Raw genomic sequence first — 57,671 nt, 5'->3', positions numbered from 1 at the left:
CCAATTTATCATTTTGCCATTTTTTGAAGCTTTAAGATCGGCCAATAATGATTCAATAAAATATAAGCCTGGTTCAATGGTAAACACTTGATTACTTTCAATAATACGTGAAGTACGTAAAAAAGGATGTTGTTCTGGTGTATTAGCATGAGTACCGCGTTCATCGGCCATAAAGCCGCCAACATCATGAGTTTGTAAGCCTAAATGATGACCTAAACCATGCGGAAAGAAGGTTGAAATAATACCCGTTTCAACTGCTGTATCAACATCAACATTAATAAAGCCGAATTCATGTAAGACATTACCAATATCACGATAGGTTTCAATATGTAAATCTACATAGCTTTTCCCGGGTTTTAAGCCATCAACAGCATTGAGCATCAATTTGTTCATGCGGGCAATCAATTCAGCAAACTTATCTCGTTTAAATGAATAAGTACGTGTTATATCAGAGGCATAACCATTAAAGCTTGCGCCTGCATCAATTAAAAATGAACGATGTGCTTGCGGTACACCGCGGTCTAAAGCGGTGTAATGTAAAATTGAGGTATTCGTGTTCAGTGCAACAATATTGCCATAAGGTGTTTCGTCACCGGTATGATTGGTTGCTTTTAAATAGGCTTGCTGAATATCAAACTCTGACGAGCCTTGCAAGAAAGCGCTTTTTGCCGCTTTATGACCAGTAACAGCAATCGCGTTCGACTTACGTAAACACTCTTGTTCATATTGCGTTTTATAAGCGCGATGATAATGTATGTAATTGAGTAAAGGCTCAGGGTTTATATTTTTAAATCCTAGCGCTTTTGCTACTTCGATATGTTCGCCTATGTAGGCAAAATCGGTTTTATCATAGGGTAGCAATTTCTCAACATCAGTCGCTTTGGTCAGCACTTTAACATCAAAAAAATCATTCCAATAGTCATTAGCTAAAGGTGTAATTTTATGCCAAAAATCAACAGGTTGGTAATAGACAAGTGTTGGTTTATCTTCACCATTAATAATCAACCAGCAATTGGGAATATTCACTAATGGTAACCAAGCTTTAAAATGAGGATTTACTTTAAAGGGGTAACCATAATCATCGAGAAATACTTTAATTTCTTGACCAGAATGAATCACTAAACCTTGTAGATTCTCACGTTTTAAAACAGACTTCGACCGTTGCTGAAGTTCGCTAATATGGGCTGGGTAAAGTGTTGCTAATTTGATCATTGATCGCGCCTCTGAAAATTTTCCAATATCATATCATACTCTTCTAACGTTTGAATTTACTGAGCAATACTCATCGTAAATATCTGATCAAAGAGTGATACATCCTGCCCTACTTTTATTTGATATATTTCTTGATACGCCATAACACTTTTCACATACTCACGTGTTTCTTTATAAGGAATCGTCTCTATCCAAATATCCGCAGGCATAGGCTCCAAGCCTTTTAACCAACTCCGAACACGATACGGACCGGCATTATAAGCTGCTGTAGCAAGCACTTGATTACCATCATGTCGGTCAAGTAAACGCTTTAAATACTTTGTACCTAGCTTTATATTGTCTTTCGCATTCATTAAACGCTTGTTAGTCACTTTACGCTTCTGTAAATGTTTAGCTGTTGCGGGCATAACTTGCATTAACCCCTTTGCGCCTGCGGGTGAGTTAGCATCGGCCATAAATGAGCTCTCTCTGCGCGCTATTGCAAATGCCCAGGCAGGGTTTATTTTGTAAATTCCGGATGAATGCGTTATTTCATCAGCAAATGCTAATGGAAAACGTAAATCAACATCATTCAAATAACCCACTTTAGATAAGGTAAAAATGGCGCGATCAAACCACTGTGCTTCATAAGCTATTCTTGATGCGGCCAATTTTTCTCGATCACTTAACTGCGATAACCAATAATTCCATTCAAGCCGAGCTTGATGAAAACGTCCAATATGGAAGAATTCAAAAGCCCGCTTTGCTGCTGGGTTTTTCAATAAGTCGACTTTTTCAGCATCAGTAATCGCTAATGGATAATTTTGTAGGTTAACACTTTGCTTTATAGCACTTGCGGCAAGGAACCCATAGTAATGACGTTTATTCGCTAGTTCACTTAATACTTCATGCCCTAGTGCTGTTTCTCCAGTTTCAAGTAGGCTACGTCCATACCAGTAGCGCCATTGATTTTTCTGGTGTAATGTTTCAGGTAGTGCCCTTAAATCAGCTTTAATCGCTGGCCAATCTTGAGCTCTAAGTAGATCAGCCATTCTCCATTGCACAATGTTTGTCGACTGCAGTTTCTCATCCACTTTAGCTAGCCATGTCGCTGAGCTTTTATGGTTTTTACTGGCTAACGCAATAGCGAATTTTAAAACAATTTGCTGTTGTTGTGCTTCTGAAAAAGGTAATACTTCGATAGCCTTACTATAAGTCTTTAACGCTTTTTCAGAGTCACGCCAAATTAAACGTTTTAAACCATAAGCGGCAATAGAGGCTTCTTTAACAGATTTCTGTGGAAAGCGTTTCATATTGCTAATGTAGGCAGGATCACGTCGCACTTTATGCCATAAGCTGCCTAAATACTGATCTTTTTTTGGTAGTAGTTGAGTCAAATAAGGGATTAAGGTGTGTTTACCTCCATCTGCAGCCAGAGCTATACGTTGCCATATACGTTCATCGGTTCTATAACCTGCTTTTTGCCAAAGCGTAAAAAGTGGATCACACACTTTCGGCTGAGACTTTCCTACCACCCATAGTTTAGTGACTTCAGGTAAAATTTTTGACTCCGCCACGCCTGATTGTAATTGATAACGATAATACTGACAGGTTAATTCCACATCAGAGGTCGGCTTAAAGAAGTCCTGAAATAATAATGCGTTGTCTTGTTTAGCTAAATAGTTCAGCCATTTTTTACGCAGTGGCCAGTCGAGTGGTGATCCGCGATATGTTTCAAGGAACTGACTAATTTCACCTGTATATGACATATTCATACCATACATTAATCGTTGCTGATCTAAGTAAGGCTGCAATGGGTAATAGTGTAACTGCTGATACAAGGTTTGATAATGCAATGAATTGGGTTGCCAGACGTACTTTTCTGCTTCTTGAAATGCATCACGAATACTGGTTTGACTTATTGATGTTGTTGCACTAATTGTACTTGAGAGGAAAAGTGAGAATATTATTAACACTGACGATGTTAAACGAAACATAGCGTTACCTTAATTATAAGAAAATTTACTTCCCTTGGCCGTTAATTGACCCGTTCTACCTAAAAATATTTCTGTTTACATCTGTAACTCTACCCTTAACAGACTAGTTAGCAGTTACCCTTAATTTTTCATGCATAGCCCAACAAAGCAAGTGAAATTAGCATTCTGTAATGCTTGATACTTATCATCAATAAATTAGCTTTTAAAGTCGTTACAAGGTAATGATAATTTAGTTTTTATAAATAAAATTTAGTCTTGATACCCTGCTTTCATTTTTTTTGCTAACATTGCCTTATTAATTATCTCCTTTGTATATCACCATGAATAATAACCCTGAAGATGTTTTCAAAAATCCCGACCATTTATTAGATGCTGTTGGGTTACGTTGCCCAGAGCCCGTCATGATGGTAAGGAAATCGATTCGAAAAATTTCCGCTCAAGAAACTTTATTAATAACGGCAGACGACCCTTCCACAACTAGAGATATACCCAGTTTTTGTCGTTTTATGGATCATGAACTTATCGCCCAACAAACTCATGAAAAACCTTTCCTTTATTTGATCAAAAAAGGGAAAGCTTAACACTTTCCCTTTTTAAATATTCAGCACTAATAAGTAAGTGTCGATACGACTAACGCTTACCTATTGTAAAAGTGAAACATCAGCAATGGCAAAGAAACTATTCCTAATTTCATTTAATAGCGTTAAACGATTAGTTTTTATCGCTTCATCGTCAGCCATCACCATAACATTATCAAAAAAGTTGTCTATCGGTGCTTTTAAACAAGCAAGCTCTGTTAATGCCGCCTGGTAATCTTTTGCCAACATCATCGGTGCAATCGTAGCTTTCACTTCATTAAATGCTTCAGCTAACGCTTTTTCTTGTGTTTCAGTGGCTAAATCAGCTTTAAACGTTGGGTAAAGTTCACCGCTAAATTTAGCTAAAATATTACCAACACGTTTATTAGCGGCAGCTAGTGTTGCGGCTTGTTCCAATGATTTAAAGTGACTTACCGCTTTAATACGTTTTTCAAAGTCTAAAGGTTCAGTTGGCGCATTGGCTAATACTGCTTGAATAACGTCAACTGATATACCTTGCTCTTGGTAATAGGCTCTAAATCTACCCAAAACAAAATCAACAACTTGGACATTAACGTTTTCATTTGAAAGTTTTTCACCGTATAAACTAACACTATATTCAATTAAGGTATTGATATCTAATGGTAATTTTTTCTCGATGATAATTCGAATCAAACCAATTGCCGCACGACGTAACGCAAAAGGGTCTTTATCACCTTTAGGAGCTTGGTTAATACCAAAAATACCCACTAAGCTGTCAATTTTATCAGCAATAGCGACTGCACAACCAATATTACCTTCAGGTAAGGCATCACCCGCATAACGAGGTCTATATTGATCTTCTAAGGCCTGAGCAACTTCAGGTGCTTCGCCATCATTCTCAGCGTAATATTTACCCATAGTACCTTGTACTTGAGGAAACTCTAAAACCATATCAGACATCAAATCAGTTTTACTGAGTAAACCTGCTCGTTTTGCTTGTTCCGTGTTCTCGCCTATTTGTCCGGCAATAACTGCGCTTAATGAAGCAATACGTTCAGATTTCTCTTTTAATGTTCCTAACTGTTTCTGAAATAATACCGATGATAAACTTTCTAAACGTGACGCTAACGTTTTGCTCTTATCCGTTTTAAAGAAAAACTCCGCATCTGCCAAGCGTGGACGAATGACTTTTTCATTGCCCTTAATCACTTGAATAGGGTCTTTACTTTCAATGTTGGTTACAAAAATAAACTTATTTAATAACTGACCATTTTTATCATTTACCGGAAAGTATTTTTGGTGATCTTTCATTGAATAAATAAGTGGTTCAGCGGGAACATCTAAAAAGGCTTTGTCAAAACTACCAATTAATATTACCGGCCATTCAACTAAACCAGTAACTTCTTCCAATAACTCATCGTCAATTAATGCAACACCATCTAATTGCTGAGCGGCTTTATTAATTTCTGACAAAATTAATGCTTGGCGCTCTTGGTAATTAACTTGAACGAATGCCGACGTTAGTTTGTCTTCGTATTCATTTGCATGCGCTAAAGTAACGAAACCTTCATGATGAAAACGATGTCCCGTGACAACATTACTTGAACTTACTTCTAAAGTTTCACCGGCAATGATTTCTGCGCCAAACATTATGGTCAAGGTATGGACTGGGCGAATAAATTGAGTACGAGTACTGCCCCAACGCATAGGTTTAGGAACAGGTAGTTTACTTACCGCAATATTGACCATAGCAGGAATTAACTCTGCTATGGTTTTTCCTGTTTGTGTCGCACGATGTAATAACCATTCACCTTTGTCAGTCTTTAAGCGCTGAGCTTCTTCAACACTAATACCATTGGAACGTGCCCAACCTTGCGCGGCTTTGCTAGGATTGCCTTCAGCATCAAATGCTACATCAATGGCTGGACCCCGTTTTTCAATTTCTTTATCGGCCTGTTTTTCAACTAACTGACTGACCTTTACCGCTAAACGACGTGGTGTAGCAAACCATTGAATATCTTCGTAAGTTAAACCTGCGCTATCTAGTTGATCTTTTATTTGCTGATAAAATGTAACGGCAAGATTTTTTAATGACTTCGGTGGTAATTCTTCAGTACCTAGCTCTATTAGTAGTGTTTCTGTGTTCATTATGATTTCCCACCAGCAGTATTATTATTTTTACAAAGAGGAAAACCTAATTCTTCACGCTTATCGTAATAAGCCTGTGCACAAGCTTTTGATAATGTTCTGACTCTTAGTATATAACGTTGGCGTTCGGTCACTGAAATAGCGTGACGAGCGTCTAATAGGTTAAAGGCGTGTGAGGCTTTCATAACTTGCTCGTAAGCGGGTAATGCTAAACCTGCTGCAATTAACTTCTGGCTATCTTTTTCACATTGATCAAAAGTATTAAACAAAGCATCGACATCTGCATGTTCAAAATTATACGTTGACTGCTCAACCTCATTTTGATGAAAAACATCACCATAAAGTACAGTACCCATAGGACCATCAGCCCATACTAGGTCATAGATACTATCAACATTTTGGATATACATAGCTAAGCGTTCTAAGCCATAGGTTATCTCACCTGTGACTGGCGTACACTCTAAGCCACCTACTTGTTGGAAGTAAGTAAATTGTGATACTTCCATACCGTTTAACCAAATCTCCCATCCTAATCCCCAAGCGCCTAGCGTTGGTGATTCCCAGTTGTCTTCAACAAAGCGGATATCATGAACTAGAGGATCAATGCCCAGTTCTTTTAAAGAATTTAAGTATAATTCTTGAATATTTTTCGGCGAAGGTTTTAACATGACTTGGAATTGATAGTAATGTTGTAAACGATTAGGGTTTTCACCATAACGGCCATCAGTGGGACGGCGACAAGGTTGAACATAAGCACTGCTCATTGGCTCAGGACCAATAGAACGTAAAAATGTCATTGGGTGAAAAGTACCAGCGCCGACTTCAAGATCAAGCGGTTGTACGATGACACAACCTTGGCGTGACCAGTAGTCTTGCAACTGAAAGATTAATCCTTGAAATGTTTTTATATTGAACGTACTCATAATTTTCCGATTCATTATTCGTGTGAGTTTTACCGATAACGGCTAATGATATTAAGTATACCGATTGCATTATTATTAACCTAGTAACAAGTTAACAAACTTTGAGTTTTTACTCAGTAATCAATTTACTTTAGCTATTACCGTATTGCAGAATGTTAAAATGCCCAGATTTGATGTCCGGGCATTTATAATTTTAAAATAACGCGCTTAACTATATATCTAAGTTAGCTACATTTAACGCATTCGCTTCAATGAAGTTTCTACGTGGTTCAACATGATCACCCATTAATGTAGTGAACAATAAATCCGCGGCAATAGCATCTTCAATGGTAACTTGTAACATACGACGAGTTTCAGGATCCATGGTGGTTTCCCATAACTGGCTTGGGTTCATTTCACCCAATCCTTTATAACGTTGTATATACTGACCACGTTTTGATTCAGCCATTAACCATGTTAATGCGTCTTCAAAAGTAGTAACCGTTTTAATTTTTTCACCACGTTTAACATAACCACCTTCTTCAATGAGACCATTGATAGCAGTATTTAAACCAAAAATAGTTTCAAATTCTTTTGAATGAATGAATTCATAACCACAATCATAAATATGATCAATACCATGTTGGCGAACGTTAAAACTTGGATAGTAGATATTTCTTTCTTGGTCATGCTTAATATCTGCAGAATAGATAGAACCATTACCATCTTGTTCGTCTAATTGTGCGACTAAGTCACCAACCCATGCTTCTACTAACGCTTTATCATGAAAATCAGTTTTAACAATTTCTCTGCTGTAGATCATTTTTTCTAATATATCAGCAGGTATTTGACGTGAAACACGCTTAATAATGTCATGCGTTTTACGATACTGTTTCACTAACTGTTCTAAAGCTAAGCCTGAAATAGCTGGTGCTGATTCATTAACATAAATCTCGGCACTATCTAGAGCTAACGTTGTTAAGTACTCTGTTAAGCCGTCATCATCTTTAATGTAACGCTCTTGCTTACCTTTTTTCACTTTATAAAGTGGTGGTTGAGCAATAAAGATATGACCACGTTCCATTATTTCTGGCATTTGACGATAGAAAAACGTCAGTAATAATGTACGTATGTGAGAACCATCGACATCGGCATCGGTCATAATGATGATACTGTGATAACGAAGTTTTTCTGGATTATATTCATCGCGACCAATACCACAACCTAAGGCGGTGATTAATGTTCCAACTTCTTGTGATGAAATCATTTTATCAAAACGTGCTTTCTCAACGTTAAGAATTTTACCTTTCAACGGTAATATTGCTTGGTTTCTACGATTTCGCCCCTGCTTGGCAGAGCCGCCAGCAGAGTCTCCTTCGACAATATATAGTTCAGAAAGAGCAGGATCTTTTTCCTGACAATCAGCTAATTTACCCGGTAAGCCAGCAATATCTAATGCACCTTTACGGCGCGTCATTTCACGGGCTTTACGAGCAGCTTCTCGCGCTCTAGCTGCATCAACAATCTTCATGATAATAGTACGAGCAACAGAAGGTTTTTCTAAAAGGTATTCACCAAGTTTTTCGCCCATCGCTTGTTCAACAGCTGTTTTTACTTCTGAAGATACCAATTTATCTTTGGTCTGCGATGAGAACTTAGGATCAGGAACTTTAACCGATATTACCGCGGTTAATCCTTCACGAGCGTCATCACCCGAAGCACTTGTTTCTGTGCTACCACCTTTCTTCGTTTTATTAAGGCCTTCTTTAACCATGTAACTATTTAGTGTACGTGTTAAAGCAGTACGGAAACCGCTTAAGTGAGTACCACCATCACGTTGAGGAATATTGTTAGTAAAACAATGAATACTTTCTTGGAAACCATCATTCCATTGCATAGCAACTTCAACAATAATGCCGTCTTCACGCGCTAAATCAAAATAGAATATTTCTTCATTGACGGGTGTTTTATTGGTATTAAGGTAATCGACGAAAGCTTGAATACCACCATCAAATTTAAAATGGTCTTCTTTGCCTTTTTCACGTTCATCAATTAAACGAATTGAAATACCAGAGTTTAAGAAAGATAACTCACGGATACGTTTAACTAATAAGTCATAGTGAAATAAAATATCTGTGAAGGTATTTTCACTTGGCCAAAAACGTACTTCAGTACCTGTTTTATCACTAACACCAACTTCAGCTAAAGGAGCTTCAGCAACACCTTCGTGATATATCTGCTCAAATAATTTACCTGCTCGGCGAATATTCAGTTTTAGCTTACTACTTAAAGCATTTACTACAGAAATACCAACACCATGAAGACCACCTGAAACTTTATAGCCAGAGTCTTCACCACCGAATTTACCACCAGCATGAAGTACTGTCATGATAACTTCAGCAGCAGAAATACCTTCTTCAGGGTGAATGTCAGTTGGAATACCACGACCATCATCTCTAACCGATACAGAGCCGTCTATGTGTATTTTAACAACAATTTCAGTACAATGACCTGCTAAGGCTTCATCGATAGAATTATCTAAAACTTCAAATACCATATGATGCAAGCCACTGCCATCATCCGTGTCACCAATGTACATTCCTGGTCTTTTACGTACAGCATCAAGTCCTTTTAGAACTTTGATACTGTCTGAGCCGTATTCATTTTCTACTGTCATAGCGTATAGCCTATTTACCTATTGCTGAGATTTGTCCATGTTTCACGTGAAACATCTTATAATTATTATCAGTAGGAACCAAGGGTTCTACTGCGATTTTATCAATTGCCGTGATGATAACTTGGCAGTCTAATTTATTTATCGCGTTGTTTAATAAGGTTCTAGAATTTAAATCTAGTTCCGCACCAACATCGTCAATTAATAAAATTGGTTTTACTCGCTTAACTTTTTCTATTAACTTAGCTTGCGCAAAAGTTAACGCCAGTAAAAACAACTTTTGTTGGCCACGTGATAACTGATTGTCGATCACCACATTACCCGTTAAAAATTTCACATCAAACTTTTGTGCGCCGTATAAACTAAAGCCTGCTTTTTTTTCTCTCTCTCTATTTTGTAATAACACATCACTCAATGTTTTTTTACTATTCCAACCTTGGCTATAAGATATCGATATACCTTCAGCTAAACTAGGCAACATCAACTCTAACCAAGGTTGAAGCTCTAAAGAAAGCTCCTTAATATATTCGTCACGTAATTTTGCAACCCTTACCGATGCCTCGCAGAATACTTGGCTCCAATAATCTAAGGTATCAACATCAGACCTATTACGTAAACAAGCATTTCTTTGTTTTAGTATTCTTGAAAATTCTTTCCAACAATCTGAAAATGAATGTTTCACGTGAAACAATCCTAAATCAATGAAACGTCTTCTTTGTTTCGGTCCACCAAAAAATAATTTAAAACTTTCTGGTGTAATAACTTGTACCGCAATATTTATTGCTAATTGAGAAAGCTGTCTATGCTTTTCTCCAGCAATTTTAATTTCTGTTAAGCCGGTAGCAAAATCTTTGGCAACACCTAACTGTAATCCTTTATCGTCTTTAGCACTAACAATGAATTTACTTTTATTGTGAGTAACTAAATTTTCAACTTGCGACGTTCTAAAAGACTTACCATGACCCAAGTAAAAAATAGCTTCAAGTAAACTGCTTTTACCACTGCCGTTATCACCGATAATAAAATTAATATTATCGTTTAATTCAATAGTATCTGCTGCTAAATTTCTAAAATCATAAGCGGTAAGTTTTTCTATACTCATTAAAGTCGCATTGGCATAACAACATAAATAGCTTCGTTACTTTCAGCACCTTCGATAACTACACTACTATTTGCATCGGCTAAAGTAAATTTAACCTCAGGCTCTTTTATTGCGTTTAGAACATCTAGAACATAATTTACGTTGAAACCTATTTCAACTTCCTCGTAAGGAAAATCAATTTCTAATATTTCTTCGGCTTGTTCTTGTTCAGGGTTATTAGCGGTAATTTTTAATTCGTGTTTAGAAAAATTAAGACGGACACCTTTAAACTTATCATTAGATAATATCGAAGCGCGGGATAATAATTGTCGTAAATTTTCTTTACTGGTGTTGAGTACTTTATCACCATTGCGTGGTAAAACACGACGATAGTCAGGAAAACGACCATCAACTAATTTACTGGTAAATGAAAAGCCACTATCAATAATACGAATATGATTTGAGCCTAAAAAGACTTGAACGTTTTCTTCGACCGGGTCAAGTAAACGAATAATTTCTAAGATACCTTTACGAGGCACAATAACTTGTCTAGACGGCAGTGTTAATTCATTAGACGAAATTTTACATATCGCTAAACGGTGACCGTCAGTAGCTACAGAGCGAATTTCGTTACCTTCTGTCTCTATAGACATACCGTTAAGGTAGTACCTAACATCTTGATTTGCCATAGAAAAATGAGTGCTTTCTATTAATCGAAGCAAGTCAGATTTAAATATTTGAAATTCAACATCACCTTTCCACTCTTCTATATTAGGAAAGTCAGCAGCAGGTAGCGTTGCTAAAGAATATTTACTTCTACCGGTACTGATAATGATTGCTTCATTATTAGATTCAAAAGATAACATTGAATCTTCGGGTAAACTTTTACAGATATCGAGAAGCTTGCGGGCGGGAATAGTAATTTTTCCATCCTCACCTTGGTTATCTATTTGCGTACTAGATACCATTTCAAGCTCTAAATCAGTGGCTGTTAACGTAAGTGACTGCCCACTTATATCTAAAAGAATATTACCAAGGATAGGTAATGTACTTTTACGTTCTACGGCACCAGAAACCAATAAAAGTGGTTTCAGTAATAATTCCCTATTTAATGAAAACTTCATTTATCTACCTATCTTTTTATGTACTTATTATTATAACGAAAGCTATGACGAAAGTGTTCTAGTTAAATTAGAATAATCTTCCTTAATGTCATGCGACTCTTCGCGTAACGCTTTAACTTTTCGACATGCATGGAGAACAGTCGTATGATCTCGCCCACCGTAGGCATCTCCTATCTCAGGTAAACTATGATTAGTTAACTCTTTAGATAATGCCATTGCAATTTGTCTAGGTCTAGCAACAGATCTATTTCTACGTTTTGAAAGTAGATCGGCCACTTTAATTTTATAATATTCTGCAACAGTTCGTTGGATATTATCGATAGTAACTAACTTGTCTTGTAAGGCAAGCAAATCTCGTAATGCTTCGCGGACAAAATCAATAGTAATTGGCCGGCCAGTAAAATTAGCATTAGCAATAACGCGATTCAATGCGCCTTCTAACTCACGAACATTAGAACGTAAACGTTTAGCAATAAAAAACGCAACTTCATCAGCCAAATTAATATGACTTTCTTGTGCTTTACGCTTAAGAATGGCGACACGTGTTTCTAGTTCGGGTGGTTCTATTGCTATCGTTAATCCCCAACCAAAGCGAGATTTAAGTCTGTCTTCAACATCGACTTCTTTAGGATAACGGTCGCTGGTTAAAATAATTTGTTGATTGCCTTCAAGCAAGGCATTAAAAGTGTGAAAAAATTCTTCTTGGGTACGATCTTTACCGGCAAAGAATTGAATATCATCTATCAGTAATGCATCGACACTACGGTAGTAATGCTTAAATTTTTCCATCGCATTATTTTGTAACGCACGCACCATATCTTGAACAAAACGTTCAGAGTGCATATAGGCGATCTTTGCATTAGGTTTATTCAGTAAAATACCATTACCAACAGCGTGTAATAAATGGGTTTTACCTAACCCTGTACCGCCATAAATAAATAAAGGGTTATAAGCAGAACCAGGATTATCAGCAACTTGAGAAGCGGCAGCACGTGCTAATTGGTTAGACTTACCTTCAACGAAATTGTCAAAGGTATATTTAACTCTAACATTGGTCGTTTTAGGTAAATTACTTTGTGGCTCTTCTCGTTTTTTATTCGAGGTAACAAGTTGAGGAATAGTATTAATAATATTCTGAGAGCTACTTTGGTTTGGAATACTGCCAACATCAAACCTGAGTAAAGGAGGATTTGTACTTTCTTGCAAAGTGACCAATTCATTTATACGACTTACATACTTATCTCGAACCCAATCAAGCACAAAACGATTAGGCGCATATAAAGTCATGATATTATCGGCAACAACACACTGTAATGGACGTATCCACATACTAAATTGCTGTGCAGGCAATTCTTCTTGTAGAACTGAAAGGCATCGCTGCCAAAGTGAATGATCCAACCAAATGCTCCTGAAATTACGCTATCTTTTGTTAAATCATCTTTTAGCTAATATGACAAATAAAACAAAAGTCGGTAAATATGGTATTTTGTAATGTGTCTATTATCACCATAGTTATCCACAACATCAATATTGACTTTTAAATAGTTGCCCTTTTAGAGAAAATAAATAAAAAAAACCACACATAAGCAATTAAAACGGTCTTCTTAGACTAATTTACTGCTAAAATATCGTTTACATATTATTTAGCTATTAGTGGCAATTGCTTATATTATTATGGAAATTATTTGATCAAATGTTATAAAACTGTGGATATAAATAATTAACCTAAAGATCTATTAGGATCTTTTTAAAATAGATTACTATAAGCATTGACAACACCTGCTACAAACTATAAAATTCGGCCTCTTTTTTTAGAACCAGTGTGCTCAATACGGCTGTTTGCCAGGGCAACAACAACAGACGGATGAGCGTAATGAAAAGAACATTTCAACCTAGTGTATTAAAGCGTAAACGCAACCACGGTTTCCGTGCACGTATGGCTACAAAAAACGGTCGTGCAGTAATTTCACGTCGTCGTGCGAAAGGCCGTAAAAGCCTTAGCGCATAATCTCTTCTTTAATCTTTAATTAAGAGATATTTTAACCATCATGGTTAATTATGAATTTAATCGGGAGTCACGCTTGTTGACTCCCGGTCACTTTCAATCTGTATTTTCTAAACCTCTTCGTTTCGGCTCTAGCCACATAACCATTCTTGTTAGTCCAAATATTGATGAACGTAATCGTTTAGGCTTAGCTATTGCTAAAAAACGCGTTAAATTAGCTGTTCAGCGAAATCGTATTAAACGTCAAATCAGAGAAAGCTTTCGACTCAATCAGCACGACTTACCTAACATCGATATGGTTGTAATGGTAAAGTCTGGTACTGATCAGTTAGAAAATGCCGAAATAAGAAAACAATTAGAAAAAATATGGCGAAAGATAATTCAGCGGCACAACAGCTAGCCATAGCTCTTGTAAAAGCTTACCAGCGCTGGCTTAGTCCACTACTGGGTAATAACTGCCGATTCCATCCAACTTGCTCTTTTTATGCTGTTGAAGCGATAAATCGCTTCGGTGTGATAAAAGGTTGTTGGTTAGCAGCCAAACGTATACTAAAATGCCACCCATTAAACGCGGGTGGATTAGATCCCGTGCCACCATCAAAAGAAGAGAAATAATAAATTATGGAATCTCAACGCAGTTTTCTTTTTATTGCGCTTATGGTTGTTACTTATTTGCTATTCACTGAATACCAAAAAGATAATGCACCCGTAGTAGCTCAAACAACAATGACTCAAACATCTGATCAAATTGCTACCGGCAATGGAGATTTTGTTCCTGAATCATCAAGCTCAGCAATGCCAATGTCAGCGCCTACTAAAGCAAAAGAACAAGTCATTACAATTAATACTGACGTGTTAATAGTAAAAATTGCGACTAGCGGTGGTGATATCATTGATGCGAAATTAGTCAAATTTAATACCGAACAAGGAAACGATATTCCTTTTACCGTTTTGCAAAACGGTAGCCGTAAATACATCGCACAAAGTGGTTTAATAGGCGCGCAAGGCATAGATAAAGTGTCCGGACGTCCTATTTACCAAACGAGTAGCAAAAACTACCAGTTAGAAGGCGATGATCCATTAATCGTTGATTTACAATATACTGCTGAAAATGGCTTAAACGTAACAAAGCGTTTTACATTTACAAAATCAGACTACAGCGTAAATGTTGAATATATTATAAACAACACTGCAACTACCGCTGCTACCGTTCAAATGTACGGACAACTAAAACAGTCTACTTTAGTAGAAAGTGGCAGTTCATTAATGCCTACGTATCGTGGTGCAGCCTATTCGACAACTGAAGATCGCTATGAAAAATACGATTTTGGTGACATTGAAGAAAAAAGATTAAATGTAGCTACTGCTGGTGGATGGGTTGCAATGCTTGAACATTATTTTGTTTCCGCATGGGTACCGAGTCTAACTGCCGATAACAATATTTATTCAAGTTATTCTGCTAACAATGAAGCAGTTATTGGATTTAAGTCACCATCTGTGACTATTCAACCAAATAGCCAAGCGACAACCTCAGCTATTTTTTATGTTGGTCCTAAGGATCAATATAAGCTTGATGAGATAGCGCCAAACTTAGGGTTAACTATAGATTACGGCTTTTTATTCATGATCAGTAAGCCACTATTTTGGTTATTACTTCAAATTCAGTCTTTAGTTACTAACTGGGGTATTGCGATTATTGTAATTACCTTAGTCGTTAAGGGTGCTATGTATCCATTAACAAAAGCACAATACACCTCAATGGCTAAGATGCGTGAACTTGCACCTAAAATGGCACAGTTAAAAGAACGCTTTGGTGATGACCGTCAGAAAATGTCACAAGCTACCATGGAAATGTACAAAAAAGAAAAAGTGAACCCAGCCGGTGGTTGTTTACCAATGATCATTCAAATGCCAATATTCTTAGCATTGTATTGGGTATTTTTAGAAAGTGTTGAACTACGACATGCACCGTTCTTTTTCTGGATAGAAGATCTTTCTACTATGGACCCTTACTTTATATTACCGGTATTTATGGGTGTAAGTATGTTCGTTATGCAAAAAATGCAACCGATGACGATACAAGATCCGATGCAACAGAAAATAATGCAATACATGCCAGTGGCATTCTCTGTATTTATGGCTTGGTTCCCATCAGGTTTAGTACTTTACTGGTTTGTCAGTAACATGATTTCAATTGCTCAAATGAAAATTATTTTCAGTGGTATTGAAAAAGCTAAACTAGCCAAAGCTAAAGATTAATTTCTACAGCGTAAAATTATTAAAGGCGGCCTATTAGGTCGCCTTTTTTATTTCCAGTGAAAAATGTTTATAATAGCTAAGCTATTATCTAGGAAATGATTATGACCGAAATTTTATATCAAAAAGAAACCATTGCCGCACAAGCTACTGCACCTGGTAGAGGTGGCGTTGGTATTATCAGAATATCTGGACCTGAAGTTAAGAGTGTTGCTCAGGCTATTTTGGGCAAGATACCTGAAATTAGAAAAGCTGAGTATTTACCCTTTAACGATGCTAACCAGCAAACGCTCGATCAAGGCATTGCCTTATATTTTAAAGCGCCCCACTCATTTACTGGTGAAGATGTCCTTGAATTGCAAGGACATGGTGGACCCGTGATATTAGATATGCTGTTAAAAGAAATTTTAGCACTACCTAAAGTACGTATGGCAAAACCCGGTGAATTTAGTGAGCAGGCATTTATTAATGACAAATTAGATTTAACACAAGCTGAGGCCATCGCTGATTTAATCAACTCGAGTTCAGAGCAAGCGGCTCGTTGTGCATTACATTCACTACAGGGTGATTTTTCTAAGCTTGTTAATCAACTTGTCGAAAGTACTATTCATTTAAGAATGTATGTTGAAGCCGCAATTGATTTTCCTGAAGAAGAAATAGACTTTCTTGCTGATGAAAAAGTTGTTGGCGATCTGAAAAAAATCATAGGTCAGGTAGAAAAGGTTCAAAGCCAAGCCCATCAGGGCAGCATTATTCGTGAAGGAATGCGCGTAGTTATCGCTGGACGACCTAATGCCGGTAAATCAAGCTTGTTAAATGCATTAAGCGGACGTGAAGCAGCTATTGTCACAGATATAGCAGGAACAACACGAGACGTCCTTACAGAGCAGATACACATCGATGGTATGCCACTGCATATTATTGATACGGCCGGCCTACGTGAAAGTAACGATCAAGTAGAGCAAATTGGTATTGAACGCGCTTGGCAGGAAATAAATCAAGCAGATAGAGTGCTTCTTATGGTCGATGCTTGTGATGATAATAATGATGATCCACAGAAATTATGGCCAGAATTTTTTGCCAAACTTCCCAAAAATATTGGTTTAAGCATTATTAAAAACAAAGCAGATATTAAGGGCATAGCGACCGGTTTATCGGCGACTAATGATATTCCTACGGTAACCTTATCGGCAAAAAATGGTGATGGCATAGCAGAGCTCAAAGACCATTTAAAAAGTATTATGGGCTATCAGGGCAGTACTGAAGGAGGATTTATGGCAAGGAGACGACATTTGGCCGCATTAGAACAAGCTCATCATCATTTAATTATTGGTTTAGAACAGCTTGAATCTTATGTCGCAGGAGAAATTCTTGCTGAAGAGTTACGTTTATGTCAGATAGAACTCAATAAAATAACCGGTGAATTTACCAATGACGACTTATTAACAGAGATATTTTCGTCTTTTTGTATCGGAAAATAACGCTAAATACCACTTTAAATTTAAGAAAAAAGGGACAAAATGAGCTCATTTCAAATCATTGTTGGCAGTATGTTAGGTGGATCTGAGTATGTTGCTGAAGCCTGTGAAGAGACATTATTGGCACTAAATCACCAAACAACTCTTCACTTGCAGCCCGATTTTGAACAAATAATAGCCGATAATCAAACTTGGCTAATTTGTACATCGACTCATGGTGCTGGAGACTTTCCTGACAACATTCAAAAATTTGTTGAAGATCTTAAAAATAGCACTATAGATCTATCCCCAGTTAAATTTATGATCATAGGTTTGGGTGATTCAAATTATGATACCTTTTGTAAAGCCGCTAAAGATTTTCAAAAGTTATTACTATCAAGGGGTTGCAATGAAATAGTCGTGATAAAAACCTTAGATATGAGTGAAGAAATAGATCCAGAGGATCTTGCTCAACGTTGGTTAGAAAATAATAAAGATCTTTTATAAAGATCTTACTCATAAGTTATCAACAAAACTGTCCCCTACAACAACCATCTGTGGATAAGTCTGGGTAAAAGCTATTAATTTCTTATTATTATTCAGTGTATAGAATTCTAATTTATTTAGCTTGTGGATAACTAGCCATTTTGATCATAGGTTTAAAACCCTTTGATCAAAGTTTGATCACAGTGTTATGATCGTACTAATGAACTGTTATCTATAAGGAAAAAGGACTTATCAACAGAAAATGGCTTTACTAATAAGTAATAGTAATAAGATCTCTTTAAAGATCTTATATATTATAAGAAGGATCACACTCAGATCTTTTTAGTCATTTGATCATTCCCCTCATCGCAAAAAAGCGCTAAAATACGTTCCCTAATTTTTGAATAACAAATTATTCATAAAAATATTTTTAACGTTTAATCAAGGCCTGAAATTTATGTGGTACCAAGAATCTTATGACGTAATCGTAGTGGGTGGTGGTCATGCCGGAACTGAAGCATGTCTTGCAGCAGCACGTATGGGTTGTAAAACATTATTGTTAACTCATAACATCGACACTTTAGGTCAAATGTCATGTAATCCAGCCATTGGCGGAATTGGCAAAGGACATCTTGTTAAAGAAATTGATGCCTTAGGCGGATTAATGGCAACGGCTACAGACCATGCTGCAATTCAATTTAGAACATTAAATGCCAGTAAAGGCCCTGCCGTTCGTGCTACACGAGCACAGGCTGATCGAATTTTATATCGCTCGTATGTTAGAAGTCATTTAGAGAATCAAGAAAATCTTACTATTTTTCAACAACCTTGTGACGATCTTATTCTAGAAAATAATAGAATTGTCGGTGTATCTACACAAATGGGATTGAAATTTAAAGCGAAGTCCGTTGTTTTAACCGTTGGCACATTTTTAGCAGGACAAATTCATATCGGTTTGAATAATTACCAAGGTGGCCGAGCAGGAGATCCTGCAAGTGTAAATTTAGCAAAAAATCTACGTGATATGCCATTTCGAATGGATCGTTTAAAAACAGGTACCCCACCTCGTTTAGATGCACGCAGCTTAGATTTTACTAAAATGGAGCAACAACCAGGCGATGATCCTCGACCGGTATTTTCATTTATGGGATCAAGAGATGATCATCCAGCTCAAGTACCTTGTTACATTACCCATACCAACAGTAATACCCATGATATTATTAGAAATGGTCTCGATAGATCGCCAATGTACACTGGCGTTATTGAAGGCGTTGGACCAAGATATTGTCCTTCAATAGAAGATAAAATAACTCGCTTTGCAGATAAAGATTCTCATCAAATATTTGTTGAACCTGAAGGGTTAACAACCCATGAAATATATCCTAACGGTATATCAACAAGTTTGCCTTTCGATGTTCAAATGGCATTAGTACGTTCAATCAAAGGTTTTGAAGACGCTCATATCACTCGACCGGGCTACGCTATTGAATATGATTACTTTGATCCTCGCGATTTGAAACAAACCCTTGAAAGTAAATTTGTTGAAAATTTATATTTTGCTGGACAAATTAACGGTACGACTGGTTATGAAGAAGCTGGAGCTCAAGGGCTATTAGCGGCGACGAATGCTGCAGCTCGAGTACAAGGAAAAGAAGAACTTATTTTAGGCCGCGATGAAGCTTACATGGGCGTATTGGTTGACGACTTAGCGACGCTAGGCACTAAAGAACCTTACCGTATGTTTACTTCACGTGCTGAATACCGATTATTGTTACGCGAAGATAACGCTGATATCAGATTAACAGAAAAAGGTTATAAACTGGGCTTAGTTGATGAAGCTCGCTGGAAAGCCTTTAACGAAAAAATAGAGATGGTTGAACTAGAGCGTCAACGATTAAAAACAACCTGGATCCAAAAAGATCACTCTGGCGTAGATCAAATCAATGAGCTACTTAAAGCCGATATCAGTCGAGAAAATAGTTTAGAAGATCTGATCAGACGCCCTGAAGTTCGTTACGATGATTTAATGAAAATAGAAGGTTTAGGACCGGCAATTACTAATAAACAAGCTGCAGAGCAAGTTGAAATTCAAATTAAATATGCAGGTTATATTGATAGACAACTTGATGAAATATCAAAAAAGAAACGACACGAAAATACGCTGATCCCACTAGATTTTGATTTTACCCAAATATCGGGTTTATCAAATGAAGTTGTGGCAAAATTAAGTGATTCACGACCTGAAACAATTGGCAAAGCATCACGTATATCCGGTATTACACCAGCAGCGATATCGTTATTATTGGTTTATCTTAAAAAGCATGGTTTGTTACGTAAGATTGCCTAATTAAAATTATTAAAACGCGAAAAAAAAATGACACTTAAAACTGAACTAACATTACTCATTGATAAAAGCGAATTAACACTCGATGAAGCACAAATAGATTTATTAATTCAATATGTTGAATTGTTAGATAAATGGAATAAGGCTTATAACCTAACATCTGTCCGTAATACCAGTGATATGTTGGTTAAACATATAATGGATAGCCTAATGGTAGGCAAAGAGTTAAAAGGTCAATCATTTATTGATGTAGGAACAGGACCAGGTTTACCAGGTATACCGTTAGCTATTTTATACCCTGAAAGAAATTTTGTTTTATTGGACAGTTTAGGTAAAAGAATCACTTTCTTACGACAAGTGGTTTTTCAACTAAAGCTCAAGAATGTCACACCAGTGTTATCCAGGGTTGAAAAATATCAACCTGATGAACTCTTTGATGGTGTGTTAAGTCGAGCATTTGCATCACTTGAAGATATGGTCAATTGGTGTCAACATCTGATTGCGGATGAAACGGGGCGATTTTATGCACTAAAAGGTCAATTTCCCCGCGAAGAAATAGAACAATTACCAGAACATATAAAGTTTGTAGACAGTAGCGAAATAATCGTGCCTAATTTACAAGGCGAACGCCATGTTATTAAACTAAAAAAAATAATAATATAATAAAATACTTTCGAGGTCATTGTGGGAAAAATCATTGCGGTTGCTAACCAAAAAGGTGGGGTTGGTAAAACAACAACATCTGTTAATTTAGCTGCCTCACTAGCAGCAACCAAACGAAAAATATTATTAATTGATTTAGACCCTCAAGGCAATGCCACTATGGGCAGTGGAATCGATAAGTATGAAGTACACGCAACATGCTATGAATTACTTGTCGAACAAAAGTCTTTCGAAGAAGTGGTATGTCGAGAAACGTCAGGTTTATATGATTTAATTGCCGCCAACACTGATGTTACTGCTGCTGAAATCAAATTAATGCAAGTGTATTCTCGAGAACATCGTCTAAAAAATGCCTTAGCCCCTATTCGCGATCAATATGATTATATTATAATTGACTGCCCTCCTTCATTGAATATGCTGACAGTGAACGCCATGACTGCTGCTGATTCGGTGTTGGTGCCCATGCAATGTGAATACTATGCATTAGAAGGCTTAACAGCACTTATGGACACAGTTTCGCAGTTAACATCGGTAGTGAATGCTGACTTACACATAGAAGGCATTTTGCGAACGATGTACGACCCCCGTAACCGATTAGCTAATGATGTCTCAGAACAATTGAAACGTCATTTTGGTGATAAAGTTTACCGAACCGTAATTCCACGTAATGTCCGTTTAGCTGAAGCACCCAGTTTTGGCTCACCAGTAATGTATTACGATAAGTCATCAACTGGTGCAAAAGCGTATTTAGCACTTGCCGGTGAAATATTACGTAAAGCAGAACAAAAAAAACAAAAACCTGAAAAAACAATTGATTAACTATTTAGATAAACCCGAAGGAAAATTATGAGTCCAGCAAAACGTAGAGGCCTAGGTCGTGGCCTTGATGCATTATTAACATCAAATAAAGAAACTGATGATGCGACTCAACGTAATTTATCTTCTAATCAAGACAGTGAATTACAATATTTACCCATAGAGCAATTACAACAGGGTAAATACCAACCCCGCAAAGATATGTCGGCTGAGGCTTTAGAAGATTTATCAAATTCTATTCTTTCTCAAGGAATTATACAGCCAATTGTTGTTCGAAATATTAGTGAAAACAATTATGAAATAATTGCTGGCGAGCGTCGATGGCGAGCCGCGCAATTAGCTAAAATGGACAAGGTTCCTTGTTTAATTAAAAATGTACCCGATGAAGCTGCAATCGCTATTGCCTTAATTGAAAACATTCAGCGTGAAGATCTTAATGCCATGGAAGAAGCTATTGCATTAGAGCGTTTATTAACAGAATTTGAGTTAACGCACCAAGAAGTAGCCAATGCGGTGGGTAAATCTAGAACGACTGTTTCTAATCTACTGCGTTTAAATAATCTCAACGAAGACGTTAAGACATTGCTAGAACACGGTGATATCGAAATGGGACATGCACGTGCGTTACTAGCATTAGAAAAAGACATACAAAGTAATGCGGCTAGAACTGTTGTTGCTAAAGATTTAACCGTTCGTGAAACAGAAGCGTTAATTAAAAAGATACAAGCACCAGAGAAGGTGATTGAAGAAAAAGAAAAAGACCCAGATACTAAAAGTTTAGAGCAAAATTTATCAGAAAGATTTGGTTCACAGGTGACAATTGCTCATAACAAAAAAGGTAAAGGAAAATTGGTTATCTCCTACAGCGACCTATCTGAGCTTGATAGTATTATTTCTCGCTTCAACTCTTATTAGATTACGCGCATATTATATTTAAGGTAGTTAACGGGTAATAATAAAAAATATTGTTTATTACCCATTAACCAGGATAAAAAATAAGTTTTATTTAACTATTTTATCTTTAGTTATGTCATTCAAAGGTAACGTTTTCATTTTCGATTAAAGCTTTCTAAATTTAGTGTTAAATTTTGTACATATTGGGGCAATCAGCGCCCTATTTTGTTGCATTAGTGCTGTAATTAAGTATACTTGCGACGACTTTTTTAAAGTTAAAGTATTAACTTTAAAAAATACTATGACTACGAAGCATTACGTTGGAGACCGCAGTGGCGAAAGGTTATCAAAATTTATTAACTACGCCTGGTCGAAAATTAGCGTCGAGACAAATCGGTATAATGACAATGTTGGTCGTTATATGCGCGGTAATAACATATTTCAATTGGGGACTCTTATACGCTTACTCTTTACTTGTAGGTGGAGTAGTGGTGATAGTTCCTAATATTATTTTCGCTTATAAAGCATTTAAGTATGCAGGTGCAAATGCCTCAAGAAAGGTTATGGAATCTTTTTATACCGGCGTAAAATTAAAAATGCTATATACAGCGTTATTATTCGCGCTAGTATTTAAATTTTTAGTTATTTCACCCTTAATATTTTTAAGCACATATTGTGTGGTGGTGTTTTTAACATTACTACTGCCAGTTTTTTTAACTGAACGTTAATTCACTGGCGATAAAGATTTATAAACTTTAACTTTTGGGATAATAAAATGGCAGAAGAAGTCACCTTATCAAGCCATATCCAACACCATTTAACTAATGCAAAAATGTGTACAACCGATACTGGTTTAGCATTTAATAAAGCATGTAGTGACAGTGGGTTTTGGACATGGCATATAGATACACTAGCATGGTCAATTGGCCTAGGTATGTTGTTTTTGTGGACTTTTCGCAAAGCTGCTAAAGGAGCTACTGTAGGTGTTCCTGATAAATTTCAATGTTTTATTGAAATGGTTGTCGAGTTTGTCGGTGACAACGTTAATAAAACGTTCCAAGGAAAAAGTACATTAATTGCACCATTAGCCTTAACGATATTTGTTTGGGTCTTTTTAATGAACTTAATGGACTTAATTCCAGTTGATTTCTTACCTGCATTTGCTGGTTTTGTCGGTGAAACTGCTTTCGGCATGGACAGTCACGATGTCTACATGAAAGTTGTACCAACAACAGATATTAATTTAACAGCTGCACTAGCACTTGGTGTGTTTTTATTGATGATTTTTTATTCAATAAAAATAAAAGGTCTTGGCGGTTTTGTTAAAGAATTAACCTTGCACCCGTTCAACACCAAAAACAAGTTAGCGATGGTATTTTTGATCCCTTGTAATTTATTACTTGAAACCATTGCTCTTGTTGCTAAGCCATTTTCGTTAGCACTACGTTTGTTTGGTAACTTATATGCAGGTGAATTAATATTCATCTTAATTGGCGCTGTTGGTTTGATGCAGCTTCCATTGCACTTTGTCTGGGCTGTATTCCATATATTAGTTATCGTATTGCAAGCATTCGTCTTTATGATGCTAACAATCGTTTACTTAAGTATGGCGAGTTCTGATAATCATTAATTTTTAACCTTTAACCTTAACTTTAACTTTAACTTTAACTTTACAATTAAAACTTTGGAGAAAAAAATGGAACAAATATTAACAATGCCTGAAGCGATTAAGTTTATCGCAGTTGCTTTACTAATCGGTTTTGGTGCTATTGGTACTGCAATTGGCTTTGGTAACATGGGTGGTAAATTCTTGGAAGCGTGTGCACGTCAACCAGAACTAGCTCCTTCACTACAAGTGAAAATGTTTATTTTAGCTGGTTTAATCGATGCCGTTGCTATGATCGGTGTTGGTATCGCGATGGTATTATTGTTTGTACTTTAATTTCATTATTTGAACAGCTTACTATTAAGGAGGAGCGGTTGTGAATTTAAACGCCACTCTAATTGGTGAATTAATAGCATTCGTTGTTTTTGTTTGGTTCTGCATGAAATATGTATGGCCACCATTGAACGATGCTATTGAAGCTCGCCAGAAAAAGATCGCTGATGGACTTGCTGCTTCAGACCGTGCTGCAAATGATCTTGAGCTTGCTCAAGAAAAAGCTACTGCTCAACTTAGAGAAGCTAAGTCACAAGCTGCCGAAATTATCGAAGCAGCGAAAAAACGTGAAACGCAAATAGTTGAAGAAGCTGCAGTAAAAGCTCAAGCTGAGAAAGAAAAAATCTTAGCTATAGGTCACACAGAAATCGAAACTGAACGTAACCGTGTTAAAGAAGAATTGCGCAAACAATTTGCTATTCTTGCTGTCGCCGGTGCCGAGAAGATTCTTGAACGTTCTATTGATGCCGCCACACATAGTGACATCTTAGATAAATTCGTCGCTGAACTTTAAGAGGGAATAGAGCTATGTCTGAATTGACAACTGTCGCTCGTCCTTACGCTAAAGCAGCGTTCGATTTTGCTGTTGAAGCAAAGGCTATTGATAGCTGGTTATCACAGCTGACCTTTGCTGCTGAAGTTGCCAAAGATGAAACCATTAAAGGGGTTCTTTCTGGTGGTGCTTCAGTCGAGCAGGCACAAGCACTTTTTTTAAGTGTTTGTGGCGAGCAAATAGACAGTCAAGGCCAAAATTTCTTGAAAATAATGGCAGAAAACGAACGCTTGTTGGTGCTACCACATGTTTTGACGCAATTTTTAGCACTTAAAGCTGAATTTGAGCAAGAAGTTACTGTGGATGTAACCTCAGCTGTAGAAATTACAGCAGAGCAAAAAACAACACTTAGCGCCGCGCTTGTAAAGCGTTTGGCTCGAAAAGTAAAGCTTAATTGTATTGTCGATGCGACTATTATTTCAGGTTTAATTATTAAAGCTGATGACATGGTAATTGATGGCTCTATACAAGGTAAATTGAGCCGTTTAGCAACAATTTTACAATCCTAGAATAAGGGAAAAGAGCATGCAACTGAATTCCACTGAAATCGCCGAACTGATCAAAAATCGTATTGAACAGTTTGACGTTGTCAGCGAAGCTCGCAACGAAGGTACTATCGTTTCTGTAACTGACGGTATTATTCGTATACATGGCCTTGCTGATGTAATGCAAGGTGAAATGATCGAACTTCCTGGTAGCCGTTTTGCTATCGCGTTAAACCTTGACCGTGATTCGGTCGGTGCGGTAGTTATGGGTCCATACGCTGACTTAGCTGAAGGCGTAAAAGTTAAAAGTACTGGTCGTATTTTAGAAGTACCAGTAGGTCGTGGTTTATTAGGTCGAGTGGTTAACACTTTGGGTGAACCTATTGACGGTAAAGGACCTATTGAAAATGATGGTTTTTCTCCTGTTGAAGTTTTAGCACCAGGTGTTATCGAACGTAAATCTGTTGATCAACCTGTACAAACAGGTATTAAATCAATTGATTCAATGATTCCAATTGGCCGTGGCCAACGTGAACTTATCATTGGTGACCGTCAAATTGGTAAGTCTGCCATCGCTTTAGATGCCATTATTAACCAAAAAGATACTGGTATTAAGTGTGTATATGTAGCAATAGGCCAAAAGGCTTCTACAGTTGCTAACTTAGTACGTTCTTTAGAAGAGCACGGCGCGTTAGATAATACTATCGTTGTTGTTGCTGGTGCTTCTGAAGCTGCCGCACTACAGTACTTGTCAGCATATTCTGGCTGTACTATGGGTGAATACTTCCGAGATCGTGGAGAAGATGCATTAATCGTATATGATGATTTGTCTAAGCAAGCAGTTGCTTACCGTCAAATTTCATTACTTTTACGTCGTCCACCAGGTCGTGAAGCTTACCCAGGTGACGTTTTCTATCTTCACAGTCGTTTACTTGAACGTGCTGCTCGTGTAAACGAAGCATACGTAGAAAAGTTTACCAACGGTGCAGTTAAAGGTAAAACGGGTTCATTAACGGCTTTACCTATCATTGAAACGCAAGCGGGTGATGTATCTGCTTTCGTACCAACTAACGTAATATCAATTACTGATGGTCAGATTTTCTTAGAGTCTAACCTATTTAACTCAGGTATTCGTCCTGCTGTTAACGCTGGTATTTCTGTTTCTCGTGTTGGTGGTGCTGCGCAAACTAAAATCATCAAGAAGTTAGGTGGTGGTATACGTTTAGCCTTAGCACAATATGCTGAATTAGCTGCATTTGCTCAATTTGCTTCAGATTTAGATGACGCGACTCGTGCTCAATTAGAGCATGGACAACGTGTTACTGAACTGATGAAGCAAAAGCAATACAGTCCATTGTCAATTGCTGAAACAGCTGTATCGTTATTTGCTGCAGAAAAAGGTTACTTAAACGATGTTGAAATCGCTAAAGTGGTTGATTTTGAAGATGCATTACGCACTTACGTAAACAATGATCACGCTGAGTTGATGGCTACTATCAATGAAAAAGGCGACTATAACAAAGATATCGAGTCTGGTTTAGCGAAAGCAATTGAAGCTTTTAAAGCTACTCAAACTTGGTAATTTAGTTCACCTTTTTGGAGAATAGTCATGGCTGGTGGTAAAGAGATTAAATCAAAGATTGGAAGTGTAAAAAATACACAGAAGATCACCAGCGCAATGGAAATGGTTGCAGCTAGTAAAATGCGCAAAGCGCAAGATAACATGGCTGCATCTCGTCCATACGCTGAGAATATGCGAGATGTGATCGGTCGCGTCGCACTTGGTAATTTAGAATTTCGTCATCCATATATGGTTGAACGTGAAGTCAAGCGTGTAGGTTATATCGTTGTCTCAACAGACCGTGGTTTGTGTGGTGGTTTAAATATTAATTTATTTAAAAAGGTACTTGTTGATGCGGGTACACACCAAACAGCGGGCGCCGATGTTGAATTTGCCATAGTGGGTTCTAAAGCTACGTCATTTTTTAACAATATCGGTGCTAAAATAGTGTCGCAGAAGTCTGGATTAGGTGACAATCCTTCACTAACTGATTTAATTGGTAGTGTTAAGGTGATGTTGAATGCCTATGATAGTGGTGAAATAGATAGATTGTTCATTGTATATAACAAATTTGTTAATACCATGACGCAAAAACCAACAATCGATCAACTTTTACCTTTGCCTAAGTCAGATGATGACGCATTTAAGCATAGCTGGGATTATTTATACGAACCTGATGCTCAAGTTTTACTTGAAAAACTGCTCGTTCGTTATACGGAATCGCAAGTATATCAAGGTGTGGTTGAAAATCTCGCCTGTGAACAAGCTGCTCGTATGGTTGCAATGAAAGCTGCAACAGATAATGCGGGTGACTTAATTGATGATTTACAATTGGTATATAACAAAGCGCGTCAAGCAAGTATTACTCAAGAATTGGGTGAAATCTGTGCTGGTGCAGCAGCGGTATAAACAAAAGTTCTTTGTTTATTTTATTAGTAAATAAGAGCACAAGATTAGAGGATTAAACATGAGTACAGGTAAAGTCGTCCAAATCATTGGCGCAGTTGTGGATGTAGAATTTCCACAAAATGCTGTACCTCAGGTATATGACGCGTTAAAAATAACTGAAGGTAACCTTAGTGGCTTAGTACTTGAAGTACAACAGCAACTTGGTGGTGGCGTAGTTCGTACTATCGCCATGGGTTCATCTGACGGTTTACGTCGTGGTCTGAATGTAGAAAACACAGGTGAGAACATCCAAGTTCCAGTAGGTACTGCAACTTTGGGTCGCATCATGAACGTATTGGGTGAGCCTATCGATGAAGCTGGCCCAATCGGCGAAGAAGAAAAGTGGTCAATTCACCGCCAAGCGCCAGCATATGCTGACCAAGCGATGTCAAATGAGCTACTTGAAACTGGTATCAAAGTAATCGATTTAGTTTGTCCATTCGCTAAGGGTGGTAAAGTTGGTTTGTTCGGTGGTGCTGGTGTTGGTAAAACCGTTAACATGATGGAACTTATTCGTAACATCGCGATTGAGCATAGCGGCTACTCAGTATTTGCTGGTGTAGGTGAGCGTACTCGTGAAGGTAACGATTTCTATCATGAAATGAACGATTCAAATGTACTTGATAAAGTATCACTTGTTTACGGTCAAATGAACGAGCCTCCAGGAAACCGTTTACGTGTTGCCTTTACAGGTTTAACAATGGCAGAGAAATTCCGTGACGAAGGTCGTGACGTATTATTCTTTGTTGATAACATTTACCGTTATACATTAGCCGGTACTGAAGTATCTGCACTTCTTGGTCGTATGCCATCAGCGGTTGGTTATCAACCAACACTTGCTGAAGAAATGGGTGTACTTCAAGAGCGTATTACTTCAACTAAGAAAGGTTCAATCACTTCAATCCAAGCGGTATACGTACCAGCAGATGATTTGACTGATCCCTCTCCAGCTACTACTTTTGCTCACTTAGATGCAACGGTTGTATTGAGTCGTGATATCGCTTCGCAAGGTATTTACCCTGCAATTGACCCACTAGATTCTACTTCTCGTCAACTTGATCCATTAGTTGTTGGCGCTGAGCATTACGAAACTGCCCGTGGTGTTCAATCAACATTACAACGTTACAAAGAACTTAAAGATATTATCGCCATCTTAGGTATGGATGAATTATCTGAAGAAGACAAATTAGCTGTGAATCGTGCACGTAAGATTCAACGCTTTTTATCTCAACCGTTCTTTGTTGCTGAAGTATTCACCGGTTCTCCTGGTAAGTATGTGTCACTTAAAAACACTATCAGTGGTTTTAAAGGCTTACTTGCAGGTGAATACGATGATTTACCTGAGCAAGCTTTTTATATGGTTGGTTCTATCGAAGAAGCAGTTGAAAAAGCTAAAAACATGTAATTTGCTTGGGCGTGTTAGGTTAACGTAAGTCATCGACTTATTAACGATCTAACCGCCTACTTTAGGAGGTCAAAATGTCAGCAATGACGGTAAATCTAAATGTAGTAAGTGCAGAAGAGAATCTATTCTCTGGACGTATTGAATCATTACAGATCACAGGTTCAGAAGGTGAACTAGGTATTATGCCTGGTCACGCACCTTTATTGACCTCGCTAAAACCTGGTATGGCTCGTATTGTTAAATATGGTGGCTCAGTAGATGTTATATATCTTTCTGGCGGCATGTTAGAAGTTCAACCAAATAACGTAACCGTATTAGCTGATATAGCGATACGTGCAGACGATTTGGATGAAAAAGAAGTATTAGAAGCTAAGCAACGTGCAGAAAAACACATGAACGCCCATGGCGGAGATGTTGGTTTTGCTGAAGTTGCGGCTGAATTAGCGCGAGTAACTGCGCAATTACGCGTAATACAAGCGTCTAATAAGAAAGTCTAACTTTACAGACAAAGCACTAAGTTTTAGTGACAGAAAAGCGATATTTACTTAAGGTATATATCGCTTTTTTTTGTCTTTAATATACTGGCTAATTAAGTCTTACTACACGGCCACTCGGTTAAATTTACTGAACCTTGTTAAACGATTAATCTTGATGATGTAAAATATATCAGATACTTATAGCGCTACATGGCTATAGTTTATCTGTTAAAACAAGGTTACAATATTTGTTATTACCATCAAAAACATAAATAACGGATATACTATGTCTCTTTCAGTTGTCATTCTTGCCGCGGGTAAAGGTACTCGCATGCGTTCATCACTCCCTAAAGTACTTCACGCAATTGCTGACAAACCTATGGTTAGCCATGTCATTAATGCTGCACGCCAATTAAACGCTGATAATATCTATATTGTCTATGGCTTTGGTGGTGAAGTATTAAAAGCGACAATAGCGAATAGTAGTGCAAATGATGATTTAACCTTTATTGAACAAAAAGAACAACTAGGTACCGGACATGCCGTAGATATGGCATCACCTTTCATTAAAGATAATGAAAATGTTTTAGTGCTTTATGGTGATGTACCACTGACCAAAGTTAGTACATTAGAAAAATTATTAGCGGTTAAACCAGACCATGGTATGGGATTACTAACGGTAAATTTAGCTGATCCTACTGGCTACGGTCGTATTATGCGTAAAGATAATGTAGTGGTTGGCATCATAGAGCAAAAAGATGCTTCGGCCGAACAGTTATTAATTACCGAAGCTAATACCGGCATTTTATTAGCAAATGGTGGCGATTTAAAACGTTGGTTAGCAAATTTGTCAAGTGACAATGCCCAAGGTGAATATTACTTAACTGATATTATTGCCGCATGTCATCATGAAGGTAAAACTATTGCTACTGCTCATCCCGATACCGAGATTGAAGTTGAAGGTGCCAATAATCGAGTGCAACTTGCTTCATTAGAACGAGCTTTCCAACTACGTGAAGCCGAAGCGTTAATGATAGCGGGGGCAAGCCTACGTGATCCTAACCGCATCGATATTCGTGGAAACGTAGTCATTGGAGAAGAAGTGCATATCGACATCAATTGTATTTTCGAAGGTGATGTTTCCTTAGCGAGTGGTGTGCAAATAGGAGCCAATTGTATTTTAAAAAATTGTACAATCGGCGAAAATAGCATAGTTAAAGCAAATAGTATTATCGAAGACGCCGTTGTTGGTAAAGACTGTTCTGTCGGCCCATTTGCTCGACTACGCCCCGGCTCTGTAATGAATAAAGACTCTCATGTTGGTAATTTTGTTGAAATGAAAAAAACAACTTTAGGAGCTGGTAGTAAAGCGGGACACTTAACGTATCTGGGCGATACGATTATTGGTCAGAATGTAAATATTGGCGCTGGAACCATCACTTGTAACTATGACGGCGTTAATAAGTTTAAAACTATTATAGATGACGGTGCTTTCGTCGGTTCAAATAGTTCGTTAGTGGCCCCGGTTACTATCGGTGCTAATGCCACCATAGGTGCAGGCTCTGTTATTGCTAAAGATGTAGCAGCCAGTGAATTAGCGGTTGCTAGAGGTAAACAAAGAAATATAACCGGCTGGCAAAGACCGACCAAAAAAAGCTAGGTTAATTGATATTTAAAATGAAAGGGGCGCAATATGTGCCTCTTTTTTATGTTCACTGATATTAATTAGGATTAATATCAGTGAAATAAATATTTATTGCCATAAAAGCATACTTTTGTTCTAATAGCTTAAGTTACTAAACGAAACTTATTCTGTAAGATAAGTGTCGAAACAAAAGATAAACTAATCGCATGTCAAAAAGAAACACCCAGCAGCGTCGCCACAGTATTATCTCTGAGCTTAATGAGCACGGAGAAGTAAGTGTCGATAGTCTTGCAAAAAAATTCGTTACTTCAGAAGTAACCATCAGAAAAGATTTAGCTGCGCTAGAAAATAGCGGATTATTGCTCAGACGCTACGGTGGAGCTGTGCCTTTGCCTAGAGATATTATTGAGCATAAGTCTGATAAAGTTTCGAAACGAAAGGTTTCAATTGCCAGTAAAGCGGCAACACTTATTCGTGATCATAACCGCATCATTATCGACAGCGGTAGTACGACTTCGGCCTTAGTGAAAGAGCTTAATAGCAAACAAGGTTTAATCGTAATGACCAACTCTTTAGCTATAGCTTCTGACTTGCATGCGCTTGAAAATGAACCGACATTATTGATGACCGGGGGCACTTGGGATACACATTCTGAGTCTTTTCAAGGTCAAGTAGCGGAAAGTGTCTTGAGATCTTATGATTTTGACCAACTTTTTATTGGTGCCGATGGTATCGATATAGAGCGTGGCACGACTACTTTTAATGAGCTTTTAGGGCTTAGCCGCGTGATGGCCGACGTCTCTCGTGAAGTTATTGTACTTGTTGAATCTGAAAAAATTAATCGTAAAATACCTAACGTTGAAATTCCTTGGCAAAATATAGACATACTGATCACTGATGCAGATCTGTCTGATGAACTCAAAGCCAAACTCTTAGAACAAGACGTTAAATTACTCATTGCAAAATAAAAGGAAAAAACTATGTGTGGGATCGTAGGTGCTGTAGCACAACGTGATGTAGCAGATATATTAGTTGAAGGGTTAAAACGCCTAGAATACCGTGGATATGACTCAGCCGGTGTTGCTATTATCGATAATAACAACCAATTAAACAGAGTACGCCGCTTAGGCAAAGTACAAGAGTTAGCAGACGCTTTAATAACAACCCCTTTATCAGGTGGAACAGGTATTGCTCATACGCGCTGGGCTACTCATGGTGCGCCAAGTGAAGTGAATGCTCACCCACATGTATCTAGTGAAAATATCGCTGTTGTTCATAATGGTATCATCGAAAATCATCAAAGTTTAAGAATACGTTTGCAGGGCTTGGGCTACGAATTTGTTTCAGAAACAGATACTGAAGTTATTGCTCATTTAGTTCATCTTGAATTGAAAACATCAGCGACCTTACTTGAAGCAGTACAAAAAACAGTTAAGCAGCTTGATGGCGCCTATGGCACAGTTGTACTTGATACGACCGATAAGAGTCGTGTAGTTGTTGCACGCTCTGGCAGCCCTTTAGTGATAGGTTATGGCGTAGGTGAAAATTTTATAGCCTCTGATATGATGGCGCTATTACCGGTCACCCGAAAGTTTGCTTTTCTTGAAGAAGGTGACGTTGCTGAAGTCACTCGTTTTGAAGTTAACGTATTTGATACTAACGGCGTACCCGTAAAGCGTGAAGCAAAAGAACAAGATATCAGTCAAGACAGTGGTGATAAAGGTGAATACCGTCACTACATGCTAAAAGAAACTTACGAACAACCTACGGCTATCCGAAATACTTTAGAGGGTCGCTTGTCTGGTAATGTGCTCGATATGAATACTTTTGGTGAAGGCGCGGATGAAATATTTAAGGGTATCGAACACGTACAGATTATTGCCTGTGGTACTAGCTACCATTCAGGTATGGTGGCACGGTATTGGTTAGAGTCGCTAGCGGGTGTTTCTTGTAATATAGAGATTGCTAGTGAGTTTAGATACCGAAAGTCTCATGTTCCTAAAAATGCCTTAATTGTAACTATCTCTCAGTCGGGTGAAACAGCTGATACTTTAGCGGCACTTCGCTTAGCAAAAGAGCTTGGCTATAAAGCCAGCTTAGTTATTTGTAACGTAGCCGGTTCATCTTTAGTACGTGAATCTGATCTCGCTTTCATGACCAAAGCGGGTGCAGAAATTGGCGTTGCTTCTACCAAAGCATTTACCACACAGTTAGTCGGCTTGTTAATGATGACATGGGCTATAGGTAAACATCACGGTATGAGTGAAACGGTTCAAAATGAAATCGCCAGTTCATTAATGGCTTTACCCAGTAAACTAGAAGAAGTCTTAGCATTAGCAAGTTCTATCGAAGATTTAGCAGAAGACTTTGCTGACAAACACAACGCTTTGTTTTTAGGTCGTGGCGACCAATATCCTATCGCTATGGAAGGGGCTTTGAAGTTAAAAGAAATCTCTTATATCCACGCTGAAGCATACGCCGCTGGTGAATTAAAACATGGACCATTAGCGTTAATCGATGCTGATATGCCTGTAATCGTTGTTGCGCCTAAAAATGATTTAATTGAAAAGCTTAAATCAAATGTTGAAGAAGTCCGTGCGCGCGGTGGCTTAATGTATGTGTTCGCTGACAGTGAAGCAAATTTTGCCAGTGATGATACGATGAAAGTTATTAATGTGCCGGTATGTGACGATTTAATCGCACCCATTGTTTATACGTTACCACTGCAATTGCTTTCATATTATGTCGCAATAATTAAAGGCACAGATGTTGATCAACCTCGTAACTTAGCAAAATCAGTTACCGTTGAGTAATAAGTCTTATATTAAAGAAAATTGTTGTTATCGATAAATAGGTTTGAGATCTAATCAGTAGATATGAGATCTTAATTATAAAGCGACTTACTCTTTTGAGTGGTCGCTTTTTTATTGGTCATAGATTCATTGTTAGGGTCTTTCATCTAATCTAGTCGAGTAATGACTTAAAATAAAATGCTTTAGTGCTTAAGGGGTTAATCTCGTCTGGAATTATAATTTTTTAGTCTACTAATCACTAATGCCACATAGCCGAGCTAATGTAGACACTAATTTGTCTTAATAAATAGTCCGCTTAACCTCCATTACACTTTTATCATTTTAGAAAATCACTCTTTATTTTCTACGATAACCTTGGTTGTTATCACAGCACTATTTTTATTTAAAAAAAAGTCATTAACGAGATTTTTCTCATTAATGACTTAGTTGATGCTTTACCTACAGCGCTTACATACAAATAAATATGACTATAGGACGGAATAAGCGCTTTTTATTTCTTAGAACTTGTAGCTAATACCAAAGGTAATACGACGGTCTGTTATACCTTGAGCACATAACATAGCCCCTTCATTAACACATGACTGTGTAATGTCTGACTCTGTTAAGTTGACAGCTTCAACACCAAGGTTTAAATTTTCATCGACGTCATAACTTACACTAGCATTAAGTTGTCCTCTGTCATGCGTTACGACAGGGAAGCCTAATGTAGAGTTAAGGCTAGCACCCGCTGCAGTATCTTCAGTGCGGAACGCATCACGCCACGTATAACGTAATCTTGCTGAAAGACCAAATTTTTCATAGTAAACAGCTACATTGTAAGCGTTTTCTGAAAAATCAAGTAAACCTCGTTCTGATGAATACGTGACAAAGTTTGCATCGTCATAAACACCTTGTATTGCATTAAGGATATCTGTTCCGCGTGACGCTGAAGTGTAAAAAGCTGAACCGCCTTTATACTCTTGTATGGTGTAGTTGGCGACAATGCCGAAACCTGATGCCCAACCTAAGTCTTCTTCGAAGCTGGAAAGGTCATACTGGACAGCCATTTCTATACCTGATTGAGTCGTTGTTGCAGTATCATTAAAAAGTGTTTCAACATCAACACACAAACCTGTGGTATTTGGATCTCCGATTGCATTAGGCTGAACCGCAGGGTTATAGATACCGCCTCCTGCACATGTAGGTCCAGGTTCACGCCAACCGTTTGCGTCAATTGCAGCACTTTCTAATTGAGTAACAAATAAGTTAGTACGTTCTTTTTTGAAATAGCCGATACTAACTACTGCTGCCTCAGCAAAATACCATTCAGCAGAAAGATCAAACGAAGTGACTTCTTCAGGTTCCAAACCAGCATTACCAATTTCGACAGATTGATTTTCGTTTGTACCAAATGATACCGAGGTATTTAAATCGCCAAAGTTAGGACGAAGAATGTCTTTACCCCAACCTAAACGTAAAACCACATCGTCAGTTACATCGGCAACTAAATTCAAACGAGGTAATGTATAACTATAATCACCTTTGTTTGTTGCTGGCGTTGCAACACCATTGACTACTGTATTACCTGTTGATGCAATATCTGTTGATATATGACGAACACCAAAATTACCACGGAACATTTTATATTCAAAGTTTGCTTGTGCGTATAGCGCATGCGTTTCTTCTTTTATTTTAAAAGCTGCGGTATCTGAAGGTGTTAGGTTTGAAAAGTCTTGGTTACCACCATGAGCAACAATAGCCGCTTCTAAGGTCGCTAACACACCGTCTGGGTCATTGAATGCTAAGTCTGGATTAACAATAAGAAAATTTCTAAGGGCTAGTTCTCTGCCATCAGCATCACCAAAGTGGCTAGGACCAGCAACAAGAAGTTCTGAAAACAAAGCGCCGTTTGGACTATCAACCATTTTGCTGAAGCCACCAATACGATCAGATATTGATACTGCACTATGTTTTGTTTCATTGTAGCGATAACCGAAATCAACAGAAGTGATCATACTTTCATCGATAAAATAAGTGAAATCAGTGCGGAATGCATTTTCAGAATTATCTGTAGAGCTTCTACTTATGTCTACCTGATCTAGCACAACGTTATTTGGATTAAGTAAATCATCAACAGTTGGTGCGAATGGAGAAGCAAAATCAATACCAAATGCCAATGAGTCACCAGTTAAATCATAAATAAATGGCACACTGTTATCGTTACTCGAACCATCAAGAGGCGTCAGTGGGTTAGGGTTAATAAAGTTTAATTGAGTGTTTAATGAAGGGGTAACGGTATCAGAATTTGCTGTAGATAACTCTGCACTTACAAATAAGTTATTACCTTGCCATTCACCACCAAATCTAAAAACTTCGGTGTCTGTTACACGAGCACCAGTATCACTGTTAAAGCGTAAGTTTGGATCGTCGTCATCAACTGAATTGATTGGTTGAATTGTGCCTCTGGTAGCCGCTTGAATACTGCCTAGATTTACACCATCAAGAGAGCCAAAGTTTATTGTTTCAAACTGAGAAGGTAAAGTGTAGTTAAGTACACTATTAACACCTGAACCTTGTACTCGTGTACTTTCTTGACGACGCTCTTGGCTGGTAATAATAGCATCAAAGAAAAATTTTGTGTTGTCGTTAGGGGCAAACTCAAGAGTAGTGGCAATATTGGTTGTTTCATATTCAAAATTTTCTAATTCCTGATTAAGGAATTGAATGCCGAGAAAATCGAAATCTTGAGCTGCAGGTCTTTTAGTTGCTTGATCTTCTAATGTGCCACTTCTATAGACGTCAGCGTTAACATTTTCAACAAGGCTACCATCACGGTCAACGCGTGGACGAAATGACGTAGCTTCTTGTTTAGCGTAGCTACCACTTATAACAAATCCAAATTTACCTGAGTCAAGTTCCCAGTTATCTCCGTATGCTCCTGAGAATCTTGGCTGAACACCATCAGTGGTTAAACTACTGTCTTCACCTTGTAAGCGAAGTGATCCTAATGTCTCAGTCAACTCAAGAGGACGAATAGTACGTAAATTTACCGTGCCACCAATAGAGCCTTCGGTCGTTTTAGCTTCTGGTGATTTTGTTATTTCAACACCCGCGATAATGGCCGCAGAAAGATCTTCAAAATTCATTCCACTTCGTCCAGACCCTGAGCCGACTGTAGAAGCACCATTAATTTCAACACGGTTAGCGTTACTACCACGAATTTGAACACCAGTACCTATACCAGCTGTTCTTGTGATTTGAACGCCTGTTACGTTTTCAAGAACCTCTGCAAGGTTTTGGTCAGGTAGCTTACCAATATCTGTAGCCATAATGACTTCGACCAGGTTAGCTGTTTCACGTTTTTCTGCAAGGGCAGTCGTTAGAGAGCTTCGCATACCCGTAACCTGAATTACTTCAATTTCAGTTTCATTGTTTACTTGTGGATCTATTTCAGCTTCTTGTGCACTTACCGATGCTGCAAAATTCAGCGAGGTAGCTGAAAGAATCGCTAATGTTAATTTTGATAATTTTTGTCTCATATATTTCCCCTGTGTAGTTTTTTTGAAATTTGATTTGTAAACATCTCAAAAGCCACATCTTTAATTTATAAAAATCGTCCCCTAAACCTCCAACACCTTACAAGTAAATTACTTAGTACTGATAAGGAATTACTACAGATAGTTACAATAAAAATTGGAAAGGTCAATCTTTTGGTTATACAAAACAAGTGTAAATATGTGTTAATTGGTATGCCAATATTTGTTTTGTTGGTTACCAGGTTGTTTATTAATTGTTGTTTTATCTTGTAAGTCATTGAATAAACAGTTTTTGGTCGATTATTGTGCATTAGTAATAACGAATGTTTTTATTTTTATATGTATCTTTTATATTCTAATAAAATATAAAGGAGTCTATTTTATATATTGTAATGGTCTAAATAGGTTATGGTTGAATGTTTTTTGATCAACCATATGTTTTTTATTGGTTAACCAGGGGGCGGCGCACAATTGATTCAACAATAATCTATTAGATAATAGCCATTAAAGTGATGTTTATTAGTAACAATATAAACGTTATTGTAAAACTACAGCGCTTTGTATGAGCTAAAAATATAATAAATTATCATATAATGATAAGTATGTATTTAACAATAAATTTTAGTTAAAGGGTATTTAAATCAATCGCTTGGTTTTTATCTGACTGTTATAAATGAAATGGTTAAACTATAAAATAGCTTAGATGAATACGGATAACACCTATAAGCTTCATTGTTTTTAATAAGTTAAACCAACTCTATTACCAATAATTATTGATTGGTTGACACCTATTGTTGTTTTGGTTAGTATTTAATGGTTCCTTATTGTTTCGAGTGTTTCTAAGCAATAAGTTTGTATAGACACAAGACAAGCATACCGTGTTTATACCGAAATTATTAACCGCTTGAATATAAGGTTCGGTGTTCGGTTTATATACCGAGTATTACCCTAGGGCTTAGATAATTTAGCTAAATATACTCAAATAAAATAACATGCCCATCGATAAAGTGAGCAATGTTGCACTCAGATAAACAAACAATAATATTTTTAGGAGTTAGATATGACAAAACCTATTATAGGTTTCATCGGCCTTGGCCTTATGGGCGGCAACATGGTCGAAAACCTACAAACGCGTGGCTTTCAAGTAAATGTAATGGATTTAAATAAAGAGGCGGTTGCTAAGGTAATTGCTCGCGGTAATGCTACTGAAGTCACCTCAGCGAAAGAACTCGCAGAACGTAGTGATATAGTAATGCTTGCGTTAACAACTTCTGTTGTTGTTGAAAAGCTAGTTTATGCTGAAGACGGTATTTTAGCGGGTATTAAAGAAGGTGCTGTTCTGATTGATTTTGGTACTTCTATACCAGCATCTACTCGTAAGATTGGTGGAGATCTTGCCAAGAAAGGCGCAGGGATGATAGATGCCCCATTAGGTCGAACACCCGCTCATGCTAAAGATGGCTTACTTAATATTATGGCTGCTGGTGACTTAGATACTTTTAATAAAGTGAAGCCTATTTTAGAACAGCAAGGTGAAAATGTATTCCATCTTGGCGCTCTTGGTGCAGGTCACACGACTAAGCTCATAAATAACTTCATCGGTATGACTACGGTTACAGCGATGTCACAAGCTTTTGCTGTTGCTGATAAAGCTGGCGTTGACCGCCAACAGCTTTTTGATATTATGTCGACAGGTCCATCTAACTCACCGTTTATGGGCTTTTGTAAAAACTACGCCGTAGATGGTGTAAGTGATTTAGGTTTCTCTATCGCTAATGCGAATAAAGATTTAGGTTACTTTTTAGAAATGGTCAAAGACCTTGGTACTGTGTCACAAATTGCTGAAGGTACTTCTGCCAATCTAAATGCAGCAGTTGCTGCCGACATGGGTAATGGTAACGTGCCAGAAATATTTGACTACTTCCTTAAATTGGCGAAGTAATTTCAATGTATATCATGCTAAAGTGACGAATATTGTTTTAGCATAATGACGCTATTAGTAAGGCGACCGCACTGTTGTTAGATTTTAAGTGATGAGTTGATTGACGATATAGTTAAATAAAAGGCCTCTATTAAAGAGGCCTTTTATGTTTTACCTGATATAAAGTTATAATTAATTAAATATCGTTAGAGTGAGGAATTGAATAAAGTCCACGCTTTTCACTGTTTTTTTGTTTTATTTCTTCTAACGCTCTCGACTCGACGGCATCAAATAAGGCGTTTATTAGTCGGTTAAAATGACTGTGCATAGCAAGCCTTGCTTGAGGAGCGTCTCTTAATTTTAATGCCTGATAGATCGCTTTATGCTCTGCAAGTGTTTTTGAATTATCTTTACTGCAAACACTGTCATAATCTTTAATAATTTCTGGTGTTGATGAGCGAAGCTTCCAAAGATTTTGTACGGTTAAAATCATCGCGCTATTACGGGTAGCATTGGCTATAATTTGATGGAATTCTTTATCAGCGGCAGCAATAAACTGACTGTTTTCCATATCAACTAAGGTTTGATGTAAGCGAACCAATTCATCTTCGGTGATGGTTGTTGCCGCAATCGCTGCTACTTCACCTTCAATTAATGCTCTAGCTTGAGTAACCTCAAAAGCATTAATTTGCTTGTGTAAGCCCGATAATTGGTTAACCGGTTTTAAAACATAAACGCCGGAACCTGTTTTAACTTCAATTTTCTCACGAACTTCTAGGGCAATTATTGCCTCTCGAATCGTTGGTCTGCTCACTTTAAATGTTTCAGCTAATTCTCTTTCTGGTGGTAAGCGACTGCCTGCGGTGTAAATTTCAGAATCAATTAAAGCCTCTATTTTATCTACAATACCCCAAAATAGCCTGCGGTTGCTGCTCATATTATTTTCCTTAGCTAAATATAATAAAGTGATGCCCTATATAACTAATCATATAGCCTTCTGGCGCTTATGGCAAAACTATTAGGTGAGGAATTGTCTGTTTATTAATGTTTTGGTCTAGGTGCAAAGATAACTTCTGTATAAAGGTCTAGCGCTAAACTCAACTTTAATTATTACCAATTGAACGGTATTTGGTAATGTGATTTGGTTGACAATGGCTGTTGATATCAGTTAAATTAAATCGATTGTTAGTTAAAAGTACGATGTGAGCAGTTTTATTACATTAGTAATGGCGTTGGATAAGCCCGAAATGTAAAGGGAAGTGATACTTTTATTTTAACTAAATCCAATTAATACCAATATGTTGACGTTATTTAATAGTTATTAGTAAAAACGTTAAATTTTACACTTTAATTTCATAGGTTATTTTATGCAGCAAACTAAACTATCACCCTATCTACTGTGTTGTCTCACCATAACATTTTGCTTAATGTTAACAACAAACCAATTAGCGGCAAAAGAATGGTTAGTTGGCGATCAAACGGCGTATAAAAATGCATTGGAAAAAGTAAAGCCGGGTGACAATATTATCTTGTCTGACGGCATATGGAATAACTTTGAAATTTTGTTTAAAGGCGAAGGTACAAAACAAAAGCCAATAACACTAAAGGCACAAACAAAAGGTAAGGTTTTCCTGACTGGGCAATCAAATTTGAGGTTGTCTGGTAAGCATTTAGTCGTTTCAGGATTAGTTTTTAAAAATGGTTATACGCCTAGTAGTGCTGTTGTCGCTTTTAGAAGTAATAAAGAAAATTTAGCTTATCATTCACGGGTAACAGAAGTTGTTATTGATAACTTCAGTAATCCTGATAAGCGTGAGTCTGACTATTGGGTGGCTATTTATGGTCAATATAATCGTTTTGATCATAATTACCTCACCGGTAAACGTAATAAAGGGGTAACTCTTGCTGTTCGTTTAGATACAGTAGATAGTCAAGAGAATCATCATAAAATAGATCATAACTATTTTGGCCCTCGCCCTATTCTTGGCTCTAATGGTGGCGAAACTCTTCGTATTGGCACCAGCCATTATTCATTATCAAATTCATACACCTTAGTTGAAAATAATTATTTTGATCGCTGTGATGGTGAAGTAGAAATAATATCAGTTAAATCAGGACAAAATAAAATTCGTAATAATGTCTTTTTTGAGTCGAGAGGTACGCTGACCTTACGCCACGGTAATGGCAATATCATAGAAGGAAATGTCTTCTTTGGTAATGGCGTTGACCATACCGGTGGTATTCGAGTAATAAATAAAGAACAAATTATTCGTAACAATTATTTTGAAGGACTAACCGGTTATCGTTTTGGCAGTGGCTTTACTGTCATGAATGGCGTTCCTAATTCATCTATTAATCGATATCACCAAGTTGATAACGCTTTAATTGAAAATAATTCTTTAATTAATGTTGATCATATTCAGCTAGCAGCAGGAAGCGACCAAGAAAGAAGTGCGGTACCAATTAACTCTAAAGTACAAAACAACTTAATTTTTAATGATAATGGTCAACAACCTTTTACGCTATTTGACGATGTAAGTGGCATTAAATTTAAAGGCAATATTGCAAATACTGTCGCGCTAGAAAAGCTAGCATCAGGTATTAGCCAACAGAATATTGAGCTTAAGCGTGCAGCTAATGGCTTGCTTTACCCTACCGACAAAAAACTTTTGGCTAAGGGAGCTAAAAAGAGTTTATCACCCGTTTTAAAATCAGCAACAGGTCCAAGTTGGTACAAGAAAACTGATGGCTTAGTTGCCTTTGAATCGGGTCATACTATTAATGTTAAAGCAGAAGACGATGCTTTATTTAATGCTGTGGTTTCAGCAAGTAATGGCGATGTCCTTATATTGGCTGATGGAAATTACGATGTTAGAAAGATGATTGATATTAATAAAACGGTATCGATTAAAGCGCAAAATCAAGGCATGGTTAAGGTAACTTTTCAGCGTTCTACCTTATTTCAAATTTCTGATGGAGGTAGCTTAACTCTTGATGGCTTGAATATAAATGGTAGCAACAGTCCCGATGCTTCAGGTAATACCTTAGTTCGTTCACAGAAATGGGGAATGGTTTATAACTACCGTTTTGTTATGCGTAATAGCAAGGTGAGTGGACTTGATATTAATCATTCGTTTCATTTTTTTGACGCGGGTAATGGTTCGTTTGCTGATTATATTGAGTTAACTAATAACCAATTTACCGATATCACCGGTGATTTTCTTCGCTTAAACAAAGAAATTGAAGACTTAGGTATTTATAACGCGGAATATGTCATTTTAAAAAATAACACTTTTGATAATGTACAAGGTGCTTTAGTTAACTTATATCGAGGTGGCACTGACGAAAGTACTTTTGGTCCTCATTTAGCGATGTATAAAAACGCTATTAACAATAGTGGTAATGGTAAGCGTAATAAAACTGGATCGAGTCTTTACTTGCACGGTGTACAGGTTACCAATATCGACAATAATACTTTTACTGATACTGCTGAGATCATTATTGAACATACCGTAGGCGAACCAAAAACAGCTATAAATGATAATAACTTTAAGGGTACAGCAGCGCCTAATGTGAAAGAGCTACATGCCGCAGGCCCGCATACCGCTGTGCTATTAAACAACAAGCAATCTAACTAAGAGCTTCTCTATGAAAATTTCTAATCCAATGTCATTTTATTCACCAATATGGTGTTCAGCAAAAAAGGGGCTATTTCTTATTTCCATGCTGATTACCGCGGTACTGGCAAGTAATAAGGTGATGGCATATACGAGCCCTAATCTTGTTATTACCACTGCGGATGTCGCTGATATGCGTGGTGCTATTGAACAAAATGGACAGTTTACCGAAGCTTTTGTTGCTAATAAATTATTAGTTAATAAGCAAATAACACAAGTGATAACTGTACCTCTACCAAAAGATGGCGGCGGCGGTTATACCCATGAGCGCCATAAGAAAAATTATAAATTGATGTACGATGCAGGGATTATTTATCAATTAACGCAAGATGAAAAATATGCAAATTACGTACGTGACATGTTGCTTGAGTATGCAAAGCTCTACCCTACTTTACCTTTGCATCCAAAAAGAAAAATGGGTAAACAAAACCCAGGTAAACTCTTTTGGCAAAGCTTAAACGAAGCGATGTGGTTGGTATATACCAGTCAAGCTTACGATTTAATTATACCTTCTTTAACATCTGCTGAAAAATCGACCATTGAAAAAGGGCTATTTCATCCTATTGTAAAATTTTTATCTGTCGATTCTCCTGAAACATTCAATAAAGTTCATAACCATGGTACCTGGACAACGGCTGCTGTTGGTATGACAGGTTATGTATTAGGTGAGTTGGACTGGGTAGAACAAGCGCTTTATGGTTTAGATAAATCTGGCAAGGGCGGATTTTTAAGACAGTTAGATGAGCTTTTCTCTCCCGCAGGTTATTACAATGAAGGTCCTTATTACCAACGTTTTGCGTTACTGCCGTTTATTACCTTTGCTAAGGCTATTCAAACCAATCAACCTGAACGTAAAATTTTTGAATACCGTGATGGAATCGTATTAAAAGCGATTGATACGACGATACAATTAAGCTACAACAATTTATTCTTTCCAATTAATGATGCGATTAAAAGTAAGGGTATCGATACTATTGAGTTAGTTAATGGTGTTGCCATAGCCTATGGTTTTACAAAAGACACAGGTTTACTTGATATTGCTAACCTGCAGAAACAGATTTTATTAACTGGCGACGGTTTAAAAGTGGCAAATGCTTTAGATAATCATCTAGCTACGCCTTATAAATTTAAGTCGGTTGCCTTTGGTGATGGTAACGATGGCGAGCAAGGTGCCTTAGTGATCATGCGCCAAAATGTTGGTGGAGAACAAGCGGTACTGTTTAAACCCGCCGCGCAAGGTTTAGGTCATGGACATTTTGATAAACTGACTTGGCAATTTTATGATAAAGGTGAAGAGATAGTCTCAGATTACGGCGCTGCTCGATTTTTAAATGTTGAAGCTAAATTTGGTGGGCGATATTTGCCAGAAAACCAAACATGGGCTAAACAAACTGTTGCGCATAACACCGTTGTTGTTGACGAAAAATCACATTTTAATGCCAATGTTGCCGTGGGTAATGCCAATTACCCTAAACTGGTGTTTTTTGAAAAAGATACTAATGTGACGATCAGTTCTGCACGTATCAATAGTGCTTATGACGGTGTTTCATTAACTCGCACCATAGCGTTAATAAAACTGCCAGAGCAGGAACAATCATTGGTTGTTGATGTTTTTGATGTTATGTCAAAGCAAGCACATCAGTATGATTTACCTGTCCATTACAAAGGTCATTTAATTAGCACAAGCTTTGACTTAAACACCCATTTAACTAGCTTGCCAGTCCTTGGCAAAGAAAATGGCTATCAACACTTATGGTTAAAAGCACAAGCTCAACCCAAGGCTGGCTTATCTCAAATTACTTGGTTAAATGATAATGGTCGGTTTTACACAAACTCGATCGTTATGGACGGTGATGCTTCCTTAATCTTTACTCAGATTGGAGCCAACGATCCGCTCTTTAACTTACGTAACGAAAATGCCTTTATCAACCGTAAAACAAAATCTAAGAATCATACCTTTGTTAGCGTATTAGAGCCGCATGGCGAATATAACCCATCAAAAGAATTTACCATCGCAGCCGTAAGCAGTGTTGAAACATTATCACATCAAAAGATTGATGATATTGATGTGGTAGAAATCATGCTTAGTGGCGATAAACATTATCTATTAGCGTTTAATGCAACTGAAAAAAATCAACGCAATGCATTTTCATTTAATGGCTCAAAATATAAATTTGATGGCCGTTTTAAATTGTTCGAAATTAAAAAATAGAGGTCAACCATGAGTCAAAGTGAAAATTTTTCATTTGGTAATGAAACAGAAATAGAAGATATAGGCGGCGGTTTAAAGCGTCAAATGTTGGGTTACAACCATGAGTTGATGGCAGTTAAGATCTGGTTTGAAAAAGGTGCCATTGGTTACAATCATGCTCACCGGCACTCTCAAGTAACCTATGTTGTTGAAGGAGAATTTCACTTTAACATTAATGGTGTAACTAAAATATTAAAGCCAGGTGATAGCTGTATGATACCACCCCATGCTGACCATGGTGCGACTTGCCATACCGGTGGAATTTTAATTGATACTTTTAGCCCTGCTCGGGAAGATTTTGTCGAAGAAGGTGCTTTTGATCATATTCACAATAAGGAAAGCAGCTAATGAAACTTAAAAATCTCCGTTGGTGGGTTATTACGTTAATCGCAATCGCCACCATAATTAACTACATTGATCGATCTGCACTTGCTGTATTGTGGCCAGACATCGTTGAAGATTTATTTCCTGATGAATCAGCTTTTGAACGAAAACAAATCTATGCAAATATTTCCATGGTTTTCATTTTATCTTATGCTTTTGGTCAAGCAATTTTTGGCAAGATATTTGATTGGATCGGTACTCGTTTAGGCTTTGTGTTATCTATTGGTGTTTGGTCTCTTGCCACTGCCGCTCACGCATTTGCACAGGGTGTACTGAGTTTCAGTATTTTTCGCGCTATATTAGGTGTTGCGGAAGCTGGAAACTGGCCCGGTGCAGCTAAGAGTAATGCCGATTGGTTCCCGACAAAAGAACGTGCCTTAGCACAAGGTATCTTCAACTCTGGTGCTGCTATTGGCGGTATCATTGCTATTCCGTTAGTGGCCTATTTGACCGTTTATTTCAGTTGGCAAATGGTCTTTGTTGTTATTGGTTTGGTTGGTTTATTGTGGCTTATTCCTTGGATTATATTGGTAAAGGCGCCACCTAAATCACATCCTTGGATCACCGATGAAGAACGCGCATATATTTTAACGGGTCAACGAAATACTAATGTTGATGATTCTTCAACGGAAGACGAATATAACCCAAGTATGGGTGAATTACTGTCACGTAAAGAAAGTTGGGGCGTAATTATTGCTTCAGCGGCTATTGACCCTATTTGGTGGCTATTTGTTTTTTGGATCCCTATTTACCTTAACGAAGTGTATGGCATGGATGTTAAAGCTATTGGTATCTACGGATGGGTACCTTATGTGGGTGCTATGTTTGGTGCTTGGTTTGGTGGTCTTCTTGCACAGAATCGTATAAAGGCAGGCTGGAATATTGATAGAACTCGTAAGTTAACCATTACTTTGGGTTGTTTGATTATGTTGCCAGCACTATTAGCGATGGCAAGCCCTGGTGGACCCACTACAGCGGTAATGATTATGGCTGTTATCTTATTTGGCTTCCAAACCGTTATCAGTAATCTTCAAACATTACCTAGTGACCTTTTTGGTAAAAAATCTGTAGGTACACTCGCTGGATTTTCAGGCATGGCGGCAAAATTTGGCGCATTAGGCTTAACAGCGTTAGTGCCTATTTTAACTGCTGATGGTAACTACACCCCTGCTTTTGTTATCGGTGCGTCTTTAGCTATTATTGCAATGGCCGCTGTTTGGATTCTTATTCCCAAAATAGAACCATTAAAACCTAAAGCTTAAGCATGTAATCATCCGGTAATTAGTTACCGGATAAATTTTAATTAAAATTAATAAGGCTATGTAAATGAAGAACATTTATTTATTCGGCGAATGTATGATTGAATTGATGCCTGCTGCACAAGATCAGTCATCTACTCTAATGAAACAATCGTTTGCCGGAGATGTTTTTAACACAGCTGTTTACCTAAAACGCACTTTTGCTGACATGAACGTGCATTTAGTTACCGCTGTTGGTCAAGACCCATTTAGCCTTGATATGCTCCAATACTTTGAGAATGAAAATATTGGCTGTGATTTTGTGTTTAAATCGACAACAAAAATCCCAGGTTTATACTCTATTCAACTTGATGAGCAAGGTGAACGTAGTTTCACCTATTGGCGTGAAAACTCTGCTGCTCGCCAAGTAATGCAACACATTGATGATGAAGTGATAAGTCAATTAGCAAAAGGAGATATGTTTTTTTTCTCCGGTATTTCTTTGGCTGTTATTGAGCCAAGTGCTAGAGCAGCATTCTGGCTTTTAATTGATCAATTAAAAGCCGCAGGAGTACAAATTGTATTTGACCCTAATTACCGTCCTCGTATGTGGAGTGGCGCCAAAGAAGCTCAAGAGCAGTTTGAATTAGCCTTACAAAAATCAGATTTATCTTTGCCTGGTGTTGATGATTTTCAACAATTATTTGGCATGACTACCGTTGAAGAAGTTAATCAATACTGTCAGCAATTTGGCTTAACTGAATTAATCATAAAAAATGGCGAGCAAGGCATTTTAGTTGTCGTTGACGGCGAAACGTCTCAATTTGCCATCACCCCAGTAGAAAATGTGGTTGACACGACGTCTGCTGGCGATTCATTTAATGGCGTTTACCTTGGTGCTCGTATTGAGGGGTACTCAGTAAATGACTCAATCTCCTTAGCATCAAAAGCCGCTGGCTTTGTAATACAACATAGAGGTGCTATTGCACCAGCAGATGAGTTTAATCGGTTTATAAAAACTCAACTCGAATTAGTCTAAAAATTTAATAAGGATCATTCATGAAATCATTTTCCACACTGATGGGAAAGCAGACTCTGCTACCTATAATTCAAGCAGACAATGTTGAACAAGGACTTAATATTGCTAAAGCTATGGCCGCCGCAGGTATTGGTTTAGTTGAAGTGGTACTGAGAACGCCAGCATCACTTGATATTATAAAAGCCATTAAGCAAGAACTACCCGAATTAAAAGTAGGTGCTGGTACGGTGCTTGACGCTAATGTTTTAAAGCAAGCACTCGACGCGGGTAGTGATTTTATTATTACGCCAGCAGTATCAAGTCAATTACTGACTGTTTTAGCTAAATGTACGGTTCCGGTACTTCCTGGAGTATCTAATACGGCAGATATACTTTTAGCAAAGGAATTTGGCTATAACGAGCTCAAATTATTTCCTGCTTCATTATCTGGAGGTGCTCCGTTTTTAAAAGCTATGGGGTCAGTTTTTAAAGACATATCTTTTTGCCCAACTGGCGGAATTAAGCAGAGTAATCAAGATGAATATTTAGCATTAACCAATGTATTTGCTGTCGGTGGCACTTGGATTGCTGATGCTAACTGGGTAGAATCGGGGCAATGGTCTAAGATCACAGCTGCTTGTTTAACTGCCCAAGGAATTAATTAATATGAAGAGTTTATCAGATCTAGTCAATAGTGGTTTTGTCTTCGGTGAAGATGTTAGCGTGCTTTTTGATTATGCTAAAAAAAATAAGTTTGCTTACCCTGCGGTTAATGTCATTGGTACTAACTCTATTAATGCAGCACTCGAAGCGGCCAGTGAAATAAACTCACCTATTATTATTCAATTATCATATTCGGGTGCGGCTTTTTTTATTGGTAAAGGGCATAAACTTTCACCTATGGATGCCGCCATTGAAGGCGGTGTTATCGCGGCAAAATATATTAAAGCCGTGGCTAAGTTTTATGATATTCCTGTCATCATTAATACCGACCATGCTTCTAAAAAGCTCTTACCTTGGATTGATGGCTTATTAGCGCACAGCGAGGCACATTTTAAAACAACGGGCGAACCATTATTTAGCTCGCATATGATTGATTTATCTGAGCAAACATTAGTCGAAAATATTGATATTTGTGCTCGTTATCTTAAACGCATGACAGCAATCGGTATGACCTTAGAAATTGAGCTCGGCTGTACAGGCGGCGAAGAAGACGGTGTCGATAATACTGGCCTTGATGCTTCATTACTTTATACCCAACCCGAAGATGTTGCTTATGCTTATGAGCACTTAAGTCGTGTCAGTGATTCATTCACCATTGCGGCTTCTTTTGGTAATGTGCATGGCGTTTATAAGCCTGGTAATGTGCAATTAACGCCTAAGATATTGAAAAACTCTCAAGCCTTTGTTGCCGAAAAATATGCTTTGGGACATAACGCGCTGAACTTTGTTTTTCACGGTGGATCAGGGTCTGCACCAGCAGAAATCACTGAAGCTATTGGTTATGGTGTCATCAAAATGAATATAGATACCGACACACAGTGGGCAAGCTGGAAAGGGGTTGCTGACTATTATCAAGACAATAAAGCTTATCTGCAAAGCCAAATAGGTAACCCTACGGGTGACGATAGTCCTAACAAAAAATATTACGACCCACGTGTCTGGTTACGTAAAGTCGAACTGTCGATGGCTGAGCGTTTAATCCTTTCATTTAAAGAACTTAATTGCCTTAATCGGTATAAGGGAGGCTTATGAAACGCTTAGTTCATTGTTTAGAAAACGATAAGGTTGATATTGAACTTATTCTGTTAATTGATACCATTTTAACAGCCTGTAAAGAAATTTCTTTTAGAGTGGGACAAGGCGCATTGTCAAATGTGCTGGGCTCTACCTTAGATGAGAATATTCAGGGTGAAACGCAAAAAAAATTAGACATCATCAGTAATCAGTTACTTAAAGATATGTTGTTAGAGAGTGGTCGCGTTAGAACCATTGCGTCTGAAGAAGAAGACTCGGTGGTTGCGGCAATCGAAGGTGCCCCTTATATTGTCGCCTTTGACCCACTTGATGGCTCTTCTAATATTGATATTAATGGTCAAATAGGCACGATATTTACCATCTATCGCGCCAAAGACGACGTTCCGGCAACCAGCGAATTACAATTTGCTCAACAAGGAACCGAACAAGTATGTGCGGGCTATGTGTTATATGGTCCCTCGACCATGCTGGCGCTGACCACGGGCGGTCCGTCGCGTTTATATACCTTAGATAGAACACAAGGCTGCTACTTACTGACCACCGCACAACTGGAAATACCGACACAGACAGCAGAGTTTGCGGTCAATATGTCAAACTTTACTCAGTGGTCATCGGGCTTTACCGATTACATTAATGCATTACTGTTAGGCAATGAAGGCCCGCGCGCTAAAAAATATAACATGCGTTGGAATGGCGCTATGGTGGGTGATGTTCATCGTGTTTTGTCTCGTGGTGGTATTTTTTGCTACCCCAGCGATACTAAAAATGCTCAGCAACCGGCTAAATTACGTTTGTTGTATGAAGCCAATCCCTTAGCCATGCTTGTTGAAAATGCTCAGGGTAAAGCTTTTACTGAACACGAGCGTATCTTAACAATCATACCATCGCATATTCATCAACGTGTTGCGGTGATTATGGGCTCAACGGAAGAAGTTGATGCATGTTTAGGGTATTTAAAGCCAACGCCCTAATCAGTTGTAATGATTTTTTCGTATAAATATGACCGATAGCTAAAGGTTACGCTATCATGTGACTTTGTAGTCAGTCTCCTCTTTTAAATTAGGATATAACGGGTATGTTACCAAGCACCCCTGAGTGGAAGTCACTCGTCAATCATTATAATAAAAACGTACCGGTACAAATGCGCGATTTATTTACGCAAGATACGGAACGTTTTAATAATTTTTCACTTTCTGGCGCGGGAATAATGCTCGATTATTCGAAAAACCGCGTTACTGATGAAACCATGCACTTACTCATGAATCTGGCACAATCATCCGGTTTAGTCGATAAGCGTGCTCAGATGTTTAATGGCTCAGCGATTAATACCACTGAAAATCGTCCGGTATTACATACCGCGTTACGTAACTTTTCAGGGAGCGCTGTCTATGTTGATGGTGTCGATGTGATGCCACAAATACAGACAACGCTGGCTAAGCTCGAAATTTTTGTTAATGATATTTCATCAGGTAAAAAAGTAGGCTATACCGGCAAAGCATTTACGGATGTGATTAGTATTGGCATTGGCGGGTCTTTTCTTGGACCTAAAATAATGTCAGAGGCACTAAAGCCTTATCAACAAAGCCAGTTAAACGTCCATTTTATTGCGAACGTTGACGGTTGTCACATTCATGATGTGCTTGCTAAAGTCAATCCTGAAACGACGCTCTTTATTACGTCATCTAAAACATTAACTACCCAAGAAACACTGCGTAATACCCTAACAGCACGTGATTGGTTTGTTGCTACTGCCACCACCGAAAACGTTAAACATCACTTTGCCTGTGTGTCGTCTAATGTTGAGGCCGCGCAAGAATTAGGTATAGATAAAGATAATATTTTTCCGATGTGGGATTGGGTGGGAGGACGTTATTCGGTCTGGTCTGCGATTGGTTTACCTTTAGCTTTAGCGATAGGTTTTGAGCATTACCGTGACTTTTTACAAGGTGCGTTTGAAATGGATGAACATTTCACCCAGGCGCCACTTGAAAAAAACCTCCCGGTTATTTTGGCATTATTAGGTATTTGGTACCGAAATTTTCATGGCGCGCAATCACAGGTTTTATTACCTTATTACCATTATTTACGGGGTTTACCGGCTTATATCCAACAGTTGGATATGGAGAGTAACGGAAAATCTATTTCACTTGATAATAAATCGATGTCTTATGATACTGGGCCGATCATTTGGGGAAGCGAAGGGACCAACGGTCAGCACTCGTTTCATCAACTTATTCATCAAAGCAAAACCCCTATTCCTGTTGATTTTTTGATGCCGTTATTCCCCTTTCACGAGATGGGGAATCATCATGACATGCTGGCGTCTAACTGTTTTGGTCAAAGTCAGGCCTTAATGGCAGGGCAAAGTCTCGAAGAAGTGAAAGCGGCAATGAAAAAAGCGAACTGTGATGTATCAGAGATTCAAAAGCTGTCTACACATAAAGTTATGGAGGGTAATAAACCCAGTAACACGCTTTTATTTGAAAAGTTAACACCTAAGGTGCTTGGCAGTTTAATTGCTATGTATGAGCATAAAGTGTTTGTGCAGGGGGTTATTTGGAAAGTGAACTCTTTTGACCAATGGGGGGTTGAATTAGGCAAATCGCTGGGTAATAAAGTACTAACAAAAATAACTGACCCCAGTGAAACGCTAGATATGGATGGCTCAACGAATGCCCTTATTAAGCTTTACAGAGCTCGCTAAATGCTCAAGCTTAGCCAATAGTCGACTATTAGCGCTAGTTTTTTAGCGCTAATTTTTGCTATATTTAAGTGGGATTTATATATTTTATTATCTGCATCTATCAAAAATTAGAAAGTTTGATATTTTAAATATTCGGGATATAAAGTTAAGTAGTCGCACCAAGAACTAAAGCTACGGTATTGAAAACGTTTATCTGTGGCGGTGTACCATTTCGATTCACGAAGTGCCTGTAATCGAAATTTAATTTTGTACCCGTCGATTGCAACATAACAGGCAAGGTTTTCAGTCGTGTTGTTTTTTATTTTAACCTGTGCAAATCCGTCTAAATTACGGCCATAAATAGTTTTTGTTTTTGGCTTCGCATGGACGATATTTGTTAATAACAATATTAATACAGCAAAAAATAGGGTGATGAGTAAGTTTTTCATTAAATTTACATTATTTTCTTTAGATAATAAGGAAGTATTAGCTATTTGATATTCTTTACAAAAGTATAGCTGACTTATTGTGTAGAGTGAAAAGTGATTTAATATTTAAATAAAAAGAACATTTTTTTTTATATACCATTGAAAGCTCTCCCTATTGGCACCATAACTATTTATAACATTATATAAGCGCTAAAATTTTTAAATGAAAAGCGCATGCATTAAAGAGAAGAATATTATTATGGCTAACGTCGTTCCAGTAAGAAAAGATCAACACCAGAATTTAAAAGTTACTACTAAACGTGGCTTAGAACATATTGAGAAGCAACACATTGCTCCAATTACCGCAGCAGAATATACCAAAGCTGCTAACAGCTTTCCTATCTTCTTAGTTAAACAGCCTGAGGGCTCAAGCTTCCGCAGTATCGTTATGCTAGGACTAGAAGCTGGCGAAAACTTATACTATAAAGATGAACGTTGGACTGGTACTTACTTACCACACGGTGCATCTATGATGCCGTTTGGTTTAGGTATAGACCCAGATAAAGAAAAAACGTTAACGACTTATATCGATTTAGACAGTGCTTATGTAGGCGATGATAAAGATAATGCCTTGTTTGACGCTGAAGGTTTGGTTACCGATTTTTATAAAAACGTTCAAGAATCATTAGGCCGTTTATATGAAAATGAAACGATGACAGAACGATTCATGGTTGAATTAGCTGAAAATGATTTATTGCGAGAATTAGAATTGCATATTAATTTCAGTACCGGCGAAAATAAAAAACTGGTTGGTTTATTTGGCATTAATGAGAAAAAACTTCAGGAACTTAGCGAAGCTAAAGTTTTAGATTTCCATAAACGAGGTCTATTTATTCCGATTCATGCGATGTTAGGATCGATTGGTCAAATTAATCGTTTAGCTCAATTACGCAATCTATCTGATAGTGAGCAAAAAGTAACGGCTATTCAAATACAATTTGCTAAAGAAACTGCTGAAGCGTAATCGCTTAACGGTTTTAAAGAGAAGAGCCTTATGGCTCTTTTTTTATATCTAAATAAACGTAATGTTATATTTTGGGATATACTCATTTTTTAAACTTTTCCATGGAGAGTACAGTGGCTATTCAACTTCCTTTTTCCCATTTAAGTCAATGGCAACAGATCGCTTTTTCTGCTGCATTATTAGAGCGAATGATCCCCAATTATAAAGTTTTTTCTGAACATGCAGATTTTGGTGAATTTTCAGTATTACGTAATCAATTAGAGCTTATCTGGCAGTGGCTTGATAAAAATAATCGTTGTAAAATAAATTATGAAGCACAAATAAATAAACTGGAGCCACAAATACCCGATCCAGAAGGTTTTGATTTTTTTGGGGTATTTCCAGCCATTGATGCAACTATGGCAACAATGTCACTTTTACAGGCGATGCAAGATAAAGAGGTAGAAGGCGCTGAAATTGTCTCACGATTATCAGAGAATAGCGTAACTTATTATGTTGAACTGATGATCGCTGATCAAAGAGACGCTAATGACGACAGTGACATTACGACTAAAGAAATAGAACAACACCCATTAATGGAGTGGGAGTTTGATACGCAAAATGAGCTCTATTACGCACTAAAAGATTCTCCTGAAAATAAAGAAACCTGTATTAAAATTAAAGCGATGGTTCTTGAAGAAGGATTATCCAATTTAGGCATTGAAATTACTTAGGATGCACAATCTACTTATTAGAATAACTAAACAATTAGAATAACTAAACAATTAGGATAAAAGATGAAATTATTCCACACTATTTTGATGACGGTAGCCTATCTATTTGCCTCTTTAGCTTTTGGTAATCCTGCAAATACGCTTGAACAAAAAAATCAAAATATCGAAAAATCGATTAATAAGGCAATGAATACTTTTCAAGTGCCTGGTGTTGCTGTTGCTATTATTAAAGATAATAAAGTGGTGATGAGTAAAGGTTTCGGTTTAACTGAATATGGTAAAAATAATAAGGTTAATGGCGATACTCTTTTTGGTATTGCCTCTAACACTAAGGCGATGACCGCAGCGTTATTAGCCAATTTGGTGGATCAAGGGAAATTAACATGGCAAACAAAGGTTATTGATATACTCCCTGAATTTCAAATGCCAAACGCTTACGTGACTCGCGAGTTTACCCTACTCGATTTATTATCACACAACAGTGGTTTAGGCCTAGGTGCAGGCGACCTGATGATTTGGCCAGGTACAACGTTAACCAATAAAGATATTATTAAAGGCTTAAAGCATTTACCCGAGGTTTCAAGCTTTCGCAGTGAGTTCGCTTACGACAATTTAATGTATGTTATTGCCGGTGAGATCATCGCAAAAGTTACCGGTAAAACTTGGCAAGAAAATATTAAAGAAACTATTTTTAAGCCGTTAGGGATGAAGAATACTAAAGCAAAGTTTTCACTGATTTCAACAGACAACAAAAATGTTGCTCGTGCTCATGTTCCGTTAGATGGCAAGCTAAATGTGGTTGGTGGTAACTTCTTAGAGCAGTTTTCTTCAGCGGGATCTGTTGCCTCAAGTGTTAATGATATGTCTTTATGGCTCAAAGCGCAGTTAAACCAAGGCGTTTACGGTGATAACAAAAAACTTTTTAGTGAACGTCAAAGCCACAACATGTGGCAAATGCGAACAATATTACCGGTATCAGCTACCGCGACAAAAAATGATAAAACCCATTTTTCTGGTTATGGTCTAGGTTGGTTTTTAAATGATTATCACGGTGTAAAGTTAGTTCATCACAGTGGTGGCATTCTAGGTATGGTCTCTAAAGTTGTTTTAGTTCCAGAAGAAAACTTAGCGATGGTTATTTTAACCAATCAGCAATCGGGATATGCTTTTAATGCGATTTATCATCAAATATTAAATGAATATTTAGACTTGCCTGAAAAAGACTGGGTGGATTTCTATGCGACGATGAGTGAGCAACGAAAAAGTGCAGAAAAAAATCGTTTAGCAGAAGCCGCCAGTAATGTTGATAAAAATTCACGTCATTCTTTACCTTTAAAAGCTTATGCACAAACCTATCAAGATAATTGGTACGGTGATATTGCGATTAACTATGCAAATAATGCTTTAAGCATGCAGTTTGGTCATACACCGGCATTGCGCGGTGTATTAGAGCATTATCAACATAATACTTTTATTGTGCGCTGGGATGATAGAACCTTGGAAGCCGATGCTTTTGTTAATTTTAATCTGAATCCGGATGGTTCAATTAACGAGATAACAATGCAAGCTGTGTCGCGCGCAACCGATTTTAGCTTTGATTTTCATGACTTAAAGCTTAAACCTAAGCAGTAAGCGTTTTATTGATAATGTTAAGCTGGGGGCGTTTAAGGTTAACTCCCAGCGATAAACGAAGGTTACATTTTTTGATATAAACGATAAGCGACTTGTCCGGCTATTTTTTCTTTTAATAGTGTCCAGTTCATGGGCAGCTGTTGGTTATTTTGTTCACTTTCCATTTCTATATAAATCAATGCGTTGTCAGCCAAACTATGTTGGTCTAATCGTTTGGCCGTTTGCTCAACTAAATTTTTGCGAAAAGGCGGATCAATAAAGACAATATCAAATTTGCTGATATTTTTTTCAATGAAACTCAGCGCATCACTATTTACTATCGAGATATTAGCTGATTTCAGTAAACGTTGGTTTTCAAGTAATTGCTGAGCCGCCGCTTTGTTTAATTCTACGAAGCTAACATGGCTTGCCCCTCGTGATAATGCCTCAAAACCCAAACCACCAGAGCCAGCAAAGCAATCTAAACAGAGACTGTCTTGAATAAAAGGCATTAACCAATTAAAAACGGTTTCTTTTACCCTATCTGTGGTGGGTCTTAAACCTTCTGCCATTAAAACAGGCAGCTTTCGGCCACGGTGTGATCCGCCAATAATACGAATACTGCCTTTATTGTTAGGTTTTGCTGATTGTTTACGTTGTTTGTTCATATCTTACTCAGCTTTTGTTTTTTGTATTGTTTTTAGGTGCTACTATAGCGAGGATTTTATCCTTGTTTAGTGAACTATTGCCATCAAAATGATGGTGCAGAGAAGAATTTATTGTTATGTCAAAGAAAAAAGGTCTATTTTCCTGGTTAGGTTTGGGACGTCAGCAAGAAGAAGCTGTTGAAGAAGTTACAGATGTTGTTGAAACATCAGTAGAAACATCTGATGTTTCTGAAGAAAAAATCGCAGAGAATGTTGAAGAAATTCAAGGTGAAAGCCTTGTAATCGATGACATTGTTGTAGACAATAATCTTGCAGATACAAAGCCAGAACCAGGGCCAGAGCCAGAGCCAGAGCCAGAG

The 57,671-nt window shown here is 37.6% G+C and carries 48 protein-coding genes and 1 pseudogene (1 of these 49 running past the window's edge); 37 read left to right on the top strand and 12 right to left on the bottom strand.

Annotated elements, in window-relative coordinates:
* Together pepQ and H4J75_RS14860 are read right to left on the bottom strand one after the other, a co-directional pair.
* A protein-coding gene (pepQ, locus tag H4J75_RS14865; RefSeq protein ID WP_182222568.1) for a Xaa-Pro dipeptidase crosses the window boundary here: on the bottom strand, positions 1 to 1,212 show its 5' portion. The gene continues 108 nt to the left of window position 1, outside the view; only the first 1,212 of its 1,320 coding nucleotides appear in the window; the start codon lies at positions 1,210 to 1,212; its stop codon lies off the left edge, out of view.
* 56 nt (positions 1,213 to 1,268) lie between these two features.
* Positions 1,269 to 3,188: a transglycosylase SLT domain-containing protein gene (locus H4J75_RS14860; RefSeq protein ID WP_182222567.1), complete on the bottom strand. Its 1,920-nt coding sequence runs from the start codon at positions 3,186 to 3,188 to the stop codon at positions 1,269 to 1,271.
* A gap of 320 nt (positions 3,189 to 3,508) precedes the next feature.
* On the opposite strand from H4J75_RS14860, the gene tusA reads away from it, so the two are divergent.
* Positions 3,509 to 3,769, top strand: a complete 261-nt coding sequence (tusA, locus tag H4J75_RS14855; RefSeq protein WP_182222566.1) for a sulfurtransferase TusA — start codon at positions 3,509 to 3,511, stop codon at positions 3,767 to 3,769.
* Positions 3,770 to 3,829: 60 nt separating this feature from the next.
* Here the strand turns inward: tusA and glyS are convergent, their stop codons facing one another.
* The 6 genes from glyS to dnaA form a co-directional block, all read right to left on the bottom strand.
* Complete coding sequence (gene glyS, locus H4J75_RS14850) at positions 3,830 to 5,896, bottom strand: glycine--tRNA ligase subunit beta (protein WP_182222565.1); 2,067 nt, start codon at positions 5,894 to 5,896, stop codon at positions 3,830 to 3,832.
* Entirely contained in the window at positions 5,896 to 6,819 is a 924-nt protein-coding gene (glyQ, locus tag H4J75_RS14845) for a glycine--tRNA ligase subunit alpha (RefSeq protein WP_070375291.1), read from the bottom strand. The genes glyS and glyQ overlap by 1 nt, the downstream gene beginning before the upstream one ends.
* Before the next feature lie 211 nt (positions 6,820 to 7,030).
* Positions 7,031 to 9,475, bottom strand: a complete 2,445-nt coding sequence (gene gyrB / locus H4J75_RS14840; RefSeq protein ID WP_070375292.1) for a DNA topoisomerase (ATP-hydrolyzing) subunit B — start codon at positions 9,473 to 9,475, stop codon at positions 7,031 to 7,033.
* Positions 9,476 to 9,485: 10 nt separating this feature from the next.
* A complete protein-coding gene (gene recF, locus H4J75_RS14835) occupies positions 9,486 to 10,574 on the bottom strand; it encodes a DNA replication/repair protein RecF (protein WP_070375293.1) in 1,089 nt (362 codons plus the stop codon).
* On the bottom strand, positions 10,574 to 11,677 hold the full coding sequence (gene dnaN / locus H4J75_RS14830) for a DNA polymerase III subunit beta (protein ID WP_070375294.1): 1,104 nt from the start codon (positions 11,675 to 11,677) through the stop codon (positions 10,574 to 10,576). The genes recF and dnaN overlap by 1 nt, the downstream gene beginning before the upstream one ends.
* A 42-nt stretch (positions 11,678 to 11,719) precedes the next feature.
* Complete coding sequence (gene dnaA / locus H4J75_RS14825; protein ID WP_070375295.1) at positions 11,720 to 13,075, bottom strand: chromosomal replication initiator protein DnaA; 1,356 nt, start codon at positions 13,073 to 13,075, stop codon at positions 11,720 to 11,722.
* Positions 13,076 to 13,550: 475 nt separating this feature from the next.
* On the opposite strand from dnaA, the gene rpmH reads away from it, so the two are divergent.
* From rpmH to glmS, 22 genes are all read left to right on the top strand, one after another.
* On the top strand, positions 13,551 to 13,685 hold the full coding sequence (rpmH, locus tag H4J75_RS14820) for a 50S ribosomal protein L34 (RefSeq protein WP_070375296.1): 135 nt from the start codon (positions 13,551 to 13,553) through the stop codon (positions 13,683 to 13,685).
* Positions 13,686 to 13,725: 40 nt separating this feature from the next.
* Positions 13,726 to 14,082: a ribonuclease P protein component gene (gene rnpA / locus H4J75_RS14815; RefSeq protein WP_070375297.1), complete on the top strand. Its 357-nt coding sequence runs from the start codon at positions 13,726 to 13,728 to the stop codon at positions 14,080 to 14,082.
* Positions 14,049 to 14,297, top strand: coding sequence for a membrane protein insertion efficiency factor YidD (gene yidD / locus H4J75_RS14810; RefSeq protein ID WP_070375298.1), 249 nt, complete (start codon positions 14,049 to 14,051; stop codon positions 14,295 to 14,297). The genes rnpA and yidD overlap by 34 nt, the downstream gene beginning before the upstream one ends.
* A gap of 6 nt (positions 14,298 to 14,303) precedes the next feature.
* On the top strand, positions 14,304 to 15,941 hold the full coding sequence (yidC, locus tag H4J75_RS14805) for a membrane protein insertase YidC (protein ID WP_182222564.1): 1,638 nt from the start codon (positions 14,304 to 14,306) through the stop codon (positions 15,939 to 15,941).
* Between the two features lie 101 nt (positions 15,942 to 16,042).
* On the top strand, positions 16,043 to 17,419 hold the full coding sequence (gene mnmE / locus H4J75_RS14800) for a tRNA uridine-5-carboxymethylaminomethyl(34) synthesis GTPase MnmE (RefSeq protein WP_182222563.1): 1,377 nt from the start codon (positions 16,043 to 16,045) through the stop codon (positions 17,417 to 17,419).
* A gap of 39 nt (positions 17,420 to 17,458) precedes the next feature.
* A complete protein-coding gene (locus H4J75_RS14795) occupies positions 17,459 to 17,902 on the top strand; it encodes a flavodoxin domain-containing protein (protein ID WP_182222562.1) in 444 nt (147 codons plus the stop codon).
* A 436-nt stretch (positions 17,903 to 18,338) separates the two neighbouring features.
* On the top strand, positions 18,339 to 20,228 hold the full coding sequence (gene mnmG, locus H4J75_RS14790) for a tRNA uridine-5-carboxymethylaminomethyl(34) synthesis enzyme MnmG (protein WP_182217500.1): 1,890 nt from the start codon (positions 18,339 to 18,341) through the stop codon (positions 20,226 to 20,228).
* Positions 20,229 to 20,255: 27 nt separating this feature from the next.
* Positions 20,256 to 20,888, top strand: coding sequence for a 16S rRNA (guanine(527)-N(7))-methyltransferase RsmG (rsmG, locus tag H4J75_RS14785; protein WP_182222561.1), 633 nt, complete (start codon positions 20,256 to 20,258; stop codon positions 20,886 to 20,888).
* Positions 20,889 to 20,909: 21 nt separating this feature from the next.
* Complete coding sequence (locus H4J75_RS14780) at positions 20,910 to 21,707, top strand: ParA family protein (protein ID WP_070375304.1); 798 nt, start codon at positions 20,910 to 20,912, stop codon at positions 21,705 to 21,707.
* 27 nt (positions 21,708 to 21,734) lie between these two features.
* On the top strand, positions 21,735 to 22,619 hold the full coding sequence (locus H4J75_RS14775) for a ParB/RepB/Spo0J family partition protein (RefSeq protein ID WP_182217502.1): 885 nt from the start codon (positions 21,735 to 21,737) through the stop codon (positions 22,617 to 22,619).
* A 311-nt stretch (positions 22,620 to 22,930) separates the two neighbouring features.
* Complete coding sequence (locus tag H4J75_RS14770) at positions 22,931 to 23,326, top strand: ATP synthase subunit I (protein ID WP_182217504.1); 396 nt, start codon at positions 22,931 to 22,933, stop codon at positions 23,324 to 23,326.
* Positions 23,327 to 23,373: 47 nt separating this feature from the next.
* Positions 23,374 to 24,228 (top strand): F0F1 ATP synthase subunit A, encoded by an 855-nt coding sequence (gene atpB / locus H4J75_RS14765; protein ID WP_182175911.1) that lies wholly within the window; start codon positions 23,374 to 23,376, stop codon positions 24,226 to 24,228.
* Positions 24,229 to 24,312: 84 nt separating this feature from the next.
* Positions 24,313 to 24,540 carry a F0F1 ATP synthase subunit C gene (gene atpE, locus H4J75_RS14760; protein WP_086745850.1) on the top strand — a complete coding sequence of 76 codons (228 nt, stop codon included), beginning with the start codon at positions 24,313 to 24,315 and terminating at the stop codon, positions 24,538 to 24,540.
* Positions 24,541 to 24,580: 40 nt separating this feature from the next.
* Entirely contained in the window at positions 24,581 to 25,051 is a 471-nt protein-coding gene (gene atpF / locus H4J75_RS14755; protein WP_182222560.1) for a F0F1 ATP synthase subunit B, read from the top strand.
* 14 nt (positions 25,052 to 25,065) lie between these two features.
* Positions 25,066 to 25,599 (top strand): F0F1 ATP synthase subunit delta, encoded by a 534-nt coding sequence (gene atpH, locus H4J75_RS14750; RefSeq protein WP_070375309.1) that lies wholly within the window; start codon positions 25,066 to 25,068, stop codon positions 25,597 to 25,599.
* A 16-nt stretch (positions 25,600 to 25,615) separates the two neighbouring features.
* The gene (gene atpA, locus H4J75_RS14745; protein ID WP_070375310.1) at positions 25,616 to 27,157 is read left to right on the top strand and encodes a F0F1 ATP synthase subunit alpha; all 1,542 of its coding nucleotides are present in this window, start codon (positions 25,616 to 25,618) and stop codon (positions 27,155 to 27,157) included.
* 27 nt (positions 27,158 to 27,184) lie between these two features.
* Positions 27,185 to 28,045 carry a F0F1 ATP synthase subunit gamma gene (atpG, locus tag H4J75_RS14740; protein WP_070375311.1) on the top strand — a complete coding sequence of 287 codons (861 nt, stop codon included), beginning with the start codon at positions 27,185 to 27,187 and terminating at the stop codon, positions 28,043 to 28,045.
* Between the two features lie 58 nt (positions 28,046 to 28,103).
* Positions 28,104 to 29,489 carry a F0F1 ATP synthase subunit beta gene (gene atpD / locus H4J75_RS14735; RefSeq protein ID WP_070375312.1) on the top strand — a complete coding sequence of 462 codons (1,386 nt, stop codon included), beginning with the start codon at positions 28,104 to 28,106 and terminating at the stop codon, positions 29,487 to 29,489.
* Positions 29,490 to 29,563: 74 nt separating this feature from the next.
* Positions 29,564 to 29,986, top strand: a complete 423-nt coding sequence (locus H4J75_RS14730) for a F0F1 ATP synthase subunit epsilon (RefSeq protein ID WP_070375313.1) — start codon at positions 29,564 to 29,566, stop codon at positions 29,984 to 29,986.
* Between the two features lie 265 nt (positions 29,987 to 30,251).
* Positions 30,252 to 31,625 carry a bifunctional UDP-N-acetylglucosamine diphosphorylase/glucosamine-1-phosphate N-acetyltransferase GlmU gene (glmU, locus tag H4J75_RS14725; protein ID WP_182222559.1) on the top strand — a complete coding sequence of 458 codons (1,374 nt, stop codon included), beginning with the start codon at positions 30,252 to 30,254 and terminating at the stop codon, positions 31,623 to 31,625.
* A 191-nt stretch (positions 31,626 to 31,816) separates the two neighbouring features.
* Complete coding sequence (locus H4J75_RS14720) at positions 31,817 to 32,578, top strand: DeoR/GlpR family DNA-binding transcription regulator (RefSeq protein ID WP_182217845.1); 762 nt, start codon at positions 31,817 to 31,819, stop codon at positions 32,576 to 32,578.
* 12 nt (positions 32,579 to 32,590) lie between these two features.
* Positions 32,591 to 34,423 (top strand): glutamine--fructose-6-phosphate transaminase (isomerizing), encoded by a 1,833-nt coding sequence (gene glmS, locus H4J75_RS14715; protein ID WP_182222558.1) that lies wholly within the window; start codon positions 32,591 to 32,593, stop codon positions 34,421 to 34,423.
* Between the two features lie 497 nt (positions 34,424 to 34,920).
* Here the strand turns inward: glmS and H4J75_RS14710 are convergent, their stop codons facing one another.
* The gene (locus H4J75_RS14710) at positions 34,921 to 37,941 is read right to left on the bottom strand and encodes a TonB-dependent receptor (protein WP_182222557.1); all 3,021 of its coding nucleotides are present in this window, start codon (positions 37,939 to 37,941) and stop codon (positions 34,921 to 34,923) included.
* 1,057 nt (positions 37,942 to 38,998) lie between these two features.
* On the opposite strand from H4J75_RS14710, the gene H4J75_RS14705 reads away from it, so the two are divergent.
* Complete coding sequence (locus H4J75_RS14705; RefSeq protein WP_182222556.1) at positions 38,999 to 39,880, top strand: NAD(P)-dependent oxidoreductase; 882 nt, start codon at positions 38,999 to 39,001, stop codon at positions 39,878 to 39,880.
* A gap of 175 nt (positions 39,881 to 40,055) precedes the next feature.
* On the opposite strand, the gene H4J75_RS14700 is transcribed toward H4J75_RS14705, so the two are convergent.
* Positions 40,056 to 40,796, bottom strand: coding sequence for a FadR/GntR family transcriptional regulator (locus H4J75_RS14700; protein ID WP_182217838.1), 741 nt, complete (start codon positions 40,794 to 40,796; stop codon positions 40,056 to 40,058).
* Between the two features lie 430 nt (positions 40,797 to 41,226).
* On the opposite strand from H4J75_RS14700, the gene H4J75_RS14695 reads away from it, so the two are divergent.
* The 9 genes from H4J75_RS14695 (at position 41,227) to pgi (ending at position 52,889) form a co-directional block, all read left to right on the top strand.
* Positions 41,227 to 43,497: a polysaccharide lyase 6 family protein gene (locus tag H4J75_RS14695; protein ID WP_404842708.1), complete on the top strand. Its 2,271-nt coding sequence runs from the start codon at positions 41,227 to 41,229 to the stop codon at positions 43,495 to 43,497.
* An 85-nt stretch (positions 43,498 to 43,582) separates the two neighbouring features.
* Positions 43,583 to 45,748, top strand: coding sequence for a heparinase II/III family protein (locus H4J75_RS14690; protein ID WP_259366411.1), 2,166 nt, complete (start codon positions 43,583 to 43,585; stop codon positions 45,746 to 45,748).
* Between the two features lie 9 nt (positions 45,749 to 45,757).
* On the top strand, positions 45,758 to 46,135 hold the full coding sequence (locus H4J75_RS14685; RefSeq protein WP_182217836.1) for a cupin domain-containing protein: 378 nt from the start codon (positions 45,758 to 45,760) through the stop codon (positions 46,133 to 46,135).
* Complete coding sequence (locus tag H4J75_RS14680) at positions 46,135 to 47,433, top strand: MFS transporter (protein WP_182222555.1); 1,299 nt, start codon at positions 46,135 to 46,137, stop codon at positions 47,431 to 47,433. Before H4J75_RS14685 ends, H4J75_RS14680 begins: the two co-directional genes overlap by 1 nt.
* A 64-nt stretch (positions 47,434 to 47,497) precedes the next feature.
* On the top strand, positions 47,498 to 48,448 hold the full coding sequence (locus tag H4J75_RS14675) for a sugar kinase (RefSeq protein WP_182222554.1): 951 nt from the start codon (positions 47,498 to 47,500) through the stop codon (positions 48,446 to 48,448).
* Between the two features lie 20 nt (positions 48,449 to 48,468).
* A complete protein-coding gene (gene eda, locus H4J75_RS14670) occupies positions 48,469 to 49,092 on the top strand; it encodes a bifunctional 4-hydroxy-2-oxoglutarate aldolase/2-dehydro-3-deoxy-phosphogluconate aldolase (RefSeq protein WP_182217831.1) in 624 nt (207 codons plus the stop codon).
* A gap of 1 nt (position 49,093) precedes the next feature.
* Positions 49,094 to 50,182, top strand: coding sequence for a class II fructose-bisphosphate aldolase (fbaA, locus tag H4J75_RS14665; RefSeq protein ID WP_182222553.1), 1,089 nt, complete (start codon positions 49,094 to 49,096; stop codon positions 50,180 to 50,182).
* The gene (locus H4J75_RS14660) at positions 50,179 to 51,156 is read left to right on the top strand and encodes a class 1 fructose-bisphosphatase (RefSeq protein ID WP_182222552.1); all 978 of its coding nucleotides are present in this window, start codon (positions 50,179 to 50,181) and stop codon (positions 51,154 to 51,156) included. Before fbaA ends, H4J75_RS14660 begins: the two co-directional genes overlap by 4 nt.
* A gap of 104 nt (positions 51,157 to 51,260) precedes the next feature.
* Entirely contained in the window at positions 51,261 to 52,889 is a 1,629-nt protein-coding gene (pgi, locus tag H4J75_RS14655; RefSeq protein ID WP_182222551.1) for a glucose-6-phosphate isomerase, read from the top strand.
* A 107-nt stretch (positions 52,890 to 52,996) separates the two neighbouring features.
* Here the strand turns inward: pgi and H4J75_RS14650 are convergent, their stop codons facing one another.
* Positions 52,997 to 53,317: a hypothetical protein gene (locus tag H4J75_RS14650; protein WP_182217824.1), complete on the bottom strand. Its 321-nt coding sequence runs from the start codon at positions 53,315 to 53,317 to the stop codon at positions 52,997 to 52,999.
* A gap of 238 nt (positions 53,318 to 53,555) precedes the next feature.
* Here H4J75_RS14650 and H4J75_RS14645 point away from each other — a divergent pair, with 238 nt between their 5' ends.
* From H4J75_RS14645 to H4J75_RS14635, 3 genes are all read left to right on the top strand, one after another.
* Positions 53,556 to 54,320 (top strand): SapC family protein, encoded by a 765-nt coding sequence (locus H4J75_RS14645; protein ID WP_182217822.1) that lies wholly within the window; start codon positions 53,556 to 53,558, stop codon positions 54,318 to 54,320.
* A 113-nt stretch (positions 54,321 to 54,433) separates the two neighbouring features.
* On the top strand, positions 54,434 to 55,033 hold the full coding sequence (locus H4J75_RS14640) for a YjaG family protein (protein WP_182217821.1): 600 nt from the start codon (positions 54,434 to 54,436) through the stop codon (positions 55,031 to 55,033).
* Positions 55,034 to 55,096: 63 nt separating this feature from the next.
* The gene (locus H4J75_RS14635; RefSeq protein WP_182222550.1) at positions 55,097 to 56,665 is read left to right on the top strand and encodes a serine hydrolase; all 1,569 of its coding nucleotides are present in this window, start codon (positions 55,097 to 55,099) and stop codon (positions 56,663 to 56,665) included.
* A 62-nt stretch (positions 56,666 to 56,727) separates the two neighbouring features.
* Here the strand turns inward: H4J75_RS14635 and rsmD are convergent, their stop codons facing one another.
* Positions 56,728 to 57,312: a 16S rRNA (guanine(966)-N(2))-methyltransferase RsmD gene (rsmD, locus tag H4J75_RS14630; protein WP_070375326.1), complete on the bottom strand. Its 585-nt coding sequence runs from the start codon at positions 57,310 to 57,312 to the stop codon at positions 56,728 to 56,730.
* 116 nt (positions 57,313 to 57,428) lie between these two features.
* Between rsmD and H4J75_RS14625 the strand changes: the two are divergent.
* Positions 57,429 to 57,671 (top strand): annotated as a pseudogene (locus H4J75_RS14625) (hypothetical protein); the annotation flags it as partial.

Source organism: Colwellia sp. BRX10-1, from assembly GCF_014077545.1.
In the GTDB taxonomy this organism is placed as follows: domain Bacteria; phylum Pseudomonadota; class Gammaproteobacteria; order Enterobacterales; family Alteromonadaceae; genus Colwellia_A.
The sequence above is the reverse complement of the archived record's forward strand: the minus strand, read 5'-3'. Positions and strand labels throughout refer to the sequence as shown.

Excerpts from the sequence above, each read along its gene's own strand:
- H4J75_RS14860 (WP_182222567.1), bottom strand. The coding sequence starts at position 3,188 with ATGTTTCGTTTAACATCGTCAGTGTTAATAATATTCTCACTTTTCCTC.
- tusA (WP_182222566.1), top strand. The coding sequence starts at position 3,509 with ATGAATAATAACCCTGAAGATGTTTTCAAAAATCCCGACCATTTATTA.
- glyS (WP_182222565.1), bottom strand. The coding sequence starts at position 5,896 with ATGAACACAGAAACACTACTAATAGAGCTAGGTACTGAAGAATTACCA.
- glyQ (WP_070375291.1), bottom strand. The coding sequence starts at position 6,819 with ATGAGTACGTTCAATATAAAAACATTTCAAGGATTAATCTTTCAGTTG.
- gyrB (WP_070375292.1), bottom strand. The coding sequence starts at position 9,475 with ATGACAGTAGAAAATGAATACGGCTCAGACAGTATCAAAGTTCTAAAA.
- recF (WP_070375293.1), bottom strand. The coding sequence starts at position 10,574 with ATGAGTATAGAAAAACTTACCGCTTATGATTTTAGAAATTTAGCAGCA.
- dnaN (WP_070375294.1), bottom strand. The coding sequence starts at position 11,677 with ATGAAGTTTTCATTAAATAGGGAATTATTACTGAAACCACTTTTATTG.
- rpmH (WP_070375296.1), top strand. The coding sequence starts at position 13,551 with ATGAAAAGAACATTTCAACCTAGTGTATTAAAGCGTAAACGCAACCAC.
- rnpA (WP_070375297.1), top strand. The coding sequence starts at position 13,726 with ATGGTTAATTATGAATTTAATCGGGAGTCACGCTTGTTGACTCCCGGT.
- yidD (WP_070375298.1), top strand. The coding sequence starts at position 14,049 with ATGGCGAAAGATAATTCAGCGGCACAACAGCTAGCCATAGCTCTTGTA.
- yidC (WP_182222564.1), top strand. The coding sequence starts at position 14,304 with ATGGAATCTCAACGCAGTTTTCTTTTTATTGCGCTTATGGTTGTTACT.
- mnmE (WP_182222563.1), top strand. The coding sequence starts at position 16,043 with ATGACCGAAATTTTATATCAAAAAGAAACCATTGCCGCACAAGCTACT.
- H4J75_RS14795 (WP_182222562.1), top strand. The coding sequence starts at position 17,459 with ATGAGCTCATTTCAAATCATTGTTGGCAGTATGTTAGGTGGATCTGAG.
- mnmG (WP_182217500.1), top strand. The coding sequence starts at position 18,339 with ATGTGGTACCAAGAATCTTATGACGTAATCGTAGTGGGTGGTGGTCAT.
- rsmG (WP_182222561.1), top strand. The coding sequence starts at position 20,256 with ATGACACTTAAAACTGAACTAACATTACTCATTGATAAAAGCGAATTA.
- H4J75_RS14775 (WP_182217502.1), top strand. The coding sequence starts at position 21,735 with ATGAGTCCAGCAAAACGTAGAGGCCTAGGTCGTGGCCTTGATGCATTA.
- atpB (WP_182175911.1), top strand. The coding sequence starts at position 23,374 with ATGGCAGAAGAAGTCACCTTATCAAGCCATATCCAACACCATTTAACT.
- atpE (WP_086745850.1), top strand. The coding sequence starts at position 24,313 with ATGCCTGAAGCGATTAAGTTTATCGCAGTTGCTTTACTAATCGGTTTT.
- atpH (WP_070375309.1), top strand. The coding sequence starts at position 25,066 with ATGTCTGAATTGACAACTGTCGCTCGTCCTTACGCTAAAGCAGCGTTC.
- atpA (WP_070375310.1), top strand. The coding sequence starts at position 25,616 with ATGCAACTGAATTCCACTGAAATCGCCGAACTGATCAAAAATCGTATT.
- atpG (WP_070375311.1), top strand. The coding sequence starts at position 27,185 with ATGGCTGGTGGTAAAGAGATTAAATCAAAGATTGGAAGTGTAAAAAAT.
- atpD (WP_070375312.1), top strand. The coding sequence starts at position 28,104 with ATGAGTACAGGTAAAGTCGTCCAAATCATTGGCGCAGTTGTGGATGTA.
- H4J75_RS14730 (WP_070375313.1), top strand. The coding sequence starts at position 29,564 with ATGTCAGCAATGACGGTAAATCTAAATGTAGTAAGTGCAGAAGAGAAT.
- glmU (WP_182222559.1), top strand. The coding sequence starts at position 30,252 with ATGTCTCTTTCAGTTGTCATTCTTGCCGCGGGTAAAGGTACTCGCATG.
- H4J75_RS14720 (WP_182217845.1), top strand. The coding sequence starts at position 31,817 with ATGTCAAAAAGAAACACCCAGCAGCGTCGCCACAGTATTATCTCTGAG.
- glmS (WP_182222558.1), top strand. The coding sequence starts at position 32,591 with ATGTGTGGGATCGTAGGTGCTGTAGCACAACGTGATGTAGCAGATATA.
- H4J75_RS14710 (WP_182222557.1), bottom strand. The coding sequence starts at position 37,941 with ATGAGACAAAAATTATCAAAATTAACATTAGCGATTCTTTCAGCTACC.
- H4J75_RS14705 (WP_182222556.1), top strand. The coding sequence starts at position 38,999 with ATGACAAAACCTATTATAGGTTTCATCGGCCTTGGCCTTATGGGCGGC.
- H4J75_RS14700 (WP_182217838.1), bottom strand. The coding sequence starts at position 40,796 with ATGAGCAGCAACCGCAGGCTATTTTGGGGTATTGTAGATAAAATAGAG.
- H4J75_RS14695 (WP_404842708.1), top strand. The coding sequence starts at position 41,227 with ATGCAGCAAACTAAACTATCACCCTATCTACTGTGTTGTCTCACCATA.
- H4J75_RS14690 (WP_259366411.1), top strand. The coding sequence starts at position 43,583 with ATGCTGATTACCGCGGTACTGGCAAGTAATAAGGTGATGGCATATACG.
- H4J75_RS14685 (WP_182217836.1), top strand. The coding sequence starts at position 45,758 with ATGAGTCAAAGTGAAAATTTTTCATTTGGTAATGAAACAGAAATAGAA.
- H4J75_RS14680 (WP_182222555.1), top strand. The coding sequence starts at position 46,135 with ATGAAACTTAAAAATCTCCGTTGGTGGGTTATTACGTTAATCGCAATC.
- H4J75_RS14675 (WP_182222554.1), top strand. The coding sequence starts at position 47,498 with ATGAAGAACATTTATTTATTCGGCGAATGTATGATTGAATTGATGCCT.
- eda (WP_182217831.1), top strand. The coding sequence starts at position 48,469 with ATGAAATCATTTTCCACACTGATGGGAAAGCAGACTCTGCTACCTATA.
- fbaA (WP_182222553.1), top strand. The coding sequence starts at position 49,094 with ATGAAGAGTTTATCAGATCTAGTCAATAGTGGTTTTGTCTTCGGTGAA.
- H4J75_RS14660 (WP_182222552.1), top strand. The coding sequence starts at position 50,179 with ATGAAACGCTTAGTTCATTGTTTAGAAAACGATAAGGTTGATATTGAA.
- pgi (WP_182222551.1), top strand. The coding sequence starts at position 51,261 with ATGTTACCAAGCACCCCTGAGTGGAAGTCACTCGTCAATCATTATAAT.
- H4J75_RS14650 (WP_182217824.1), bottom strand. The coding sequence starts at position 53,317 with ATGAAAAACTTACTCATCACCCTATTTTTTGCTGTATTAATATTGTTA.
- H4J75_RS14645 (WP_182217822.1), top strand. The coding sequence starts at position 53,556 with ATGGCTAACGTCGTTCCAGTAAGAAAAGATCAACACCAGAATTTAAAA.
- H4J75_RS14635 (WP_182222550.1), top strand. The coding sequence starts at position 55,097 with ATGAAATTATTCCACACTATTTTGATGACGGTAGCCTATCTATTTGCC.
- rsmD (WP_070375326.1), bottom strand. The coding sequence starts at position 57,312 with ATGAACAAACAACGTAAACAATCAGCAAAACCTAACAATAAAGGCAGT.